This is a genomic window from Paraburkholderia sp. (assembly GCF_049581445.1).
Taxonomy (GTDB): Bacteria; Pseudomonadota; Gammaproteobacteria; order Burkholderiales; family Burkholderiaceae; genus Paraburkholderia.
This window is the reverse complement of the sequence record NZ_JBAURZ010000074.1, coordinates 1-40,831: the sequence shown is the minus strand read 5'-3', so window position 1 is coordinate 40,831 and position 40,831 is coordinate 1. Positions and strand designations below refer to the sequence as shown.

The 40,831-nt window shown below is 59.3% G+C and carries 34 protein-coding genes and 4 pseudogenes; 13 read left to right on the top strand and 25 right to left on the bottom strand.

What is annotated here, in order from left to right; all coding sequences use genetic code 11:
- The 6 genes and pseudogenes from WCA85_RS05845 to WCA85_RS05820 form a co-directional block, all read right to left on the bottom strand.
- Positions 1 to 265, bottom strand: a pseudogene (locus tag WCA85_RS05845) (ABC transporter substrate-binding protein); the annotation flags it as partial.
- Between the two features lie 157 nt (positions 266 to 422).
- Positions 423 to 1,310, bottom strand: a complete 888-nt coding sequence (locus tag WCA85_RS05840) for an MFS transporter (RefSeq protein ID WP_424062219.1) — start codon at positions 1,308 to 1,310, stop codon at positions 423 to 425.
- A 159-nt stretch (positions 1,311 to 1,469) separates the two neighbouring features.
- The gene (locus tag WCA85_RS05835; RefSeq protein ID WP_424062218.1) at positions 1,470 to 2,000 is read right to left on the bottom strand and encodes a carboxymuconolactone decarboxylase; all 531 of its coding nucleotides are present in this window, start codon (positions 1,998 to 2,000) and stop codon (positions 1,470 to 1,472) included.
- 156 nt (positions 2,001 to 2,156) lie between these two features.
- On the bottom strand, positions 2,157 to 4,196 hold the full coding sequence (locus WCA85_RS05830) for a tripartite tricarboxylate transporter permease (RefSeq protein ID WP_424062217.1): 2,040 nt from the start codon (positions 4,194 to 4,196) through the stop codon (positions 2,157 to 2,159).
- 104 nt (positions 4,197 to 4,300) lie between these two features.
- The gene (locus WCA85_RS05825) at positions 4,301 to 5,164 is read right to left on the bottom strand and encodes an amidohydrolase family protein (RefSeq protein ID WP_424062216.1); all 864 of its coding nucleotides are present in this window, start codon (positions 5,162 to 5,164) and stop codon (positions 4,301 to 4,303) included.
- A gap of 126 nt (positions 5,165 to 5,290) precedes the next feature.
- A complete protein-coding gene (locus tag WCA85_RS05820; protein ID WP_424062220.1) occupies positions 5,291 to 6,109 on the bottom strand; it encodes a hypothetical protein in 819 nt (272 codons plus the stop codon).
- Positions 6,110 to 6,694: 585 nt separating this feature from the next.
- On the opposite strand from WCA85_RS05820, the gene WCA85_RS05815 reads away from it, so the two are divergent.
- The gene (locus WCA85_RS05815; protein WP_424062215.1) at positions 6,695 to 7,813 is read left to right on the top strand and encodes an ABC transporter substrate-binding protein; all 1,119 of its coding nucleotides are present in this window, start codon (positions 6,695 to 6,697) and stop codon (positions 7,811 to 7,813) included.
- Positions 7,814 to 7,889: 76 nt separating this feature from the next.
- Here the strand turns inward: WCA85_RS05815 and WCA85_RS05810 are convergent, their stop codons facing one another.
- Together WCA85_RS05810 and WCA85_RS05805 are read right to left on the bottom strand one after the other, a co-directional pair.
- Entirely contained in the window at positions 7,890 to 9,002 is a 1,113-nt protein-coding gene (locus tag WCA85_RS05810; RefSeq protein WP_424062214.1) for a porin, read from the bottom strand.
- 320 nt (positions 9,003 to 9,322) lie between these two features.
- Complete coding sequence (locus WCA85_RS05805; protein WP_424062213.1) at positions 9,323 to 10,297, bottom strand: ABC transporter substrate-binding protein; 975 nt, start codon at positions 10,295 to 10,297, stop codon at positions 9,323 to 9,325.
- 504 nt (positions 10,298 to 10,801) lie between these two features.
- Between WCA85_RS05805 and WCA85_RS05800 the strand changes: the two genes are divergently transcribed.
- The gene (locus WCA85_RS05800; protein ID WP_424062212.1) at positions 10,802 to 12,334 is read left to right on the top strand and encodes a methyl-accepting chemotaxis protein; all 1,533 of its coding nucleotides are present in this window, start codon (positions 10,802 to 10,804) and stop codon (positions 12,332 to 12,334) included.
- A 118-nt stretch (positions 12,335 to 12,452) separates the two neighbouring features.
- Positions 12,453 to 12,737, top strand: coding sequence for a hypothetical protein (locus WCA85_RS05795; RefSeq protein ID WP_424062211.1), 285 nt, complete (start codon positions 12,453 to 12,455; stop codon positions 12,735 to 12,737).
- A 53-nt stretch (positions 12,738 to 12,790) separates the two neighbouring features.
- Here WCA85_RS05795 and WCA85_RS05790 read toward each other — a convergent pair whose 3' ends face one another.
- Positions 12,791 to 13,516, bottom strand: coding sequence for a YceH family protein (locus tag WCA85_RS05790; protein WP_424062210.1), 726 nt, complete (start codon positions 13,514 to 13,516; stop codon positions 12,791 to 12,793).
- Between the two features lie 301 nt (positions 13,517 to 13,817).
- Here WCA85_RS05790 and WCA85_RS05785 point away from each other — a divergent pair, with 301 nt between their 5' ends.
- Positions 13,818 to 14,312 (top strand): cupin domain-containing protein, encoded by a 495-nt coding sequence (locus WCA85_RS05785; protein WP_424062209.1) that lies wholly within the window; start codon positions 13,818 to 13,820, stop codon positions 14,310 to 14,312.
- Between the two features lie 158 nt (positions 14,313 to 14,470).
- Here WCA85_RS05785 and WCA85_RS05780 read toward each other — a convergent pair whose 3' ends face one another.
- The 4 genes from WCA85_RS05780 to WCA85_RS05765 form a co-directional block, all read right to left on the bottom strand.
- Positions 14,471 to 15,055 carry a YceI family protein gene (locus tag WCA85_RS05780; protein WP_424062208.1) on the bottom strand — a complete coding sequence of 195 codons (585 nt, stop codon included), beginning with the start codon at positions 15,053 to 15,055 and terminating at the stop codon, positions 14,471 to 14,473.
- A 75-nt stretch (positions 15,056 to 15,130) separates the two neighbouring features.
- Positions 15,131 to 15,691 (bottom strand): YceI family protein, encoded by a 561-nt coding sequence (locus WCA85_RS05775; RefSeq protein ID WP_424062207.1) that lies wholly within the window; start codon positions 15,689 to 15,691, stop codon positions 15,131 to 15,133.
- A 19-nt stretch (positions 15,692 to 15,710) separates the two neighbouring features.
- The gene (locus WCA85_RS05770; protein WP_424062206.1) at positions 15,711 to 16,271 is read right to left on the bottom strand and encodes a cytochrome b; all 561 of its coding nucleotides are present in this window, start codon (positions 16,269 to 16,271) and stop codon (positions 15,711 to 15,713) included.
- Positions 16,272 to 16,604: 333 nt separating this feature from the next.
- Entirely contained in the window at positions 16,605 to 17,501 is an 897-nt protein-coding gene (locus WCA85_RS05765; protein ID WP_424062205.1) for a LysR family transcriptional regulator, read from the bottom strand.
- Between the two features lie 106 nt (positions 17,502 to 17,607).
- On the opposite strand from WCA85_RS05765, the gene WCA85_RS05760 reads away from it, so the two are divergent.
- The 3 genes from WCA85_RS05760 to WCA85_RS05750 all read left to right on the top strand — a co-directional run bounded on the left by WCA85_RS05760 (position 17,608) and on the right by WCA85_RS05750 (position 20,694).
- Complete coding sequence (locus WCA85_RS05760) at positions 17,608 to 19,593, top strand: zinc-binding dehydrogenase (protein WP_424062204.1); 1,986 nt, start codon at positions 17,608 to 17,610, stop codon at positions 19,591 to 19,593.
- A gap of 252 nt (positions 19,594 to 19,845) precedes the next feature.
- Complete coding sequence (locus WCA85_RS05755) at positions 19,846 to 20,397, top strand: hypothetical protein (RefSeq protein WP_424062203.1); 552 nt, start codon at positions 19,846 to 19,848, stop codon at positions 20,395 to 20,397.
- Positions 20,398 to 20,694, top strand: a complete 297-nt coding sequence (locus WCA85_RS05750) for a winged helix-turn-helix domain-containing protein (RefSeq protein ID WP_424062202.1) — start codon at positions 20,398 to 20,400, stop codon at positions 20,692 to 20,694.
- A gap of 69 nt (positions 20,695 to 20,763) precedes the next feature.
- On the opposite strand, the pseudogene WCA85_RS05745 reads toward WCA85_RS05750, so the two are convergent.
- A pseudogene (locus tag WCA85_RS05745) lies at positions 20,764 to 21,188 on the bottom strand (rubredoxin).
- 429 nt (positions 21,189 to 21,617) lie between these two features.
- Positions 21,618 to 21,743: pseudogene (locus WCA85_RS05740) on the bottom strand (VOC family protein); the annotation flags it as partial.
- Positions 21,744 to 21,925: 182 nt separating this feature from the next.
- On the opposite strand from WCA85_RS05740, the gene WCA85_RS05735 reads away from it, so the two are divergent.
- The 3 genes from WCA85_RS05735 (at position 21,926) to WCA85_RS05725 (ending at position 26,125) form a co-directional block, all read left to right on the top strand.
- A complete protein-coding gene (locus WCA85_RS05735) occupies positions 21,926 to 22,999 on the top strand; it encodes a GGDEF domain-containing protein (RefSeq protein ID WP_424062201.1) in 1,074 nt (357 codons plus the stop codon).
- A 422-nt stretch (positions 23,000 to 23,421) separates the two neighbouring features.
- A complete protein-coding gene (locus WCA85_RS05730; RefSeq protein ID WP_424062200.1) occupies positions 23,422 to 24,909 on the top strand; it encodes a GGDEF domain-containing protein in 1,488 nt (495 codons plus the stop codon).
- A gap of 13 nt (positions 24,910 to 24,922) precedes the next feature.
- The gene (locus WCA85_RS05725) at positions 24,923 to 26,125 is read left to right on the top strand and encodes an EAL domain-containing protein (RefSeq protein ID WP_424062199.1); all 1,203 of its coding nucleotides are present in this window, start codon (positions 24,923 to 24,925) and stop codon (positions 26,123 to 26,125) included.
- A 101-nt stretch (positions 26,126 to 26,226) separates the two neighbouring features.
- On the opposite strand, the gene WCA85_RS05720 is transcribed toward WCA85_RS05725, so the two are convergent.
- Positions 26,227 to 26,622 carry an RcnB family protein gene (locus tag WCA85_RS05720; protein ID WP_424062198.1) on the bottom strand — a complete coding sequence of 132 codons (396 nt, stop codon included), beginning with the start codon at positions 26,620 to 26,622 and terminating at the stop codon, positions 26,227 to 26,229.
- A gap of 402 nt (positions 26,623 to 27,024) precedes the next feature.
- On the opposite strand from WCA85_RS05720, the gene otsA reads away from it, so the two are divergent.
- Positions 27,025 to 28,422: an alpha,alpha-trehalose-phosphate synthase (UDP-forming) gene (otsA, locus tag WCA85_RS05715; RefSeq protein ID WP_424062197.1), complete on the top strand. Its 1,398-nt coding sequence runs from the start codon at positions 27,025 to 27,027 to the stop codon at positions 28,420 to 28,422.
- 38 nt (positions 28,423 to 28,460) lie between these two features.
- Here the strand turns inward: otsA and WCA85_RS05710 are convergent, their stop codons facing one another.
- From WCA85_RS05710 to WCA85_RS05690, 5 genes are all read right to left on the bottom strand, one after another.
- Positions 28,461 to 28,856: a Rieske 2Fe-2S domain-containing protein gene (locus tag WCA85_RS05710; RefSeq protein WP_424062196.1), complete on the bottom strand. Its 396-nt coding sequence runs from the start codon at positions 28,854 to 28,856 to the stop codon at positions 28,461 to 28,463.
- A 110-nt stretch (positions 28,857 to 28,966) separates the two neighbouring features.
- Positions 28,967 to 30,367, bottom strand: coding sequence for an L-seryl-tRNA(Sec) selenium transferase (selA, locus tag WCA85_RS05705; protein WP_424062195.1), 1,401 nt, complete (start codon positions 30,365 to 30,367; stop codon positions 28,967 to 28,969).
- 179 nt (positions 30,368 to 30,546) lie between these two features.
- On the bottom strand, positions 30,547 to 31,794 hold the full coding sequence (locus tag WCA85_RS05700; protein WP_424062194.1) for an MFS transporter: 1,248 nt from the start codon (positions 31,792 to 31,794) through the stop codon (positions 30,547 to 30,549).
- A 254-nt stretch (positions 31,795 to 32,048) separates the two neighbouring features.
- A complete protein-coding gene (locus WCA85_RS05695) occupies positions 32,049 to 33,065 on the bottom strand; it encodes an aldo/keto reductase (RefSeq protein ID WP_424062193.1) in 1,017 nt (338 codons plus the stop codon).
- Between the two features lie 246 nt (positions 33,066 to 33,311).
- On the bottom strand, positions 33,312 to 34,205 hold the full coding sequence (locus WCA85_RS05690) for a LysR family transcriptional regulator (RefSeq protein ID WP_424062192.1): 894 nt from the start codon (positions 34,203 to 34,205) through the stop codon (positions 33,312 to 33,314).
- A gap of 103 nt (positions 34,206 to 34,308) precedes the next feature.
- Between WCA85_RS05690 and WCA85_RS05685 the strand changes: the two genes are divergently transcribed.
- Positions 34,309 to 35,028 carry a carboxymuconolactone decarboxylase family protein gene (locus WCA85_RS05685; RefSeq protein WP_424062191.1) on the top strand — a complete coding sequence of 240 codons (720 nt, stop codon included), beginning with the start codon at positions 34,309 to 34,311 and terminating at the stop codon, positions 35,026 to 35,028.
- Here the strand turns inward: WCA85_RS05685 and WCA85_RS05680 are convergent.
- Positions 35,025 to 35,516 (bottom strand): GFA family protein, encoded by a 492-nt coding sequence (locus WCA85_RS05680; RefSeq protein WP_424062190.1) that lies wholly within the window; start codon positions 35,514 to 35,516, stop codon positions 35,025 to 35,027. The two genes, WCA85_RS05685 and WCA85_RS05680, sit on opposite strands and share 4 nt — an antisense overlap.
- A 96-nt stretch (positions 35,517 to 35,612) precedes the next feature.
- Here WCA85_RS05680 and WCA85_RS05675 point away from each other — a divergent pair.
- A pseudogene (locus tag WCA85_RS05675) lies at positions 35,613 to 35,696 on the top strand (hypothetical protein); the annotation flags it as partial.
- A gap of 141 nt (positions 35,697 to 35,837) precedes the next feature.
- Here WCA85_RS05675 and pip read toward each other — a convergent pair.
- The 3 genes from pip to WCA85_RS05660 all read right to left on the bottom strand — a co-directional run.
- On the bottom strand, positions 35,838 to 36,770 hold the full coding sequence (gene pip, locus WCA85_RS05670) for a prolyl aminopeptidase (protein WP_424062189.1): 933 nt from the start codon (positions 36,768 to 36,770) through the stop codon (positions 35,838 to 35,840).
- A gap of 125 nt (positions 36,771 to 36,895) precedes the next feature.
- On the bottom strand, positions 36,896 to 38,755 hold the full coding sequence (locus WCA85_RS05665; RefSeq protein WP_424062188.1) for a M3 family metallopeptidase: 1,860 nt from the start codon (positions 38,753 to 38,755) through the stop codon (positions 36,896 to 36,898).
- Positions 38,756 to 38,939: 184 nt separating this feature from the next.
- Positions 38,940 to 40,831 (bottom strand): hypothetical protein (locus WCA85_RS05660; RefSeq protein ID WP_424062187.1); only part of this gene is annotated, 1,892 nt, incomplete at its 5' end.

Genomic DNA, 40,831 nt, shown 5'->3' with positions numbered 1-40,831 from the left:
GGCCGCCGTGATGGAAGCGCCGCACCACGAAGATCGGCAACGCGACAAACGGTGCGCCATACGCCCGGGCAATGATGTAGGTTGTGGGCGCCAACTCGCAAACGTCGAATTCGACGTCGCGCACCATCCGGCGAAATGCGCCAATCTGCGGCTGCACGGTGATGAACTCGGCATCCACGCCCTCGATGGGAATGGAACCGTTACGGATGGCAGACGTGTGCGGATGCTCAGCGATTGCGATCTTGAGCGGGACTTTTCTAGTCAACGGAGTCTCCTGTTTGAATAGCCATATTCGATTGACCCGCTGACCGTCGCAACTTCGCTGCAAAGATCGTTGCACTGCATGGTGGTGCGGGTGATTTCGTTGACTACATGATCTTGCGGAGCGCACTTTCCGTCTATTGAAATAAAGGGCGGTGCCCTTAACCGTTTGGTAAAGCCCTAAGTGCATCTATGCGAACTTCCGATGCCGGAAGCAGGATGAGAGGAAACGAGCGCAGCAATCCCAGCCCTTGCGGTCCGACATGCAAAATCTCTCTCGCGTAGACAGGCAGCAGAGCAGTGGCGCCCCCAAACAGAACCGCGAACAGGTCAAGCGAAATCCCGCCGAGCAACAATGGGTGATCCCACACGAAGCGCAAGCCGGCGAGGATCGTTGCTGCCGTGACGGGTTCTCGCGGCAGTGGCACGTAGTCGTACCGCACGAATGCGCACATCACGGCGCTCACGCAGAAAAGCGCGGCGCAGGTCAGGTAGACAACGTTGATGCCCATAGCGAACAGCAGACCGCCCAACGCGGGCCCGGCGACCACGCAGACCTGCTGGACCGCCGTGCTGAGCGCCATTGACCTCGCCAGCAACCGCGGCGGCGCCAGCATCGGCAACAGCGCCTGCTGCCCCGACATCTGAAACGGCCGGATCGCGCCGAGGACGAGCGAGAGCGCGAGCAGCACGTCGCGCGTTACCACATGCATGGCGGTCGCTGCGGCGAGCAGTCCGGCAGTGATAGCCTGAGCAGCAAGACAGACCGCGACGATCCGGCCACGATGCATGCGGTCGGCGCAATGCCCGGCGACGAACGTCGTGGCGAGTCCAGGAATGAACTGAAAGAGTCCGACGAGCCCAAGATCCCAGGCACTGGATGTCAGGTCGTACATGTGCCAGCTGACCGCAAGCAATATCATCTGCTGGGCCGTGATAGAGCCGACGCGAGCCGTCATGAACCGTGCGAACGACGCCTGCTTCAACAAAGCTGAAAGGCCGGCGCCCGCGTCAATCGCAGACGACGATGTTTCGGTTACGTGCGTCATGCTGTGGCCCACTCTTGTGTTTTATGTGCGGCTTTATAGAGGTGTGGGTCAATATGCATGATTGTCTTATGCAAAAAACACCGCCCATTCTCGGTAGTGACAGACCCGCGCCAGGAATCAGGTCTCCTGGCGCGAGATGAAATTGGCTGGGATCAACAATCAGCCCTTGGGCTCGAGTGCGTGCAGTGTCATGGCGAGCGAAACCGAGGTGAAATAGCCCACGGTAATCAACAACTCGGCGATCACCGCACGGCCAAGCTCGGCGTCGTAGCGGGCAAAGCGCGAGTCGTCGATCGCGCCTCCTGCGAGAATGTCGCAAACAGCTTCGCAGACCACACCGAGGCGTCCTTCGACCAATTCGGGGCGGCGTTTTTCGATGATGGCATTGACCACCGTCTCAGGAATGCCGGCTTTCAATGCATGGCGCCGGTGGTTGGCGATCACGTAGGGCGCGTTCCAGAGGACTGCCGTCGAGAGGATCGCCACCTCGGTCTCCGCTTCGCTGAGCACCGGCGAGCGATCGACATGGGTGCCGATAATTTCCATCCCTCCCGCCAGATGCGGGTTGTGCAGCCAGATATTGAAAGGCGTGGGGATGCGCCCTCGCCCTTCGCCAAGCCGCGCAATCACTTTCTGCTGCTCATCGGTGGCCTTCTCAGGATCGATACGGTTGAGTCGATTGTCCATCATGCACTCTCCTTGCAATGAAACGATGCCGAAGCAGTTACTCGCATCGGCACACGCCTCGTACCGATCCGACTCCTGCCTGGATAAACTGGCTGCATGTCTGCCTGACGCCCGCGACCTGCACTGCCCTGTCCGACCAGAGCAAAGGGCCGTGAGCCGTCAATCGCCCCCGACGGCGAGCATGGGAAACCACTGACCCAGGAGACTGCTTGGCCAGGGTATGTGAATGATCTGCTGGAATATGAGGTAGAGAAGTGCCGTCACACAAAGCGCGAGGATCAGGCTGAGTCGCCACGACTCGCGCCCTTCGACGCGCATGAACGCCACGATCATCAGAGGGACCGTGGGGATCATGCCGATCACTGCCATGCAGGCGAGAAACGCGAGGAACCACCCAAAGAACTTCGCTGCCCGGAGCAACATTGTCCTGTTTGTCAGGCTTTCGTCGTTGCTGCTCGCTACATCCATGTGAATCCCGCCTGCATGCGCCGCCCCAGCAGGCGCAGGCGCCACGAAGACTTTGTTCGCCAGACTAAGCGTCCCGGCAATGACGAGGATACTTGCTACGACTGTCGGTCCTACTCTCGCGAGGAGGAGCCAGCTCTGTGCGGTCACCAGCATGTAAGTTCCCACGCCGATGAAGAAGAGATACGTGAGGTCTTCTAGCTTGAACGCGACTTTCCCACTCGGCTTGAGTCTGGCAAGGCCGCCCCTGCGGATCAGTTTGAACAGCGGGTTGAGAAAGATCAGCACCGCGAGAACCAGAAGGACCATGACACCCGGCCGCAATAGCCAGTGCGTGCCGTATCGCATGAAAGAGATTGTCATGTAGCGTTCCATCAGCACACCGAGTACCAGACCCAGGATCAGCGGTGGACGCGTCCATTTCATCCGCTTCATGGTCCAGCCGATCACACCAGCAATCAACAGTACGAACAGATCGCCCCAGCTACGCGAGCCCTGAAATGCGCCTACATAGATGATGGGCATGATGACCGGCAGGATGAGCGTATAGCGCAGCGTCGAAATCTTGGCGAATTGCCCGCTGAGCAGGAAGCACAGACCCGCGCCAAAGATGTTGGCGAGTGCAATAGACCACACCATTGAATAGGTCAGGTCCAGATGCTTGGTCAACATGTCGGGGCCGGGTATGAACCCATGCACCATCATCGCGCCAAGCAGGATGGCCTGCGCTGCGCCGCCGGGTACACCGAATGCCAGCATGGGTACCAGGCTGCCGCCCTCTCTCGCGTTGTTGGCTGCTTCCGGCGCGATGACGCCGCGGACATCCCCCTTCGTAAACGATTCCTTGGCCCCCTTTGAGGTTTGCATTGCATGACCATAGGCGATCCAGTCTGTTACTGCGCCGGTAATGCCGGGAATCGCGCCGAGTACTGCCCCCAGTCCACCGCATCGCATCACCAGGAACCAGTTTCGCAGCGTGTCCATCACGCCCTGCCGCATTCCCTCGCGCGAACTGAACTGCATGCTCTCAGCAATTGCCGTACGTCGGATAGCAAGTTCGCACAGTTCGGGCAGCGCGAAGATGCCAAGGATGATCGGCACCAGTGGAATGCCGTCCTGCAGATAAAGGAGATCACCTGTCCAGCGCATTTGCCCCGTTTCGACATTCGTACCGATCATGCCTATGAGAATGCCGAAACACGCTGCGACGATACCTTTCAATGGCGCATTACCCGATAACGACGCCACCATCGAAATGCCGAAAATCGTCAGCCCCAGCATCTCAGGAGTAGCAATCGAGAGGACAAAAGGTCGTACCAGAGGCAAGGAGACTGCCAGGATGAGTGCTCCGATCAGTCCGCCCAAAAGCGAGGATGTATAGCACGCGCTTAGCGCACGTGAGGCCTCCCCGCGTTTGGTCATCGGCAGACCATCGAGTACGGTCGCCTGCGAAGCAGCGTGACCCGGCACGCCAAACAGCACCGCCGGGATCACGTCCGAAGTCGTGATGACCGAAGCCATGCCGAGCAACATCGCAAAGGCCGCATACGGATCCATCGTGTAGGTGAACGGCACGAGCAATGCGAAGCCGGTCAGTCCGCCGATGCCTGGCAACAGTCCGATCGCCAGCCCAACCAAGACGCCGAACACAAGAAAGACCAGGCGGTGGAACTGCAAGAGCGTCGACAACGCGTGACCGGCTGCCAACAACGTTGCATCGTTGAAAAATTCCATGAGTCATCCAGATTAGCGAGCAAGCTCAGCAGGCCCACTCTGTCAGTCAGCCAGGGGCAACGATGGGGCATCGTAGCAGATGGTGCGCCGGTATCTTCGACACGTTACAGGCTCTGATCAGCAAGAGCGGGATAGAGCACTTGTGCCGTGCGGCCCCAAACCCAGGCGCGCTCCTCCTCGCTCAGCGATACGAAACACGCGTGCCCCTGATCGATCAGCTTTTTAAGCGGTCCCGCCGAGGCCGGATAGTTGGAACCAAAGGCAAGATGGTCCGCACCGAACACCTTCACAAGATGCGGGAAGAACGCTTCCGCTCCACCGGGTGCTGCCTGTGCAAGGTCGAAAGTCCGTGGCGTAACCTTCATATAGACGTTTTCAAATTTCGCCAGTTCGAACAACTTCGCACAGGCAGCATACGGCGGCCCCTCCTCGAGGACCGGGCGGGCACAGTGATCGACCGCGATCTTCACGTTCGGAAAGCGCGCTGCCAGTTCGGCCACCATCGGCACGCCCGCCAGCGTCGTCTGGACCACCATGGTCATACCGATCTCCGCACAGCGTTCCCAGATCGGGAAGGTCGCTGGATCGACCAGCCAGCTTCCATCACCCTGATGCGTCGCGCCGCCGGTGAACAGGCGGATTCCGCCCATCCCGTGGGCCAGCCAGTAGTCGAAAGTATTGAGCGCGTCGGCCGCAAACAGATCGAAGGAATAGACACCGGTGAATCGCTTCGGCTGCTGCGCCACGGAGTCGGCTACATAGGCGTTGTTGTGCCCATAGGTCGTCGATGAATGCACGATTGCAGCCTTCGCAACCCCGGCCTCATCCATCTCAACGATCATCTGTTCGAACGTGACCGGGCGCGTGGCAGACCAGTCAGAACGATGCCCATGCTGGGGAGCGACAGGATAGCGGACCGTATCCTTCGAAACGATATGAGGATGAATATCGATGATTTCATGTTTCATTGAATAGTACCTCTAACTAACATTACGTCATCCATCCAGAATGGATGCATGACATTCTTCTGGCTAGATCACCAGCAGACCAGAGCGCGCAGAATCAGAACCTGGACCCGCACGCACCAGTCGCTGTCACTCGGGACTGAAGATGAGCTTGCGAGCACTCTCCAGTTGCGGTTCGGGTGTGGCGTACAGCTTGCTGATGATCTGTTCTACCGCGCTCCCGTCAATCGCGTCGACCGGAAACCCGGCATTTTTCATCGTCGCGTCGAACTCAGGATCCGCAATCGTCTTTGAAAAGGCTGAACGCAACGCTTCAAGACGATCTTGAGGCACGTCTTCGGGCACCGCGATGGGCCGTCCAGCCTCGAAAGGCAGCAGGAACAGATTGAACACAGCCTTGACCTCAGGTTTGGTGATATACGTGCTCAGGTTCGGAATGTTGGGAAACTCCGGGGGGCTTTTCCAGCCGAAGTCCAGCAGCACTTTCATCTTTCCACTCGCTAGCAGTCGCACCGGATCGCCCTGCTTCAGTCCGTCAACGGTCGAGGCCCAACCGTCGACTTCGCCTCTTTGCATCGCCAGATAGACTTCACCGCGGCCCGTATAACCAGGAACAATGGCCATCTTGGTGCCGAGGTACTCGTTCAGCAGTGCCGGAAGGGTTCGATCCTCGTTGGAGAACCCGGTCGCGCCACTGAACATTTTCTTTTTGAACAGATCATCGGCCGTCGTCACACCCGAGCGGGTCATCGCGACCATGCAGTAGTCCACTTTATTCAGGCTTCCAAGCCACCTCACTTTGCGGGGATCGAATCTGCTCTGCCTCGGATCGAGCAACGGAATGTAAAGGTTATTGCGCTGAAGAAAACCTATCACGGTGCCGTCATTCGCTTGCCTTGACTGAAGCGAAGCCGCCGCAACCATGCCTCCCGCCCCAATCACATTCATCACCACTGCCTTTGGATGCCCTGGCATGTACCTCACGAAGAAGCGCGCAAATTGCCGCGCGATAATGTCGGTGGGCGTGCCTGCGTCGGCGCTGACAAGAAGTGTGACGGTCTTTCCGCTATAAAACTGTTCAACTGACTGACCACCAGCCGGCGCAGCAACCGCCGTCGTTGAAATGCCCATTAGCACCGCGAAAGCGCGTAATGCGGTCCTGTAGTTCATCGTTCTGCATGTCTCCGATACTTGTTGTGCGATCCACCATCACGGCACGCCGAAGACGGCCGCCACCATCGATGATGGTTCGCGTTGTCGCTATGAGTTGTCGACTCAATGCACCAATTTTTGCCAGTGCACAGCTTTGCGTCAATTGATAAAAACTGGGCCGGAGTTGAGCAAATGGTCAAACGGCGCTTGAGGGAAAGATACCCCCCAAGTTCCGACACGTCGTGTACCCCCGCAGGTTTTACCATCAGGTTAAGTCTGAAGTCGTTTTATTCAATCGACCAAAGCACGTCTAGCAAGCAATATCCGGATTTTTCCAGTCACGTCGATGGACGACGCGGCACCGGCAGTGTAGGTGCGGCCATGAACGCGCGCAACAAAGCGTCTTACGTCTCCTCACACATCCTTTCGCCGGCTGTTGCGTCGAAAATCGCTCGAAAAATCACGCCAAAAAAATGGAGACTTCCGATGACTCAAACTTTTAACCGCCGCCAATTTTTGCGCAGCACTGGCCTTCTCGGCATGGGACTTGCTGCGGGTCAACTGGCCGCACCACACGTCGCAAAGGCTAGCACGGCCCAGATCAGGGTCGTCAGCAATCCCGGCCTCGAGAACGCGACGCTCAATACATTGATGGAGCAGCAAGGCTATCTGCGCCAATTCGGCGCCAATGCGCTTATGGTCGATATTCCCGGCAACACCGGCCCGTTCGATGCAATCGGCGCGGGCGCCGCGGACGTCTGCATGGTGTCCGGCTACAACATGGTGCTGCCGCGAATCGCACAAGGCGCGAAGGTCAAGGTCGTCGGCGCCGGCATGCGCAAGTGTGCACTGACGGTCTTCGCAAGGCCCGAGCGCATCAGCAAGCTCGCTGATCTCAAGGGCAAGACAGTCGCCGTCGGGCCTGCTACAGGCTTGCTGAACATGCTCATGATGCAGCTATTGCGAGAAGCCGACATCGACGTGTCGCAACTGAATTTCATCAACAAGGGAAGCAATGATGCATGTCATGAGGCGGTCGCCAAGGGTGAAGCTGATGCCTGCTGCTCAAGCGTCTCGCATCTGAATGATCACGACGGGCTGGTGGCGATCAACGGTGGCAACCTGTGGGAGGCGCTACCCAGATGCATCTTCCAGACTGCCTATGCTTCCAATTCCGCACTCAGAGACAAGCACGATGGCCTTGTCGCGGTCATGGCGGCCTATGGGGCGCTCTACGAATACCTGATGTCACCGGCGGCACATGATGCCTTCTTTGAAGCGCGCAAGCGTGCCCAGAAAGATTTCGACCACGCCTCTGCACTGGCCATCTGGGACTTCAACCAGAGCCAGCGTCCTTACTCCCGAGACCTGTCCCTGACCGGCGGCGATATGGCCTATCTGCAGGACATGGACATCGCATTCGGAACCTTGAAGCAGAAGCTGCCCATCGAAGCCGTGGCCGATATGTCGGCGGCACGTGCGGCCGCCAAACTTCAATGATTAGTATTCCAAAGTTTATGTCATAGGCCAATATTTTTGATTCGACATCGGCCACGCACAATCCTTGCGACGCGATTCAAAAACGATGCTTGATACCGACGATGACGGAAAGCTGTGAGCCGCCGGGCGGAGGTGCCTGGACGGGCAACATCGTGCTCGCCGCGAGCGCCAGTTTTCCGTAGTTATGAATGTGATCCGCCGTTATATAGAGCGACGTAGTCTTGGACAGCGAGTAGACGCCGCGCAGAACTTCTACGAGTGCCTTGTTTGGCGAATGCTCATATTTGAGTTCCGCCAGCATGCCGTCGATGGACACGCTCGTGGTCACGGGCACCGTGCCGGTCAGCCAGAACAAGTTGCTCCTCGGCGTGGAGATACCGAGATCGGTGCGCAATATCCACCCTGCGCCAAACCTGGCGCCGTTCACGTTGAAGTAAGCGCCCGAGACGAACCGGCTGTCCGCGAGCCCAGGTGACGTGAGACCGCCGTACGTCACCGACGTGCCACCGTAATTCCGCTCATAGGCGGCAGCACCGCCCCAGTTGTTGCCTGTGTACTTCAGCAGTGCAGACCACTCCTTGCACTCCAGATAGGGCGTCGTTTCGCCCGGACAATTGGTGCCGACTGCGCTAACCGGGTCAGCGGCGACGGCGTCGCGCCCGAAGCTGTAGTTCACGCCAGCTTCGAAGCCACCGAGGTGTGCGCGGTAGCTGACGGCATTGTCGGCGCGAGGATTGGCAATACCGTTGTCGAGCGTTGTCAGGCCCTGCGCACCGTCCCCGAACGGATTGACGGCCGAGATGGCATAAAACCGCATGGTGTACTGGCGGCCAAACGTCAGGCGGCCGTACGGACCGTCCAGACCCACGTACGACTGCCGGCCAAACAGGCGCCCACCCTGGCTCGATGTGCCATTCTGCGGCGAAAATCCACCCTCCAGGTTCCATATGGCTTGCACACCGTTGCCGAGATTTTCTGCGCCACGAAGTCCAAAGAAGGAAGTCGCCATCCCTGAGCCCACCTGGAAAGCGTCACCAGTCGTCTTTCCCGTGGCCGCGTGGCTGAGGTATTGCACGCCTTGGTCGATCGCACCGTAAAGTGTGACGCTGCTTGGGCCTACTTCCTGAGCCGAAGCCGGTGCAATGTTTATCAACGTCGCGCAAGCGCAAAATGCGATCTTGTGATTCATGCTGCTTCTGTCTCCTTGAAGTGATCCTCGTCCACTGCTGTGGAACGGCTGAGACGATTGACGTCTCGCTGGATCACGTTGTCTCCGGTTTAATAATGATTTGAGGCAGTGCAATTCTTGCTAGCTTCTCGCCGTAGGTCTATTGAAATAATCGGGTCGAGACTTGAGCGGATGGTCAAACGCCGTGTGATTCAAGGGAAGCGAGCACGATAGCGAAGCATCGGGACAATGCAAAATGCCTGCGTTCGACGAGAGCCGAAAGCAGGCAGAGGCGGTGAACCAAGGTAATAACTCGAGGCGACGCTGCAGGAGACTTCTGTTCAGACGCTGGGATCGACGAACAGCTCGCTCATGGACATCCGGCGCGGCGTGAGACCCTGCTTGAATGCCGTGGCTTCGAGGGCCTCGATAGTTTTGCGGTTTTCTTCTATGCCATAGGGTAGCGGATCGTGTCCAACGATCTTGCGCAGCTTCAGATATTTGCTGTCGCCTGCGGTGGTAGCCTCGCCAGCATCGAGACGCGCCAACCATTCCTTCTTCGATTGAGCGAAGGCGTCGTAAATCGATTTCGCAATCCACGGATGCCCGGCGAGTACCGAGTCCTTGACCACGATCGTGCCGTGCATCGGATAGACTCCGGTGCGCCCGTAATACTCGGTTTCGAGTTCGGTCGCGTTGGGCAGCAGATCGGGATAGTCGGCCTCGACTTCCTTCCACCCGCCGGTGGGCGCGCCGGTGCGACCGATGCCCGCGTTCGCTCCAAACCCCGCAGATAGTTCGCCCTTGGCCATCATGTCAGCCAACGAACTGCCAGCTGGCGCATGAATCACATTCGACGGCAACTTGAGCTGCGTGACATGCTCCTCGTCATCGACAACCCAGGTCACCTTCGACGAATCAAGGCCGAATTCATCGATCAGGACCTGACGCGTCCACACGCCGGTCGTCACCGAGTAGGCACGCACGCCAACTTTCTTGCCTTCCAGGTCCTTGGGGGTTTTGATGCCAGCTTCCGGGCGCACCAGCAGCCCAGCGTGGTGAAAACGGCGCACCACAAAAATCGGCAAGCCGACGAACGGCGCACCGTAAGCGCGGGCAATAATGTAGGTGGTCGGTGCCAGTTCGCAGACATCGAATTCGACGTCACGCACCATCCGGCGAAATGCGCCAATTTGCGGCTGCACGGTGATGAACTCGGCATCCACGCCCTCGATGGGAATGGAACCGTTACGGATGGCAGACGTGTGCGGATGCTCAGCGATTGCGATCTTGAGCGGGACTTTCTTGGTCAACATCCTCTCCTGTGAATTAGTCGTCGACGACAACCGGATGAAGAATCCAGCGTCGGACGTAGCGTCTCGATGGAGTAAGAATATTTGAGGATGGATCGCACGTCCCTACACAAAAATCAGATTCAATGGCACTTTTGTTGATCGGCCGGTCTGTAGCGTGTACGCGGTAGTTTTGCGCGCCAGGACGGCTTCCCAGACCCGCCATGAGACCCGCGTCCCCGGCCATTCACCTGCGTGTTTGAATAAGCACTGAATGTCGTAAATAGAGCTGTGCTGTATGCGTTCGCTCACGAGTTAACAAAAAGTGCCAGCGAATCTCACTTTTATATAGGGACGGGCGATTCATTCTCGAATATCGTTATTTCATCGAGACGAAACGTGCGACGACAGGTTTCTTATCCAGTCGCCAATCAGGACTAACCCGAGGGAAAAGGGTTGATTAGAAAAGTCCCATTCAATATCGCAATGGCGAGGCGGACTATTCCAGAACCAGAACTAGAGTGAGACATGAGACTGGTCCATCAACTTCCGCTGGCATTGGGCGTCGCGTTACTGGTTGCATCCGCAGCGGGGCTCTTCGGTGTTTTCCAGATGAACGATGCCGCGAACACCTACGAACGCCTAATCGAAGTGGACGGTTCGCAGGCACGCCAGGTCGCAGATGCGCTGGTCGCCTTCAAGAACCAGGTGCAGAACGGCAAGGACATCCTGTTGCGCGGCAAGAACCCCAAGCAACTCGACAAGTACTGGAGCGCCTTCGAGAAGTACGAGCAGGCTTCCCAGACTATCACCGAGAAGCTCGCTATCGAGTTGCCACCCGGCGAAGCCCGCTCGATGATCGAGCAGTTCAACGTCCTCCACAAGCAGATGGGGCAGTCGTATCGCAAGGCGCTCGAACTATTCAAGGCGTCGGATTTCGATATTGCCGTCGGCGATCAAGCGATGGATGGCATCGACCGCGAACCGGTGATCCTGCTGCGCGAATCCGGCAGCAAGATCGTCGAGCAGAGTACCGCTGCCATCGTGCTTGCACAGGCGAAGCAGAAGCGCGCGATCCTTGCGAGCTTCAGTGCCATGGTGCTCGCCCTGGTGGCGGGCATCGCCGGCGCCGTGATGTTTTCGCGTGCGATGACACGCAAGCTCGGCGGCGAACCCAACGACGCGCGCGAAGCGGCGCGCCAGATCGCGACAGGCAATCTCGACGTCGACCTGCACGTGCAGCCCGGCGACACGGATAGTCTGATGGCGGCCATGAAGGCCATGACAGTTTCGCTCGCGCACATCGTCGGACAGGTACGCAATAGCAGTGATTCAATCGCCACCGGCTCGGCGCAGATCGCGTCGGGCAATGCTGACCTTAGCCAGCGAACCGAGGAACAGGCGAACGCATTGCAGGAAACGGCGGCATCGATGGAGCAGCTCAGTGTCACCGTCAGGCAAAACGCCGAAAACGCGCGGGAGGCCAGCGAACTGGCCAACGGTGCGTCGTCGATCGCATTGAAGGGTGGCAAGGTGGTGGACCAGGTGGTTGAAACCATGCAAGGAATCAACCAGAGTGCGGGCAAGATTGCCGACATTATCGGCATCATCGACGGCATTGCGGCCCAGACCAACATCCTCGCACTGAATGCGGCGGTTGAGGCAGCCCGGGCAGGTGGACAGGGACGTGGATTTGCGGTCGTCGCCGCCGAAGTCCGCAGTCTTGCGCAACGCACCGCACAGGCCGCCCGGGAGATTCAGGCGCTAATCTCTGATAGCGTCGAGCGGGTTGACCACGGTACCGTGCTCGTCGACGAGGCGGGCACGACGATGACGCAGATCGTCGGCGCCATCCAGCGTGTCACGGTTATCGTGGGTGAGATCAGCAGAGCCAGTGTGGAACAGAGCACCGGCGTCGAGCAGGTGGGTGAAGCGGTGGCCCAGATGGACCAGACGACGCAGCAGAACGCCGCGCTGGTCGAGCAGAGTGCAGCAGCGGCCGAGAGCCTCAGGCAACAGGCCGCGCAGTTGGTCAATTCGGTCGCACAGTTCCGGATTTGATGGGGCCACGCCGCGCATCAGCTTGAAGGGGTGCCGCAGTCGCAGTGAAGTCACTGATACGCGCGAACCGTCGCCGCAGTTGCGCTAGACTCGCTCCAGCATCAGAAAGGAGACTTCGATGATACGGAAAACGCTCAACGCATCGCAGCTTCAGCAGGAGGTCAACCGGCGCCTCCACCGCCTGCAGGAAGTCGTCGAAGACGGCGTGAAGATTCGCGTACCACGTCCGCAATTGCAGGAGCCCGATAAGACCGGCTGCAACTGGGACATGAAACATTTCGGCAACGCAGCCGGTTTCGAGCGCGACGTTGAAGGCGTGCTGAAGGCCATGCGCGCGGAATACAACCTCAGCACCGAAACAAAAGACACAGGCAACCCATTCGGGGATTTCCCGGACAACTGAACCCGGACAACTGAACCCGGCCAACTCTCGGCGGCCGGACAGCTTGAGCGTGCTCAGGACTCAGGCGGCGCAACCCCGTCGAGATTGATGCCAAGCTCGGCCGCCATATGGCGCACCATTGCCTGTAACCGGGCCACTTCTTCGCTCAGGCGTTGCTGGTCGGCCTTGAGCGTCTCGACTTCGGCGGTCAGAGACGAATCGTCCGAAACGCGGCGCTCCGCTTCCTCGGCGTAGCCGTCGCCCGCAGCCACGCTTACCTCGCCGCACAGCAAATGCATCCAGCGGCTCTCGCGCTCGCCCGGTGTGCGCGGCAGCTTTACCACGCGTGCAGGCTCATGATCCGCAAGTTCTTGCAGAAACACTTCAACTGACGAAATATCCGCAAAGTCGTGCAGACGCGAAGCGTTCAGGCGCAATTCCGCGGCAGTTTGCGGCCCACGTAGCATCAGCACGGTGAGCAGAGCAGCTGACTGGCTCGGCACGCCGAGCACGCGGTTCAGGTTGTGCTCGAAACGCGGCACTCGGCTGCTGCTGCCTTCGAGCACCAGACTAAGCCGCTTCAGACCATCGATTGCGGTGAGCACCTCCGCGTCGGTCACGTTCATCACCGGCGCGCGCGCAGTTTTCTGGTTGCAGCCAGAGGTCAGTGAGTTGAGCGACAACGGGTAAGTGTCCGGCACCGTATGCTGCTTTTCGACGAGCACGCTGAGCACGCGCGCTTCGATGGGCGTCAGCGCACGCATGGCGGGGCGTGAAATGGCGTCGGGGGTGGAGTTCATGATGGACTTCGCTATGGGCGGCGCGTTGCATGCCGCCCTGATCGTGAGCCTGACGGGGTGCCGGGCAGTGATCGATATCATATCCGTCATGGCTGGCCCCGGAAATACGCACTGATCCAGGGCCGCAGAATAGGGCTTTGGATGGTTCGCGTGGGCCGACTCGCTCCGCCTAAGCTTTTTGCGCCGCTATGACGTCGCCCGGTCACGCGGTAAGATCGCCGCACGTTTTGCGTAGTTGAACAACCTCGAACCATCCCGCAAACAACGCATCTGTACACGTTGGCGATTCAAGGAGACTTCAATGGAACGACCCGAGTTCATCCGGCACTGGACCGAACTGGAAGACGAGGACAACGCCCACTACAAGAACAGTACGGAACTGCTCGGCATTGGCGCACCGCTTGCGCAAAAGCTCGGTTTGCAACGCATCGGCATTCATCACCTCCGCTTGCCGCCGGGGCGCCGTTCGTCGTATCCGCATGCCGAAAGCGCAGAAGAGGAGTTCGTGTTTGTAATTGAAGGCACGCCGGATGTGTGGATTGACGGCCATCTGTATCGGCTGGCGCCGGGGGATTCGGTCTCGTTTCCTGCTGGCACTGGCATCTGCCACACCTTCATGAACAACACGGATCAGGAGGTCCGGATGATGGTGATCGGCGAAACGGCGAAACCTGAGAACCGGATTCGCTATCCGATGAACGAGGCCCATGAAGCCACGCGTCCGGATCGGTGGCTGGATTGGCCGGCGCGTCCCTTGGGTCTGCATAACGGCGAACCGAAGCGCAACAAGCCCTGAGTCAGCGGCGAGCACCTTAGGGCTCTGGCACATGCGGCATTGATAAACACGACGCCCGCGTGTGCCAGAAACGGCGGCCTGGCCGCACGTCATTCAGAGCGCCATAAAAAAACCCGCCAACGCATGACGGGTCTTCAGCGTGCCTCTGCTTGACTGGCTTACTGCTTCACGCCTTCGGCCTGGATGTGCAGCACCGTTTCCATCTTGAAGCCGTACGCCTTGCCGTAATCAATGCCGAAATCCGCACGATTGAAGGTGGCCGTCGATTCCGTGCCACACACTTCGCGCTTGAGCATCGGGTTCTGGAAGCACTTGAACGATTCGATCTTCAGATTCAGCGGCTTCGTCACACCGTGCATTGTCAGTTCGCCGACTACTTCCACCGGCACGTCACCCTTGAACTTCATCGACGTGCCCTTGTAGACTGCCGTCGGGAACTGCGCGATATTGAAGAACTCCGGGCTCTTCAATTCTTCATTCAGCTTGTCATTGCCGATATCCACCGAGCTCAGATCAATGGTGGCATCCAGCGTGCCCGTCTTCGCTTCGCGATCGATTGTCACCGTGCCGCTGCTCTTCGTGAACTTGCCACGCCAGATCGAGATGCCGCCGAAGTGGTCGGCTTCGAAGCTCGGCGCGGTGTGCATCGGATCGAGCATATAGGTCGTTTCGGCTGCCATTGCGCCAAACGAAGTACCCGCTGCCAAGGCGGCGACCGTTACCGCCAAGAGTTGCTTTTTCATCGTCATTCTCCAGTTAAATGTTGTTGCGTGTTCGCTTCAGCTTTTTGCTTTGCTTTTTTGCGTGGTGTCGGCCGCTTATTTGCGGGCGTCCACAAGATGAAACTTGATCAGGACTTCATCGGCCACCACCGACGTGTCTTTCCATTCGCCCAAACCAATATCGAACTGGCTGCGTTTGATCGGCAGCGTGCCGTCGAAGGTCTGCGTCGCGCCTTGCTGCGTGACGGTCACCGGCACTGTAACGTTTTCAGACTTGCCCTTGATGGTGAGCGTGCCGCTGACCTTGAACTGATTGCCACCGGCCGGCGCAATGGCGCTCGACACGAAGGTCGCATTCGGAAACTGCGCGGTGTTGAACCAGTCTTTGCCGCGCACCTGCTGGTTGTAGCTTTCGTCGCCCAGGTCATAGCTGGCGGTATCGATTGAGAGCTTGGCGCTGCCTGCGGCCGGTTTCGCGGGATCGAAGTCGAGTTGCGCCGTGAACTTTTTGAAGGTCCCATCGACAGGCACATTCATCTGCTTCGAGGTCGCGGTCACCTTGCTTTTCGACAGGTCGACCTGTGCATGCGCGACGCCCGCAAACAACGAGGCCGCCACACTGGCGGTCAATATCGAGCGACGGAAAAAGCGGTTCATATCTGCCTCGGGTCTATATCTACTTGAGAAAGGGGATCATGCGGGCCAGCAGGCCGTCGCGATCGACAAACTGATGCTTGAGCGCCGCCAGCACGTGAAGGATCACAAGCGTGAGCAGGGTGTAGTTCAGCCAGATGTGGACCGTCTTCAGCACGACTTTCAATGCGGTGTCGGGCCCGATCAACGTCGGCAGCGGGACGATGCCCAGATAAACCACCTGGATGCCGGCCGCTGAGCTGTACAGATAGCCCGAGGCTGGTATCGCAAACATCAGCAGGTACAGGATCATGTGCGCCGCTTCTGCCGCGAGCTTCTGAACCGGCGCGATGCCGGAGGGCAACGCCGGAGCACGGTGCGTGAGGCGCCACGCCAGGCGGATTGCAGCCAGAACGAAGATCGTCACCCCGATCCACTTGTGCCACGAGAAGTACTTGAGCTTGGTGGGCGTGAAACCGGGGATATCGGTCATGATCCAGCCGATATAAAACCCCACTACGATCATCAACGCGATCAACCAATGCAGACTCATGGCGGTCGCGCTATAGCGCAGCTTGTGCGGAGGAACCGTCGTCATCGTCATTTAGGTTAGCGTATTGAGGCAGTCCGTCCGCATGGGACGAACGGGTTGTGAGGCATTGGATTCTAGAAGCGCCAACCCGTCGTGAATAGCGCATTGGATGAAAACAGATTGTTGTTCCAGCGATGCAAATCGCTGGGGGTGCGTGAAGATCGCCATACACGACCGCTGAGGGCGTTTGGCGTAATAGACAGCGAGTGTGTCACGACGCGTGCTAATGCATCAACGGCGTCTTGTTGATTGTGAATTTACTGCGTGGATGGAATAAATCGCGGAGCACTTCTAATTTAACCTCATGCTAACGGTCATACGATTCTCGTGCCACGTTTCAGTCCCTTACCGAACGCCCCATCGCGTCTTCAAGAAGTCGATAAAGAGCCGCGTTCTGGCTGGCAACAAACGGGTCTCTGTAATGGCGTGCACCTGGACCGGCGAGAGACTCCATTCCGGCAGCACGCGACGCAACTGACCCGAGGCGACATCGTCGCGGGCGAGTTCGCTATCTAACACGGCAATGCCGATCCCTTCCCGAGCCAACGAACGGCTCAGGCCCACACTGTTCATCGCAAAGCGAGTCGCAATCGGCACATCGACCGTCTCATCGCCGCGATAGAAGGTGCGCGTCGCCTCCCCTTGCCTCGCTGTCCCCTGCGCGATGCACAACACGTGCTCGCTCAGATCCTTAGGATGCTTGAGCGGCGGAGCGGTCTTCAGATAGCCCGCCGATGCGTAGAGATAGCGCGGCAGCAGTGCAATCTGACGTGCGACCAACATCGAAGGCGCGGTGGGTGGGGGCCCGATGCGAATGGCGAGATCGAACGGCTCTGCCTGCAAATCAATGCGTCGCGGCGACAGGTCGAATTCGAATGCAATCAACGGATAGGTCCTGGCGAACTCGGCGAGGAGCGGCGCCAGCGAACCAGTGGCCAGATCCACCGGCATCGAAACGCGCAGCGTGCCGCTCGGACGTTCGGCCATATCCAGCAGTGACTCATGCGCAATCCGCGCTTCCTCGACGATGCTCTGACAGCGCTTGAAGTAAACCTCCCCAGCGTCCGTCAACTCGACCTTTCGCGTAGACCGGTGCAGCAGGCGCAGACCAATCGTCTTCTCCAACTCCGCGATATGGCGCGAGAGCGTCGAATTCGGCATACCCAATGCCTCCGCCGCGCGGCGAAAGCTCCGGGTGCGGGCGACCTCGACGAACAGGCGCATGTAATTCAGTACTTCCACGTTGATTGCTCCATGGATGGATCACTGAATTCAATTGTAGGCCTTTATCTCTGTGATGGATCAGTCCATTCTGTACTCACACCCTCTCTTCCATCAAGGAATCGACATGAACCCGCTCCACGAAACGACCCGCGTAGGCCGCTACACGCTGCGCAACCGCCTCGTCATGGCTCCCATGACCCGCTCACGCGCAGACGAAACCGCTGGCGTCCCTTCCGAACTCGCTGTGCAGTACTACGCTCAACGCGCCGAGGCAGGGCTGATCGTCACCGAAGGCACGTTCCCGGCGCCGATGGGCAAGGGCTATGTGCGGACGCCGGGCATCCACTCGGCGGAACAGATCGCGGCATGGAAGCGCATCACCGATGCGGTTCACGCGAAAGGCGGACTGATTTTCCTGCAACTAATGCATACCGGACGCATCTCGCATCCGAGTCTGCTGCCGGACCAGGCGACACCGGTCGCGCCGTCGGCCATCGCCGCCGAAGGCCAGGTGTTCACCGCTTCGGGACCGCAAGATTTCGTGGTGCCGCGCGCGCTGGAAACCGCGGAGATTCCTGGCATCATCGAGGAGTACCGCACGGCCACCCGTCACGCGCTGGAAGCCGGATTCGACGGCGTTGAATTGCACGCCGCTTCGGGCTACCTGCCGGAACAGTTCCTCTCGTCCGGGACCAACCAGCGCACGGACCGTTACGGCGGTTCGCTCGAGAACCGCGCGGGGTTCATCCTGGACGTTCTTGCCGCGATGATCGACGAAGCGGGCAATGACCGCGTGGGTATCAAGATCGCGCCGGAAATGGGCTTTAACAGCGTAAGTGATGCGACGCCGCAGGAAACCTATCAGTACCTCGTGCAGCAGATGTCCAAGCTGAAGTTGGCGTATCTGCACCTCGTCCGCACGAAGAGCGCGTTCGATTACCGCGCGCTGCTGCGGCCGCTGTTCGACGGACCGCTTTTGCGCGGCGGTGGCCTCGACCGGCAGAGCGCAGAGTCGCTGATCTCGGACGACCACGCCGATGCCGTCGTATTCGGCAGCCTCTACCTCGCCAATCCTGATCTGCTGCAACGCCTCTCGACTGACGCACCCCTCAACACGCCCGATCGCGATACGTTGTACTCCGTCGGCGCCAAGGGCTACATCGACTATCCCACGCTGGCGGACGCCAGTAACCGGGCACTTCGAATTCACGCGTATGGCGGCTCGGATGCCATCTCGCTCGATCAGGTCGACACGCCATCCGTGGCATCTAACGAGGTGCTGGTTCGGGTACACGCGGCTGGTGTCAACGGACTCGACTGGAAGATTCGCGACGGCATTCTGCAGGACGTATTCCGCTTGCCGATGCCCGCAACACTCGGCATCGAACTCGCGGGCGAAGTGATCGAGACGGGAGCCGATGTGACGCAGTTCGCCATCGGCGAGCGCGTGATGGGCGCGCTGGGCGGCCTCGGCGCCTACGCAGATCGTGTCGCGATCGCGGCGGATAAGCTGGCCCGCGTGCCGGCGAGCCTGAGCGATACCGTCGCCGCAGCAATTCCCGTAGCGGCACTCACCGCGTGGCAGGCACTCTTCGAAGCGGGCGAACTGAAGCGGGGACAGACGGTACTGATTCACGGGGCATCCGGCAGCGTTGGGGGATTCGCGGTGCAGTTGGCGCACCGCGCCGGGGCGCGCGTGTTGACCACCGCGCGAGCCACAAACGCTGACTATTTGCGTAGCCTCGGTGCAGACGAAGTGATCGATTACCGTACCGCTTCGTTCTGGGAAAAGGTACGCGACGTGGACCTGATGCTGGACCTCGTCGGCGGTGACGCGCTGGCGAAGTCGTGGCAGGTGCTGGGTGCAGACGGGCGCATCGTCAGTACTGCCGCGCCGGAAATCACGACGCAAACGCCGCCGGGCAAACACGGTGTGTGGTTCCAGATGCGGGTGGACGCGAGGCTGATGACGGAGCTTGCCGAGGAGGTCGCGCGGGGCGATTTGCGAGCCACTGTGTCCGAGATCGTAGAGCTCGGCGATGCAGCCGGCGCGATTGAGCGCAACAAGACTGGACATGGGACGGGAAAAACGGTGATCAAGTTCCGGTAGTCGCGCAGCCTGAACCGGCAATGCGCTAGCTAAGCACGGCCGCTAACGATCGCGGTCGATGGTGATGCCATCGACCGCAATCGCTTTTATTCAGGCCGCACGCATTAAAGCGGTCGCTGCGCACCGCAATCCCGCAGGAGTCCTTGCCTCCGCCCCCTTCCACATAGGTTCGTACTTCACCTTCATCAAATTCCTTGCGCTTCTTCACTCTGCGTAATAGAGTACTCTACACATAACCAAAACGGAGTCGTCATGGCACTCTCTTCGGAACAGGCATCACAAGCGTTACGTGACCTTGAGGCGGTCAGTCAGCGCAGCGGCCAGCTCTACCGCTACCAACGCACCGCGCCAATGTTGATGCTGTGGGGCGTGATCTGGATCATCGGTTTCGGCGCGACTCAACTGGCTCCCGCGAGCGCACCATGGCTTTGGATCGTGCTTGATGTCGTCGGCGTGCTGGGGTGCATTTATCTCGGCAAACACGGCAAGCACGACGCATCAGCCAATACATCCTGGCGGTGGCTTGCGTCGATCCTGACAATCGCCGCTTTTTACGTGCTCGCATTGACGATCCTGCCTCCTTCCCATGGCTCGCAAGTCGCGGCGTTTATCGCGCTGATCGTCGCGTTGTTTTATGTGCTCGCGGGCCTGTGGATCGGTACGCGGCTCGCCATCATCGGCATTGCGCTTGCCGCGCTGACGGTGTTCGGCTACTTCATGCTCGCGGCGTATTTCGCCTTGTGGATGGCGGTGGTCGGCGGCGGCGCGCTGATTCTGGGTGGCCTTTGGCTGAGGACGGCGTAAATGGACCAACTGGACGAAACCATCCATCAGCCGGTTCGACTCAAGATCATGGCGGCGCTCAAAGCGTTGCCGAATCGCGAGGCCATCGAATTTGTCCGGCTACGCGCAATTGTCGACGCAACGGAAGGCAATCTCGGCGCACATCTCGCGACACTGGAAAAATGCGGCTACATCGAGATCAATAAGGACTTTGTCGGCAAGAAGCCTCGCACTCGCGTCGCGTTGACAAGCGCCGGACGGCGTGCATTCGAGCGGTATGTCGATTACTTGCGCGGCATTCTCGACGGCACACCGTGAATTGCGACGGGGCGTCGCGATGCATAGATGGCGACGCTTTGGCGCCATTTCATCGCCGCTCGCTGTCCTTCAGAACTCTACCAGCGCGAAGTCTTCCTTGCCCACATCGCAAAGCGGGCAACGCCAGTCATTGGAAACATCCGCCCAACCCGTGCCGGGCGCAATGCCTTCTTCGGGCAAGCCGGCCGCTTCGTCATAGATCCAGCCGCAGATTACGCATACCCATTGCTTGAAGACGTCGGCGGACGCGCGTTTTCTGCGGTAGCGGCGACAGTCGCGACGTCATCAACGGTACGCGTTGAGGGTGTGTCATCAAGGCTGACGACCAGCGGCGCAGCGGTGCCCGCACTGCTGCCTGCGAGTTGCGACTGCAGCGTATCGAGCAGCTTCTGTGCTTCGGTCAACGTCAGATCGATCCAGTAAGGATCGCCGGCTCCATCGTTGAGGCGTTGTGGAGCGAACTGGATTTCTAGGGCAACGCCCTTTTTATACATGAGAAACCGTATTCGGATGACCGGCGATTGTCGCCAGCCTGGTAAGCGATGAATGCTTCGCGCAACGAAACGACAGCGGCGTTAGATAAACAGCCGCGCTGCCAGTGAACCGAGCAGCCCGGCAAATCCGACAATCGCGAGTATCTGCATAAGCGTCAGCGATTTGCGCGACTTTGGTGTTTCGTGAGTCGGCAACGATGATCCGGATGAAGCCATAGCCTGTTCAAAATTCCTTGCAGCGCGCTGGATGCCAGCGCGGAATCGATCACGCCCGGGGCATCATGTGACTTGGTGATATCGCGGCCCGTGCGACGGACCATTATTATCCCTGCTCAACAGCGCTTCATTAGCTACGCCAAAGAGATGGATTGTTTCCTCTGAGTAGGTAAACACGCGTAAGGCATGGGTCGAGGACATGCGCTCCAATCTCTGGGTGTCCGTAACGACCAGTTGCCGCTTGAAGCCAAACGCCTTTTCGAGCCAATCCAGCGCAGCAAACGGGTCTTTGTAATAAACCGCGCTGCCCAACGAAGGACGTTGAAGTGCGTCGCTCATGAAGGTCTCCTGTAATAAACCTCCTGATTAATATTTCACAATATAGTTAAGCGAAATTCCAGGTCAAGGTAGAGGCAGGTCGATGTTTTTTAACGTCGTAACTTCACTCCGCAGGCACACCCGGTCAATCCCTCGCGCTAGAATCTGCTGCTGCGAAACAAAATAACGCGAGAGGCTTCACCATGGGGTGGTTCGACAAAGAGGTATGGCACGGACCGACCGTCATCGGCATCTATGAGACGCAGCCCGAAAAAGAACAGGCCGTTTTTCGGACTATCCTGGGCACCATTGCGCTGATCGTCTACGTCATAGTCGCCGCGCCACATCTTGACGCAGCCCACATCCACACCATCGAGATCATGGCGCTTTATGTGGTCTTTGGCGCGCTGTCATGGATCGCTGTACACGTCCACCCTCGAACCTCATTACCGCGGCTGACACTCACCACGATCATCGACCAGGGCATGGTTTTCACCGCCCTTGCACTGGGTGGCCGTGCCGCGCTGCCATTGCTGTTCATCGTATTCTGGTTTCTCGTAGGAGCGGGGAGCCGCTATGGAAAGCGTCCGTTGATCCTCTCCTGCGCACTGGCGGTAGGCGGCCTCGCTGGCTTGATGATGTGGGAACCATGGTGGAAGCTCAATCACCAGGCTGGCGCGGGACTGCTGCTGGGCGTCGTTGCCACGTCGTTCTATCTGTTTGTCTTTGTCAACAAACTCGAACGGCGAGCGGCAACCGATCCGCTAACCGGCCTTCTGAATCGCGCTAGCCTGGAACGCACGGTCGGACAGATGCCCCCACTGGCCAAACCACAGGACGGCACAACGGCCCTGTTCGTGATCGATCTGGATGGTTTCAAACAGGTGAATGATTCTTTCGGCCACTCGGTCGGGGACGACTTGTTGCAGCAGTTTGCCAAGGCACTCATCCAGCTGAGTCGACGCGGCGACGCCGTCGCCCGTCTCGGTGGCGACGAGTTCGTGGTCTTCGCTCGTCAGGTAGCAGGCAAAACCGGCGCGACGGCTTTGGCGGATCGCATCCACGCCGCCACTGAATCGATCAGGGTCGTTTCGGGTAACCCCGTAAATATCTCGGCCAGCATAGGCGTTTACCTGCGCTCCGGTGCAGAGCGTTCCCACAGATTGGACATGACCCGAGCTTTCCGGCTCGCGGATTACGCGATGTACACCGCGAAGGCGCGCGGTCGCAGACAAACCGTGTTTGCCGATGATTTGACCCAGGTGGAATCGGCCTGAATAACAGATAAAAACATCGCAAATGGCGATGCAAATATTTTTTGGTCAGCTAGAATCGTGAGCACAATGGGGACGCGAAAAGCCTGACGTCCGCCCGACAATCAAAAAAATCAAAATCGACATCTGACGATGAGAGAAAGCCCGGCACGCGTTCCGATCACATCGAACCGCGTAGCCAAGAAGAGGCGCAAACGTTTTCCAACACCCCCGCCAGACTCGCACGCACAATCTCGCGTAGATGAACTGAATAATTGTGTTCAAGTTTATTTCACGTATGCCGTAAGCCCGTCTATGTGGAAATCGGCGATCGTGGACGGGCAACTAGCTATCAAACCAATCCGCCCTTCTAACCGCTCTCGTTCGCTTTCCTTTTTCCTGGGGGTCAAACCTTGCGCCGCCCGCCGCTGACGCTGACAATTTCCGTGCTATTCGCGTGTGCCTTCATCGGTCTACACGCGGCGGTGTTGCTCGTCTTTCGATCCCAGGCAACGCTCGTCACCTACCCGTTCCTGCTGCTTTGTCCGACGCTGGTGATTGCAGCCTGCATCTGGCGCATCAAGCGGGTCGAACGTAAATCCCGTTCGGCGTGGATTCTGCTCGCCTTGGGCATGTTCCTCTGGTTGTGCGGCATGATGCTCAGCGCGTGGGAGGATCTCTTCGAGCATCTTCCGACCAGCGTCGCGTGGTTTTCCGATGTTTGCTTCTTCCTCTTTGACGTGCCGCTTTTGCTGGCCGTCTCGTCCGTCTCGGCGGAGCAGCCCGTTCCATTCTTTGTCTGGATGGATGGACTCCAGGCCCTGCTAACCGGCTACCTTACCTACATTACGATCTTTTCCGTGGTGCCGTTCTCCGGCGCGGCGCTTGAGCCGGTGCCCATCTCCGTGCTGTTGCTGACCTACAAGGCCGAGAACGTAATCCTCGTGGTGGCGTCCACCTTGCGCCTGCTGGCCCAGCCACGCGGACGCGAGCGCCGCTTCTATGCGATCCTCTGCGCCTTTTTGTGGATCTACGGAGTGATGGCATGGATCTACAACGACCTCGCCGTGACGACCGACGATCACACTCTGATTGATCTGATGGTCGATGTGGCGTTCCTCTTTCTGGCTGGCGCGGTCATCTTCCCCGCCTCGCCACGGCATCAAGTAGCAGAAGCCTCGCAGAAAACCAGGCTCGCGATATTCATTGAAAACGTCAGTCCCATTTTCTACACCGTCGCGCTGCTGGCGCTCAGCATGTCGGTGATGCGCCAACACTTTTATGCGGGCACGATTGGCGTGTTCACTGCGCTGGTCGTCTACGGCATCCGTATGACCACCTTGCAAGGCCGTCATCTGCGAGTGCAGCAGCAGTTGCACGAGGCCCATGATCGCCTTGAAGCCATCGCGTTGACGGACGGCTTGACTAACGCCGCCAATCGCCGCTGCTTCGATCAAACGCTCGTCGCCGAGTGGAACCGCGCAGTCCGCAATCAACAACCGCTTGCGTTGCTCCTCGTCGATATCGACTACTTCAAGCAACTCAATGACCGGTACGGCCATCCAGCGGGCGATAAATGTCTCGTCTCGATCGCGGCCGCACTGCAATCCACCCTGCCGCGCGGCGGCGATCTGCTGGCGCGCTATGGTGGCGAAGAGTTCGCGGCCCTTCTCCCGACCACCGATGAGGCCGGCGCGCAAGTGGTCGCAAACAGAATGCAGGACGCGATCCGAGCACTGAACATCAGGAACGAAACGCAGACGGGGACTTTCGTCACGGTCAGCATTGGGATTGCCATCTTCGAATCGTCGCACGCCGAGGCCGCCGATATCGTCGAGGCAGCCGACCAGGCCCTCTATCGCGCGAAAGAACGCGGACGCAACCGGATCGAATCGATTGCGCAGCGCGATCACCTAAGAGAACGACTCTGTTAGAGCGCGAGACCCGATGAGCGACGCGTACTCGTACCTACTAGCCAGTATCAGCAGCGCGTTTCAGCCCATCGTATCGCTTGCGCACCAGGCGCCCATCGGATATGAGGCATTGTTGCGTGCATCGATCAACGGCAGGCCCTGCTCACCCATAGAAGCCTTCCGACGCGCAGCGCTAGCCGATCGCACCGGTGAATTCGAGCGGGAATGTGTGCGAAGTCACGCCGCTCAATTCACCCAGCTCGCGGACGACGCAAGCGTTCTTTTTCTCAATGTACGTCCTGAAGTACTCACCCACCCCGTTCACGGGCCGGGGTTAATTTCAGACCTGCTTGGTAGCGGCATCCCTCCTGCGCGCCTCGCCATTGAGATTCTGGAAACCCCGCTGCCGCAAACTCAAACGCTCGTTGATGTGGCGGACCATCTTCGCACGCACGGCTTGCTCATCGCACTCGATGATTTTGGCGCCGGCGAGACCAACCTGAGCCGTGTCTGGGACTTGCGACCCGATGTCGTCAAGCTCGATCGTGAGTTGGTCCGGCAAGCCGCAACGAGTCATCGCAATGCGCGTAGTCTGCTGCGATTGGTAGAACTGCTACACGAAATTGGCACGCTCGTCGCCATCGAAGGGGTGGAAACCGAGGCGGAGGCGCTTTTGTGTCTCGATTGCGACGCTGACTTTGCGCAGGGCTACTACTTCGCACGCCCGGCGGCACTGACCGGTCAAGGTGATCCGAAGATTTCCGGCACTGAAGGATTACTACGCAACTTTCACGGCACCGAGCGGATCAAGCCCATTAGGGATCTCACAGGTTTGCAGCCGTATCGGCAGGCGTTCCAGAATGTCACCCGCATCTTTCGATCGGGACATCATTTTGCCGAAAGCGCGATGCAATTTCTCGGTCTGGACCTGTCGATCCGTATGTTCCTGCTGGATCAAAGCGGCGCGCAAATCGGCGAGCCAGTAGAGTCAAAAGATCATCCGATGCGCAGACAGGCGCGGTTCCCCTTGCTCACCCGAAGTGCTGGCGCGAACTGGTCGAAACGGCGCTACTTCAGAGACGCAGTGAATCGTCCTGGCGAGATGGTCGTCAGTGAGCCGTATGTCACCTCAGGGTCGATGAACCTTTGCGTGACGCTCGCTGCATGTATTGAAACGCTCGCGGGAAGACGCGTCGTTTGCGGCGATGTTCTGTTTGAGGAACTGGAAAGCCGCTAGCGTCAGGGCGGCGAACGCGGCTTCTCAGGCAACCGCGAGGCGCGACGCTCAACGAAAGAAAAATCGGCCGAAGGACCTCGGCCGATTTTTCAGCCTTCAACTTAATGTCCGGACAACAGAACATTCGCGATAACACCGGTCGCGATGGCGGCAAGCACATAATCACCGTTCACGCCGACCCACTGGTAGCCACGCGGCGGCGCTTGCAGTCCGTGCTCATGCCAATCGTCCACGACGTAGTTGTGATCGCGATACTCCGTGGGCAGCCGTTCACCCTTGTGCCAGTCATTGTGCGGAACGGGACCGCCCGGGCCACCCATCGACGCCTCATGGGTCGGCCCACCATGGCCGCCATGCGGCGCCCCGTGACCCGGATTGCCGCCTCTGTGCGGCTGCTGACCGCCACCGTGGTCATCATTGTGAGGTTGCGCGAATGCAGCGCCAGAAGCGCCAACTAACGAAGCAATCAACAGCGAAGCAATGACTTTCGATTTCATGTCTTGAGCCTTAAAAGAGTGCCGGGATAGCGGTCAGTGCCTGTTCATACGCTTGTTTCAAGGGGCGACAAATCGCACCCCTGACATTATGGCAACGAACCACGTCGGCGTAGTGTCAATCCAGCAAGGGTACGCATGCGCGTGGCTGGACATGGATGAAAGACTTGCCAGATTGCACATCCCATCCGGTAAATTGCACCGTAAATACGGTTATACGTGGCAATTTAGCTTCTCATTGGCAATATGCCGACTTCTCACATTGAGCTGAAAATACTATGATCGACCGGGCGCTTTGGTCAAGGCGCGTATGCTGTGCGCATTCCCTCTGGATAGCGGCATCAGTTGCTAACGCATGGGAAGCGATGCTGTCTATCTCCGCGCTGCGCTGGATATGGAGATCTCGTGAGCCGTCTCGTTGTCGTTTCAAATCGTATTGCCGACCCGCGTAAGGCCGCTGCCGGTGGGCTTGCTGTGGCCGTCAAGGAGAGCCTGCAGCGTACCGGTGGCCTCTGGTTTGGCTGGAGCGGAAAGATTCGCGACACGCCGGAGACGTCGCCGGAACACAGTGATGTTCAGATCCAGACCGCCAGCAATGTCACGCTCGCCACGGTCGATCTGAACCAGCACGATTACGAAACGTACTACCTGGGCTACGCCAACGGCGTCCTATGGCCCGTGTTTCATTACCGGCTCGACCTCGCGAATTTCGACACCCGCTTTGCTGCCGGCTACCGGCGTGTGAACCAGATGTTTGCCCGCAGGCTGAAGGCGCTGCTCAAACCCGACGACGTGATCTGGGTGCACGACTATCACCTGATCCCGCTCGCCGCCGAACTGCGGGCCATGGGATGCAGCAACCGCATCGGGTTCTTTCTGCATATCCCCATACCGCCGCCGCTCATCATGGCGGCACTTCCCGAACATGAATGGCTGATGCGCTCACTGTTTGCCTATGACCTCGTGGGTCTGCAAACGGAGGCTGACGTCACGCATTTCACGCACTACGTCGAAGCGGAGGCGAACGCCCAGGTCGTTGGCGCGAATGAATTGCGCGCCTTTAACCGTACGTTGCGAGTGGGCGCCTATCCGATTGGAATTGATGTCGCTGAATTCGAAGCGCTCGCCAACGGTAAGGATGGGCGCGACATGTTCGTGCGAATGCGCGAGGAATATTCGCGACGACGGCTGCTACTCGGCGTCGACCGGCTCGATTACTCGAAAGGTCTGCCGCAGCGGGTCCACGCGTTTCGCGAACTGCTTGCCACCTATCCGGAGAACCGCAACAGCGCGACACTGATCCAGATCGCGTCGCCAAGCCGTGAAGACGTCGGCGCATACGAGGTGTTGCGTCGTCAGATGGACAGCCTGTGCGGTGAAATAAACGGGGACTATGGCGAACTGGACTGGATGCCGGTGCGCTACATTCATCGCAATGTGGCGCGCAAACGTCTGCCGGGCCTCTATCGTGCCAGCCGGGTGGCGCTGGTGACGCCGCTACGCGACGGGATGAACCTGGTGGCCAAGGAGTTTATCGCCGCGCAAGACCCTGCCGATCCCGGCATGCTGGTGCTCTCACGCTTCGCGGGGGTTGCCGAGCAACTGAAGGAGGCGCTGCTGGTGAACCCGTACGACACACAAGGCACGGCTCACGCGATCCAGAAGGCCCTCACCATGCCGCTCGAAGAGCGGATCCAGCGACACGACGCGTTGTTAAAGCGCATACGCGAGAAGGATGTGCATTGGTGGTCCTCGAGTTTCCTTGAAGCACTCGAGGAGACGCCCAGTAATGGGGACCACTAAGTTCGCCCGGTCATCAGCATGGGCAAGCTCTTTGAGCGTCAAGCGTCCGTGCGCGGTGCGATAGTTCGCGCATTGACGGCCTTGTCGAAACACGCCCACACGACACCCTCGGTTTCCATGGCGTCATACACACTCGCGTAACTGGCTTCCCGGCAAAACGTGGACGACGTCAGCGGACGCACCACCTGTCCATTGACGTCGAAGCGCCAGCCATGCGACTGGCACATGAGCAAGCCGCCGCTCACCAGACCCGTCGACAACTCCGCCCCACGGTGTGGACAATAATCGTCCCAGACGTGTACGCCGCCTTCGCCGTCTCTCCAGACCACAAGCCGTCTGTCCTCGACGACGCAAGCTTGTGCGCGTTCTTTGCCAATCTCCGAAGATAGACAGACGACCCGCCATCCACGCGGATCATGTGATGTTTCAGTCATTGCTATTGATGGTTGATGGTGACGCGACGCACTCGAACCCGATTGGCCGCAGTGCAGTGCATTCGATGGCGCGCACGGCTGGCCGCTGGCGCTCATCTGCACGTTCAGTTCTACTTCGCTCCCAGCAATTCAATCTGCCCCGCAAACGCCTCCTCTTCTTCGAGGCATCGCAGATCGAGCAACAAGCGATTGTCAGCAATACGTCCAATGACAGGTACAGGCAACTCACGCAGTCGGGTCGCCAGCGCATTAAGCGCCGTGCCGGATTTTGCCTCAGCCGGGCTGATCGCGAGAGCCATGCTGGGAATGACGTCTACCGGCAGCGAGCCGCTGCCCACTTGACTGGCCACGGGCATCACCTCGACGCGCCACGCTGCGCCCAGCGCTTCAGATAGCCGGGGCTGCAATCGCGCAGCCAACGCTTCGATCTGCGCAAGCGGCCGCGTCAACAGACGCAACGTTGGCACGTCACGCAACAGATGCTCCGGGTTGCGATAAGCCAGCAAGGTCGCTTCCAACGCCGCAAGCGTCAGCTTCGACACACGCAGCGCCCGTTTCATTGGATGACGTTTGATCCGGTCAATCAAGGCCTTCTTGCCCACGATCAGCCCCGCCTGCGGGCCGCCGAGCAGCTTGTCACCGCTGAAGGTGACGATGTCGGCGCCAACGGCGATGGTGTCGCGCACGATCGGCTCCTTGGGCAAACCGTATGCCGTGAGATCGATCAGACTGCCCGCACCGAGGTCAATGAGAAAAGGCAGCCCGTGAGCATGCGCAATATCGGCCACCTCAGGTTCGCTCACTTCGGCCACGAATCCGTTGATCTTGTAGTTGCTCGTGTGGACCTTCATCAAGGCGGCAGTGTTCTGCCCAATCGCACGCTGATAGTCAACTGGATGCGTACGATTCGTAGTGCCGACTTCGACCAGTCGCACGCCGGCGCTGCGCATGACATCGGGAATTCGAAACGAGCCACCAATCTCAACCAGTTCGCCCCGTGAGAGGACCACCTCTTTCTCATAGGCGAGCGCGGCGAGCACAAGCAGCACTGCCGCGGCATTGTTGTTCACGACCGTGGCCGCCTCGGCCCCTGTAAGTTCGGTCAGGACCTCTTCGACTAGGCTATCGCGCTCGCCACGGCCTCCGCTGTCCAGGTCGAACTCGAGATTGCATGCCTCGCGCATGGCCATGCCGACGTGTTCGACGGCTCGCTCGGACAGCAACGCGCGGCCCAGATTGGTATGCAGCACTGTACCGGTGAGATTGAACACGCGACGCAGTGCGAACGTGCCGCGTTGCTTCAGGCGTGATGCCACCTGCCTGACAATCTCCTCCTCGTCAGGCGCCTGATAACCGGGTTCGGCAAAGTGTATGCGATAGCTTTCAATGACGGCACGAATCGCCTCGATGACCGCCGTGCGCCCATACGGGTCGAACAGGGCCTGGACCTGAGCGGAACGCGCCACGCGGTCTACCGATGGAAACGGGCTGGCAGTCTTGTTGATCGTCATGGCGGGTAGGCCTGGCAAACGGACACCTAACGAGTCCACGTGGCGCGCAATACCGTGGCAGCGATACAGGTACCGCAAAACGCGGCAAGCGATGCGCCCGAACTTCGACACGCCCACCCAAGCTTCGCACGAAACCCCTGATGCCGCTCATTATAGTGACTCGCGTGACGCGAATGCATTCACTCAGTCGTCGCCTCGCAGGCAAGCTGATCGGTGTGAACATCCTCGGTACTTCTGCCGAAGCTTGCAAGCGCAGCAAGACCTAGCAGCGCGAGCGCACTGCCGAGCAGAAAGTCCGCCGGAATGCCGACCCGGTCGACGATCGTGCCGCCGACCAGCGACCCCACCGCAATCGCAACCTGGATGATGCTGACGAACAGCGCGGAACCTGCCTCCGGAAACTCGGGCGTCGCGCGTTGGATCCAGACACTGAAGCACAGTGGCATCGCACCGAATGCAATGCCCCACGCCAGCACGTCCGCCGCGACAGCCCAATGCGAATGGCGCAACAGAGGCATCAAAAGAAGCGCGAACATCAACAGCGACACCATTGCCGCGACCGATCCCTTCAAGCTCCGGTTAACTGCACCCGAGGCCGCGAAGTTCGAAATGAAACCGATCACGCCGAAACCCAGCAGCAGCCAGGTAATGGTCGACATGTCGAAGTCAGCGTTGTGCAGCAGAAACGGCGTGATGTAGGTGTACGAGCAGAAGTGGGCGCCAAACACCAGCGCCACCATGAACATGCTTCTGCGCGGATAGGGCCGCCGCACGAGTGCGACCAGGTCGGAGAATCGCAGTGCCTTATGCGAGGGCAACGAGGGCACCAGCCAGAATTGCGCAACCAGCGCGACGGCCACCAGTACGCCCGTTGCCAGGAAAGAAAATCGCCACGACGAAAAACCGGCGATAAACGTGCCTAGCGGTACTCCAATCACAGTGGCGCAGGTCACGCCCGTCAGAATCGTCGCGGTGGCCTTCGCCGCGTCTTTGGGTTGAACGAGCCGGCCGGCCGCTGCGGTGGCCAGCGTCCAGAAGCCGCCCAAAGCAGCGCCCAGCAGCGCGCGGCCCACCAGCATGATCACGAAATTCGGCGCAAAAGCGGAGATAAGATTGGATGCGAGCAGCAGTGCGCTGAGCAGCAGAAACACATGCCGCCGGTCCATGCGACCGGCGCCCAGCATCAACCCTGGAGCCGAAAGCGCGGCGATAACGCCAGGCACCGTCACCATCAGACCAGCGGTGCCCGGCAAAATGTTCAATTCCCTTGCGACGTGCGGCAGCAAGCCGACCGGCAAAAACTCCGTCGTCACGAATGCAAACGCGCCAATGGCAACGGCAAATACCGATAGCCATTGCCGTAAAGACGACGCGTCACTCATTTCCGGCGCAGGCGTAGCCGCCGGTAGATTGTTCTCTACCAACATGATCGTGTGTGTCCTTTTGGACCAAGATGAGCTCACGCGGATCGAATGGGGGATCCATCCACGTGATCGAATTCGCGATGAAACGCTTGGCGATTTGCGGTCTGCAGAACTGCCTTGAGACTGAGGCACCACCTTACCACTGCATTAATTCTCTCGCCGACGCGGTGAAAATGGTCGTGGTCGCAGTAGGGGTATGAGCGAGAACCGCGCGCGATTTAGGCGCGCGGGCGGTGCGGTTTCGGGCGCTCGTTGCTTCAGCGCAATACGAGGCGACCTTCGACGGGATAGCCAGGATCCGTATATCCGGGCGTCGATGCGTGGCCTGGCGGAACCAGACTATCGACGAACTTCTCGTCGTCAGATGTGAGTTGCAGTTTCAGCGCTTCAACATAGCTATCCCAGTGTGCCTCAGTGCGGGGGCCCGCAATGGTGGAACTGACGAGCCGGTTCTTCATGACCCACGCCAGTGCAAAGGCGATTGAGGTCGTGCCACGCTCTGCGGCATGCGCGGCCACCTTTTGCGCAATCGCCAGCGATTCCGGACGCCATTCGGTCTGCTGGATCCGCTTGTCGCCGCGACCCGCGCGCGAATCGACCGGCGGCTTGCCGTCCAGTGCGTATTTGCCGGTCAGCACGCCACGCGCCAACGGGCTGTACGGCACGACGCCAATTCCGTAATGCCCTGCGGCGGGCAACTGCTCGACTTCGGCCGTCCGGTCGACCATGTTGTAAAGCGGCTCGCTCGCGACGGGACGATCAATCCCGAGTTGGTCGGCCAGACGCACGATCTCCGCGATGCGCCAGCCACGGAAGTTGGAAATGCCGAAGTAACGCACCTTGCCCTCGCGGATCAGATCGCCAACCGCGCGCACGCCCTCTTCGAGCGGCGCATCGAGCAACGCACGATGAAAGTACAGAAGGTCGATGTAGTCGGTGCCAAGGCGCTTCAGGCTGGCCTCGACCGACTGGTAGATCAGCTTGCGCGATTGGCCCTGTTCATTCGGACCCTGCTGACCAGGCGACGTCGGATAACCAAACTTCGTCGCCACGACCCAGCTATCGCGCCGCGCGGCAATTGCGCGGCCGACGACTTCCTCGGAACGGCCCGCGTGATACGCGTTAGCGGTATCGATGAAATTGACACCTTGATCAAACGCCTTGTCAATAATGCGGGCCGACGTCGCTTCGTCCGTCTCGCCGCCGAACATCATCGCCCCCAGACAAAGGGACGAAACCTTGAGGGCACTGCGGCCCAGATATCGATAATCCATTGATTTTCTCCGTGCAGACTGCGCCTGCGGGTTCTCACACATGCTTATCGCGCCGTGAAGCCGCTATCCACTGCTTCAGCGGATCTCCATGTCGCCGTATAACGAAGGCTGACGCCAACGCCTAGGGCGAACGCGACCAGATACGATAATAAGCAGACGTGGTCTATTGATAAAGACCACGAAACCGCAAGCCTTCATGAGCCTGGTTCATGAATCTGGGTAACCTGTGCTACGCGTGGCCTAGCTTCACGCGCGATAGCGCAGCGCATCGACGACGACGGTCATGGCTCGCGACGACTCGCGGCGGTTGGCGTAGTAAGCGTGCAGGCCCGGGAACGTCGGGCACCAGTCTTCCAGTACCGCCATGAGACGACCCGCCGCTACGTGTGCCTGCGCAACATCAGCGGGGACGTAGGCAAGACCGTAGCCCGACAACGCGGCATCCAGCATCTGATAAGTCCCATTGAAAGCGAGTTGCCCCTCTACCCGCACCTGCACTTCGCGATTGCCTTTTTTAAGCTCCCAGGCGTAAAAGCCACCCAATGTCGGCAACCGCAGATTGATGCAATTGTGCTGCGTGAGGTCTTGCGGTGTTTTCGGCCGCGGATGCTTCTCCAGATAAGCGGGCGAACCGACAACGGCCATGCGCATATCCGGCGCAATGCGCACCGCGATCATGTCTTTCGCCACCTGATCGCCGTTGCGCACGCCGATGTCATAGCGATCCGCGACGATATCGGCCAGACCGTAATCCGTGATGATCTCGACCTTGATTTCAGGGTATTTGCGAAGCACCTTCGAAAGCTTGGGCCAGAGGATGGACTTGGTCGCGTAATCGGTGGCGGTGATGCGGATCGTGCCCGCGGGTTTGTCGCGCAGTTCCGTCACGGCCGCCAGTTCGGCTTCGATCTCCTCGAATCGCGGCGCGATGGTCTGAAGTAGCCGCTCGCCGGCCTCGGTGGGCGAAACGCTGCGCGTGGTGCGCGTCAGGAGCCGCAGCCCGAGCCGTGTCTCGAGTGCGCGGATCGTATGACTCAACGCGGATTGGGAAACGCCCAACTGTGCAGCCGCACGTGTGAAGCTGCGCTCGCGCGCCACGGCGATGAAAGCCAGCAGGTCGTTGAAGTTTTCGCGCGGCATTGATGAACCCATCTCATAGGTGTTTGCCGATTCTACCGTCTAGTCACCGTTGGGTGTGGTGGTTAAATTGTCTGATTGCTCGCCAATGCACAGGACTACAGACATGGCTAATACCGAACCTCTGCCCCTCACACCTCTTCTGGACGATATGCGCTCGGTCTCCCCGGCACTCGCGCGCTACACGAGCAGCACGTTGCTTGGCGATCTGTGGAACCGCCCGCAACTGTCGGCGCGCGATCGCAGCATCGTAACGTTGTCGGTATTGATTGCGCGCAATCAGACCGTCGAGATGGCGTACTACCTGAACCTCGCGCTCGACAACGGACTCAAGGCGAGCGAAATCTCCGAGATCATCGCGCACCTCGCGTTCTATTCGGGGTGGGGCAATGCCGCGTCGGCTGTGGTGGCCACAAAAGCGGTGTTCGCGCAGCGCGGCATTACGGCGGAACAGCTTCCAGCTGCCTCGCGAGAACTTCTCCCGTTCGACGAAGCTGCTGAGGCTCAACGCTTCAGTACGGTCGAGAAAAACTTTGGCGCGGTAGCGCCCGGTGTCACGCAATACACGACCGATGCCCTCTTCCGTGATCTCTGGTTGCGCCCGGATCTCGCGCCGAGAGATCGGAGCCTGGTGACGGTCAGCGCGCTCGTCGCAAACGGTCAGGTCCCGCAATTGACCTTTCACCTGACACGGGCGATGGATAACGGATTGACGAAGTCGCAGGCGTCGGAAGTGATGACGCAGTTGGCGTTTTATGCCGGCTGGCCCAAGGTGTTTTCCGCACTGCCGGTGGTCAAGGAGATACTGGAGAAGCGGGCGGATTAGGCGCGGGGTTTGAGAAGCGCGGCGCGCCGTTCCAGGCTCTCCTTCGGCCAGAAGAGCGAGGCCTTGTAGTACTCGGCCACCGCTGGCACGCCCTCCCGAAGCACCACCCACGGCTGCTTCGATGCAGTAAAGATGTGTATATCGGGTGGCAGACGATCGGGCTCATCGAGCGTCCCCACCCGAACGAAACGCACGGCATCCCCTCCTCCGGCGTAGTTGCTCCACACGGCAACGTGACACCTTGGGCAACGCGAGATTTTTTGCCCCTTACCGCTGTGCGATGGCGTGTCGATGCCTTCAACCTCACCCTGCAACAACTCCACGCGATCTGCTTCGATCATCGCATTTAGCGCGAACGACGCGCCGCTCTCGCGCTGACACCAACGGCAATGGCAGCAATGAACAAAGAGAGGCCGTGATGCTATCCAATAGCGCACTGCGCGACACGTACAACCACCCTCATAAGTCTGCGGTTTGTCGAGATTCATCGCGCACCTCTCGCATAAGGAAACGGCGTTTGCTTCGTGGGGTAGTCCATGTTCGAGGTTCAGGTGACAGCCGTCAAGACGTGAGGCAGTGTCGACTGCGTGATATCACATATGGCGATGATGTTGATGGACGATGTCGAACAAGTGGTGCGTGAAGTCCGACGCATTCTGCGCCCGCAAGGCCAGTTCGCGGCAATTGTAGGTCGGACGTTTTTGCGCGCTTCCTGCACGCTCTCAAGGCGATACAGCAAAGCGATGGAACGATCTGTACAGGATGGGGCTTCGCCTGATCCGCGCTCAGGCGAAGTAGCACGCGTTTGCCTAGTTTGCGAAATGATCCGTCGCGGCCATCAAGGCCTTCAGGATGCCGGCCTCGTTATAAGCGTGACCGGCATCGGGAATGATCTGCAGCGTCGCCTTGGGCCACGCTTTGGACAAATCCCAAGCCGTGCGAGCGGGCGTCGCCACATCGTAACGGCCTTGCACGATGACGCCCGGTATCTCCGCGAGACGCGTCGCATCACGCAGCAACTGTCCTTCTTCGACAAACCCTTCATGAACGAAGTAGTGGTTTTCGATTCGCGCGAACGCCAGCGAGTAATCGTCATCGCCAAAATGCACTTCAAGTTCGGGGTTCGGTAACAGGGTAATGGTGCGTCCCTCCCACAGGCTCCAGGCGCGCGCACACTGTTGTTTCACGACTTCATCGTCGCCGGTGAGGCGACGCCGATAGGCACCCATCAGATCATCGCGCTCATCAACTGGAATGGGCGCCAGGAAACCTTCCCAAAGGTCCGGGAAGAGCCACGATGCGCCTTCCTGGTAGTACCACAGCAGCTCGGCGCGACGCATGGTGAAGATACCGCGCACGATCAACGCACTGACCCGCTGCGGATGCGTTTCCGCATACGCGAGTCCCAGCGCACTGCCCCACGATCCGCCAAACACTACCCACTTGTCGACACCGATCATCTCCCGCAAACGTTCGATGTCCGCGACCAGATCCCACGTGGTGTTGTTCTCCAGACTGGCGTGCGGTTTGGAACGGCCGCATCCGCGTTGATCGAACAGCAGCACGTTGTAGCGCGCCGGGTCGAACAGCCGCCGATGATCCGCGCTGCACCCGGCACCGGGTCCACCATGCAGGAACACTGCGGGTTTGCCGTTCGGGTTGCCGCACAGCTCCCAATAGACCTGGTGTCCGTCGCCGGTATCGAGAAAACCGTGCTTGTAGGGTTCGATTGCTGGGTACATGTGTGATTCGTTCCAAAAGATGATTGCCGCTCGCGCGCCGCACAGATTCCGCGCGCGCATATGCTTGCACGATACATGCAGCGATCCGAGGGCGCAACGGTACGCGCCATCGCGGCGTTACAGCGTTACGCCGCCTGGGTCTGCTGATTCATCCAGGTCTCGAACGCCGCATACATTGCCTGCAGCGATTCGTCGTTGGTCGCGATCCGTTCAGCGCCGTGAACGATTGAGATTGATGCAGCGAGGTCGCCGGAATCGCCATGCGGTAGGGCGTGCTCATTGTTAGCGAAGGCTTCTTGCGCCGACGCCCATGTTTCCTGCGGCGAGCGATTGCATTCCGCGGCCAGCCACGCTGCGTTCAACGGCTCACCGGTCAGGCTTTGCAGCGTTTGATCGAGCGTCAAACTATTGCCCGCTGCCCAGCAGTGCCGCGCGAGCAGTGGACCCACAGCTGGGTTATCGACGATAAAGCCCAGCGTGCGCATCAGATAAGCGCGCGTTTGCGCCGCCGCCATCTTCGCCAGCAGATAGCCATGATAGTAGGCGGCGATGTCGTGATAGACGGGATGCGGGATGGCGAGGACATAGTCGGTGTGGTCCGCAACGCCGAGGACGCGCTGTGTCACCGAGCGTGCGAGTTCGAGCACCGAATCGGCCGTGCGCTGCGCATCGTCCATGCTGTATAGCGCGTGTTCGAAGTACGTGGGTACGAGGTCGCGTCGTTCGGTGTAAGCGCGGAACATCTGACGCATCTCGACCCGCTCGCGGATCATCTCGTCGGGCATCGCATCGCCTGCCGCGTTACGCGCATAGCGCCGGATCCAGCAGGCATCGCTCGGCAGGGCATCGAAGAACTTGGCCTGCGCCTCGAGAAACGCGGGAGTCGTGGGCGCAAATTCCTGGGTAAAACATGGGGAATTCAGCGTCACGTTTGAAAGATGCGCCGCATGTCCGGCTTCGTGGAACAACACGTTAAGCCCCTGCAAGCCCGCCCCTGTCTGGCGCGGACGGGCTGTCGAGGTGAAGCGCACATCGGCTGGTATCCATCCGAGGACATCATCGTGATAGCCGGGGACGGGCGCCACGCAAAATCCCGTGGGAAACTTGCCCGGCCGTTCGAGCAGATCGATTTCAATGCGCGCACCGCGATATGACACGCCCATACGCCGGAACGATTCCGCCCAGCGTTCAAGCGCCTTGCTAAAGGGGAAATACGCATTGGCTGCAAGCGCTGCGCTACCGCGCATTCTGAAAGACAGATTGTGTGGTTGCAAAGCGGCTTCACCGTGCGTCTGCGCAATACTTTGCAAGGACCTGAGATGCGCGTCGCGAGTGTTGCGTTCGAATGCGTCGAATACTTCGAACAGTTGCTCCGGGGTCATCGCGCTATTGGTTTGCAGGCGATAGTCGAAGAAGTTGCGATAGCCTAGTTCGCGCGCCAGGACGTTGCGCTTCGCGACGATCTCAAGGAAGCCGTTTTCCAACACCCATCGTTCGAGGCCCTGCAGAGCGTCGTGAGAGCTACGGCGTGCGGCTTCATCCGGATTGGTTGCGAGATTGGCGCGCAGCGCGGCTGGCGATGCCTCTTCGCGTTGACCCGCCGCGTTCAGATGATGCATCCGGTAAGCCTGACGGCGCGCGAACAGATCGGCGTCCATGCTGAGCAGTTCGGCCTGCAGTGCTGCTGCACGGGCATTGCCCATCGTGTTGCACTCAAATGCCTTGATCCAGCCGCGCAATCCGCCAATCAGTGCGTCGCGCTCGACAGACGGGTCGATGCGCTCCAATGCGGCGAGATGCTTGCGGCTTTGCGCGATGCGATCTGCATCGGCTAGGAAGGTCTTGCGCGCGAGACTCGATGCGGCGAGCCCGTCGTGGGCGTCGCTCTGCCCGGTATGCGTTGCCCAGTAAAGCTCGCCTTGGGTTTGGTGCAGGCCCAGATAATCCTGATTGAGTTGATCAAAGAAGAGGCGAGCACTTTTCATAGGCGTGGCGTCCGGGAGGCTTCGAGTTGGCGTGGGTCGTTGATGCGTATCGTATAGGTTGTACGAACGCGTCAACGCCACACTCATCGTAGCGCAACCGGCCTACAGTTCACTTGCTTGATCGCGTCACGTCACGCCTCCTCATGCAAGTCGTTGCTGTACCCCTCCCCGTTAGCCCGCCTCGTCACTGCCCCGTATATCCGACCGGTGCCGTCACATTGCTTTGCATCACCGTCGCATTGGACGACACCACGTAGATCGGCGACTCCGTCAACGTCAGATTCACGACACCGTTGCTGTACGCCACCGAGGATGGATTGCCCATCATGTCGATCACCGTGACATGGCCGCTGGTTCCCGGCGAGTCGACAGTCAACGCATATGCTGTGCTGTAGGTCGGGCTATACGTGCCCGCCGAGGTCGGCCAGTCAGCATTGTTGTGCGTCCACAGCGCGGTAATCACCGCGCCCCCGCCCAATTGCTGGAAGGCGTAGGCGTACACCATCGAAGGCAGGTTGTTCAGATGTCCCAACGTTTGCGTGCCATCGATGACATCCGTCAGCGCTGCCATCGCCATCGCTTCCGGCTTCGGGCTCAGAGTGGTCGCACCATACTGCCCTTGCGGGTCCACGATGTCGAAGAACGTCCCCTCGCCGATATCACCCGGATAGTCCGAGCCGTAGAAGAAATACGTGACCTGCGCCCCTTCGCCGAGAATGATCAGATGGGCCCGCACCGCCACGGCCGCCTGTCCATACAACTCATTGGCGGGCGGATAGGTTGCGCTATATGCCGCGCCAGAGTCGTAGCTAATACCCAGTTCCGTGGACCACAGCCGCATATTCGGCTTGAAGCTCTGCATTTCCGTACGCAACTCGCGCATCTGCTGATCCAGTGCGTTCTTGACGTTAGCCGGATTCGGATCGGTGTCGTACTGCTCCGGCGGATGTCCCGCATAGGTGCCGGCGTTGTAGTAACCGTGCGTGGTAACGCCGTCCAGATAGCTACCCAGACCGAGCGGAACATAGGTTTGCAGATACCCTTGCGTACACGCGGTCACGCAGTTGGCCGGGAACACGTTGGTGGTGCCCATGACCACCGCGTTCGGGTCGGTCGAGTGCAGGCCGTTATAGACGGCCGCGTACATTGCGACGAAGTTCGCCGTCGAGTCCGCCCACTGCGGCTCCCAGGTGACCTGATAATAGTCGTTCTGCTGAGTCGGGAAGTAGGTCTGGCGAATCGCCACCGAATCGGTGCCAACGCGCGCCATATAGTTCTGGTAGTAGGTCTCATTGGTCGGCGCGTTGGTGTCGTCCTCGAACCCACCGGTTGGACTGGCCCATCCGGGAATCCCGTCCAGACGAATCAGCCGCATGATCTTGCCGTTCGTATAGAACGGGTCGAGGTCCGAGAGCGCAGGCGTCCATGTATTCGGGCCGTTGGGCTCCATGAAGGACAACTGCCGGTTGTCGATGGTCTGCGAGATGCCGAGATCGGTCAGCATGGGACCATTGTCGTTAAACCCTTGCATACCGAAGCGGTGCTGTTCCTGATGCGCATACGTCACAGCCGGAATCGTCGCCGACAGGTTGGGCAGGATACCGAACGTTGCGATTCCTGCGGGTCGGGTGCCTGCCTCTGGCAACGTTCCGCCTGCTGAGGACAACGTCGCCGTGATGGCGAAATAACCCGAGACGGCTGCCTTGCACGACAACGTGCTGGTTTCCGTGCCGCCGGGAACCGGGAATGAGCCGCTGCCCTTCACGTTGCCCAGTTGATCCTGCATGGACCACACCACCGTGTCCGACGACGGCGCCACGGTGATGAACGATACCTGGAAGGCACTGCCTTCGGCGAACATGCGTGTGCCGTCCGACGTTGGGGTGTCCGCGCTGATCAGGCTACTGGAGGTGCCGCCAGCGGTCGTCGTTGCCGTTGCACAGGCGATGGTGCCTGTGGGTGTTGGTGTTGGTGTTGGTGTTGGTGTTGGTGTTGGTGTTGGTGTTGGTGTTGGTGTTGGTGTTGGTGTTGGTGTTGGTGTTGGTGTTGGTGTTGGTGTTGGTGTTGGTGTTGGTG

What these genes read in the sequence shown, in the direction of transcription:
- WCA85_RS05840 (WP_424062219.1), bottom strand. Translation starts at nt 1,310, where the DNA reads ATGACGCACGTAACCGAAACATCGTCGTCTGCGATTGACGCGGGCGCC.
- WCA85_RS05835 (WP_424062218.1), bottom strand. Translation starts at nt 2,000, where the DNA reads ATGATGGACAATCGACTCAACCGTATCGATCCTGAGAAGGCCACCGAT.
- WCA85_RS05830 (WP_424062217.1), bottom strand. Translation starts at nt 4,196, where the DNA reads ATGGAATTTTTCAACGATGCAACGTTGTTGGCAGCCGGTCACGCGTTG.
- WCA85_RS05825 (WP_424062216.1), bottom strand. Translation starts at nt 5,164, where the DNA reads ATGAAACATGAAATCATCGATATTCATCCTCATATCGTTTCGAAGGAT.
- WCA85_RS05820 (WP_424062220.1), bottom strand. Translation starts at nt 6,109, where the DNA reads ATGAATGTGATTGGGGCGGGAGGCATGGTTGCGGCGGCTTCGCTTCAG.
- WCA85_RS05815 (WP_424062215.1), top strand. Translation starts at nt 6,695, where the DNA reads ATGAACGCGCGCAACAAAGCGTCTTACGTCTCCTCACACATCCTTTCG.
- WCA85_RS05810 (WP_424062214.1), bottom strand. Translation starts at nt 9,002, where the DNA reads ATGAATCACAAGATCGCATTTTGCGCTTGCGCGACGTTGATAAACATT.
- WCA85_RS05805 (WP_424062213.1), bottom strand. Translation starts at nt 10,297, where the DNA reads ATGTTGACCAAGAAAGTCCCGCTCAAGATCGCAATCGCTGAGCATCCG.
- WCA85_RS05800 (WP_424062212.1), top strand. Translation starts at nt 10,802, where the DNA reads ATGAGACTGGTCCATCAACTTCCGCTGGCATTGGGCGTCGCGTTACTG.
- WCA85_RS05795 (WP_424062211.1), top strand. Translation starts at nt 12,453, where the DNA reads ATGATACGGAAAACGCTCAACGCATCGCAGCTTCAGCAGGAGGTCAAC.
- WCA85_RS05790 (WP_424062210.1), bottom strand. Translation starts at nt 13,516, where the DNA reads ATGAACTCCACCCCCGACGCCATTTCACGCCCCGCCATGCGTGCGCTG.
- WCA85_RS05785 (WP_424062209.1), top strand. Translation starts at nt 13,818, where the DNA reads ATGGAACGACCCGAGTTCATCCGGCACTGGACCGAACTGGAAGACGAG.
- WCA85_RS05780 (WP_424062208.1), bottom strand. Translation starts at nt 15,055, where the DNA reads ATGAAAAAGCAACTCTTGGCGGTAACGGTCGCCGCCTTGGCAGCGGGT.
- WCA85_RS05775 (WP_424062207.1), bottom strand. Translation starts at nt 15,691, where the DNA reads ATGAACCGCTTTTTCCGTCGCTCGATATTGACCGCCAGTGTGGCGGCC.
- WCA85_RS05770 (WP_424062206.1), bottom strand. Translation starts at nt 16,271, where the DNA reads ATGACGATGACGACGGTTCCTCCGCACAAGCTGCGCTATAGCGCGACC.
- WCA85_RS05760 (WP_424062204.1), top strand. Translation starts at nt 17,608, where the DNA reads ATGAACCCGCTCCACGAAACGACCCGCGTAGGCCGCTACACGCTGCGC.
- WCA85_RS05755 (WP_424062203.1), top strand. Translation starts at nt 19,846, where the DNA reads ATGGCACTCTCTTCGGAACAGGCATCACAAGCGTTACGTGACCTTGAG.
- WCA85_RS05750 (WP_424062202.1), top strand. Translation starts at nt 20,398, where the DNA reads ATGGACCAACTGGACGAAACCATCCATCAGCCGGTTCGACTCAAGATC.
- WCA85_RS05735 (WP_424062201.1), top strand. Translation starts at nt 21,926, where the DNA reads ATGGGGTGGTTCGACAAAGAGGTATGGCACGGACCGACCGTCATCGGC.
- WCA85_RS05725 (WP_424062199.1), top strand. Translation starts at nt 24,923, where the DNA reads ATGAGCGACGCGTACTCGTACCTACTAGCCAGTATCAGCAGCGCGTTT.
- WCA85_RS05720 (WP_424062198.1), bottom strand. Translation starts at nt 26,622, where the DNA reads ATGAAATCGAAAGTCATTGCTTCGCTGTTGATTGCTTCGTTAGTTGGC.
- WCA85_RS05710 (WP_424062196.1), bottom strand. Translation starts at nt 28,856, where the DNA reads ATGACTGAAACATCACATGATCCGCGTGGATGGCGGGTCGTCTGTCTA.
- selA (WP_424062195.1), bottom strand. Translation starts at nt 30,367, where the DNA reads ATGACGATCAACAAGACTGCCAGCCCGTTTCCATCGGTAGACCGCGTG.
- WCA85_RS05700 (WP_424062194.1), bottom strand. Translation starts at nt 31,794, where the DNA reads ATGTTGGTAGAGAACAATCTACCGGCGGCTACGCCTGCGCCGGAAATG.
- WCA85_RS05695 (WP_424062193.1), bottom strand. Translation starts at nt 33,065, where the DNA reads ATGGATTATCGATATCTGGGCCGCAGTGCCCTCAAGGTTTCGTCCCTT.
- WCA85_RS05690 (WP_424062192.1), bottom strand. Translation starts at nt 34,205, where the DNA reads ATGCCGCGCGAAAACTTCAACGACCTGCTGGCTTTCATCGCCGTGGCG.
- WCA85_RS05685 (WP_424062191.1), top strand. Translation starts at nt 34,309, where the DNA reads ATGGCTAATACCGAACCTCTGCCCCTCACACCTCTTCTGGACGATATG.
- WCA85_RS05680 (WP_424062190.1), bottom strand. Translation starts at nt 35,516, where the DNA reads ATGAATCTCGACAAACCGCAGACTTATGAGGGTGGTTGTACGTGTCGC.
- pip (WP_424062189.1), bottom strand. Translation starts at nt 36,770, where the DNA reads ATGTACCCAGCAATCGAACCCTACAAGCACGGTTTTCTCGATACCGGC.
- WCA85_RS05665 (WP_424062188.1), bottom strand. Translation starts at nt 38,755, where the DNA reads ATGAAAAGTGCTCGCCTCTTCTTTGATCAACTCAATCAGGATTATCTG.